This is a genomic window from Kocuria sp. HSID17590, assembly GCF_003989485.1.
Classification (GTDB): Bacteria; Actinomycetota; Actinomycetes; order Actinomycetales; family Micrococcaceae; genus Kocuria; species Kocuria salsicia.
On sequence record NZ_RBMB01000003.1, the window covers coordinates 56,877 to 113,549 of the forward strand.

Below are 56,673 nucleotides of genomic sequence, written 5' to 3' on the forward strand. Positions count from 1 at the left end.
TCTGTGGAGGGCCAGCGCCGTCGGCGCCTCGAATGATCGGCCGCTCAGGCCTCCGACACCTGCCACTGCTTGGCGACCAGCGTGAGGACGTCGTAGGTGGCCACGATCTCGTCGTTCTGGTTGGTGAGGCGGGCGTCCCACGCCACCTCGCCGTACTCGTCCGTGACGCGCGGCGTGATCTTCTTGGCGGTCAGGGTGACCCGGATGGCGTCGTCGTAGGTGACCGGGGTGATGAAGCGCAGGTTCTCCAGCCCGTAGTTGGCGAGCACGGGCCCCGGTGCGGGCTCCACGAACAGCCCGGCGGCCCAGGAGACCAGCAGGTAGCCGTGGGCCACGCGGCGCGGGAAGAACGGGTTGGCCGTGGCGGCCTCCTCGTCCGTGTGCGCGTAGAACGTGTCCCCGGTCTTCTCCGCGAACTCCAGGATGTCCTCGAGCCTCACGGTGCGCAGGTCCGAGACGAACTGGTCGCCGATCTGCAGGGTCTCCAGCGACTTCCGGAACGGGTGCTCGCCGGTGCCGTTCTCCACGTCCTCGCGGGTCACGGTGTTGGCGCTCGCGCCCCAGTGCCACTGCCCGGTGATCCCGGTCAGCAGGTCCGGGGAGCCCTGCACGGCGGTGCGCTGCATGTAGTGCTTCACCGCGCGCACGCCACCCAGCTCCTCGCCGCCGCCCGCGCGGCCGGGGCCGCCGTGGACCAGGTGCGGCACGGGGGAGCCGTGGCCCGTGGAGGTCCTGGCGTCGTCGCGGTCCAGGAAGAGCACGCGCCCGTGGTACGCGCCGATCCCGGAGGCGAACTGCGCCGCGAGCTCGGGGGAGTGGGTGCAGACAGTGGCCACCAGGGAGCCGCCGCCGAGCGCGGCGATCTGCACGGCGTCCGCCACGTCCCCCGAGTAGCCGAGCACGGAGGTGACCGGGCCGAACGCCTCGACCTCGTGCACGGCGGGGGTGCGGGCGTCGTCGAACGAGAGCACGGTGACGGGGAAGAACGCGCCGTGCTGGGGCACGGAGGAGAGCTCCTCGGGTCCGCCCAGCTCCACGGTGGCGCCGGCGTCGATCAGGGTGCGCACCGAGCGCAGCACCTCGAAGTACTGGTCCTCCGATGCGAGCGGGCCCACGGTGGTGGCGGTGTCCCGCGGGTCCCCGACGACGGCGCGCTGGGCCACCCGCTCGCGGATCGCCGCGACCACGGCGGCCTTGAGCTGCTCCGGCACGATCACCCGGCGGATCGCGGTGCACTTCTGCCCGGCCTTGGCGGTGATCTCCAGGACCACGGACTTCACGAACGCCTCGAACTCGGGGGAGTCCTCGGTGACGTCCGGGGCCATGATCGCGGCGTTCAGGGAGTCGGTCTCCGCGGTGAAGCGCACCCCGTTCTCCGCCACGTTGGTGTGGCCGCGCAGGGAGCGGGCCGTGGCCGCCGAACCCGTGAACGCCACGTGGTCGCGGGCGTCCAGGTGGTCCAGCAGATCCCGGGCGGAGCCGGAGATCAGCTGCAGAGACCCCTCGGGCAGCAGCCCGGAGTCCAGCATGAGCCGCACGCACGCCTCGGTGACGTAGCCGGTGGGGGTTGCAGGCTTCACGATGGTGGGCACCCCGGCGATGAACGCGGGCGCGAACTTCTCGAGCATGCCCCACACGGGGAAGTTGAACGCGTTGATCTGCACGGCCACGCCGGGCAGCCGGGTGTAGACGTGCTCGCCCAGGAACGAGCCGTCCCGGGAGAGCTGCTCCACGGCACCGTCCACGACCACGTTCGCGTTCGGCAGCTCGCGGCGACCCTTGGAGGAGAACGTGAAGAGGGTGCCGATGCCGCCGTCGACGTCGATCAGGTGGTCCTTCGCGGTGGAGCCGGTCGCGTAGGAGAGCTCGTACAGCTGCCCCTTGTGCTCCCCGAGGTGCTGGGCGAGCTGCTTGAGGATCAGCGCGCGGTCGTGGATGCGCAGCTGCCCCAGCGAGGCCTGCCCCACGGTGCGGGCGTACTCCACGGCACCGGCGGTGTCGAGGCCGTCCGTGCTCACGCGGGCCACCAGCTCGCCGGTGGTGGCGTCCTTCACGTCCGTGACCTTCTGCGGATCGTCCGGGCGCCACCACTGGCCCCTCACGAAGCTGGGCAGGATCTGCGGGGCGCTGGTCTCGGGCGCCTGGGTCTGGGTGCTCACGCTGGGTCCTCCGGGTGTCGAGGCGGTAGCCGAACGATCGGTCAGTATTTGGTCCAGGATAACCTTAGGTCACACAGAGTCACCATGGCCGTTCGGCCCGGTCCACCGGGCCCGACGGCGCCGCGGCACCCTGCCCGCGCGGGCGCGCGGGCGGCGTCGTGCCACCACCACGAGGAGTGAACATGCACGAGGACCCGACCCCCGCGGACGCACGCGTGGAGAACCGGCGGCGCGCGGCGTCGTCCGACGAGCAGAAGGGCAGGCCCTTCGACGCCCTGAACCTCGAGCTGGGCGAGCTGGACCGCAAGATGGGCGTGGAGGTGGAGGAGCGCTCCGCCGAGCGGGTCGTCGCCACCATGCCCGTGGAGGGCAACAGGCAGTCCCTCGGGCTGCTGCACGGCGGCGCGTCCGTGGCGCTGGGCGAGATGCTTGGCTCCTGGGCCGCCGTGATCCACGGCTCCACGATGGGCAAAGTGGCCGTGGGTGTGGACATCAACGCCACCCACCACTCCTCCGCCACGAGCGGCCGGGTGCGCGGCGTGGCCACAGCCATCCGCCTGGGCCGCACCATGACGAGCCACGAGGTGGTCATCACCCACATCGACACCGGCCGCAGGCTGTGCACGGTGCGCATCACCAACTACCTCAAGGACGCGCCCTCGGAGTAGCCGCGGCGGCTGTTCCCCGCGCACGGAAGAACCGCCCCGGCGGCCGCGTCATGGTGCGGTGCCGGGGCGGTTCTGTGTCCGCCGGAGGGCTGAGGAGACCCCTCCATCACCCGCGGATGAGGTGAACGCGGAGGCCGGGTGCCCGGAGTTCGTTGGCCTCGGTGACCGTGCACCGGCCTCCGCGAATCTGTGTCAGCGCTGCCGCGCGGGGCGGATCAGAACTGGGCGCTCTCGGTGGAGCCCTTGAGGGCGATGGTCGAGGAGTTCGGGTTGACCACCTGGGAGACCAGGTCGAAGTACCCCGTGCCCACCTCGCGCTGGTGGCGGGTGGCGGTGTAGCCGCGCTCCTCGGCGGCGAACTCGCGCTCCTGCAGCTCCACGTACGCCGACATCTGGTTGCGGGCGTAGCCGTGGGCCAGGTCGAACATCGAGTAGTTCAGGGCGTGGAAGCCCGCCAGGGTGATGAACTGGAAGCGGTAGCCCATGGCGGCCAGCTCGCGCTGGAACTTGGCGATGGTGTCGTCGTCCAGGTGCTTCTTCCAGTTGAAGGACGGCGAGCAGTTGTACGCCAGCATCTGGTCCGGGAACTCCTCGTGCACGGACTCCGCGAACTTGCGGGCCAGCTCGAGGTCCGGCGTGCCGGTCTCCATCCAGATGAGGTCGGAGTACGGCGCGTACGCCTTGGCGCGGGCGATGCAGGGCTCGATGCCGTTGCGGACCTTGTAGAAGCCCTCCGCGGTGCGCTCGCCGGTGATGAACTCGGCGTCCTGCTCGTCGATGTCCGAGGTGATCAGCGTGGCCGCCTCGGCGTCCGTGCGGGCGATGATGATGCTGGGGACGTCCTCCACGTCCGCCGCCAGGCGGGCCGCGTTGAGGGTGCGGATGTGCTGCTGGGTGGGGATCAGCACCTTGCCGCCCAGGTGGCCGCACTTCTTCTCGGAGGCCAGCTGGTCCTCCCAGTGCACACCCGCCGCACCGGCGTCGATCATGGACTTCATGAGCTCGAACGCGTTGAGCGGTCCGCCGAAGCCGGCCTCCGCGTCCGCGACGATCGGCGCCATCCAGTTCTCCACGGTGTGGACGTCCTCGGCGTGCTCGATCTGGTCCGCACGCTTCAGGGCGTTGTTGATCCGGCGCACCACCTGGGGAACCGAGTTCGCCGGGTAGAGGGACTGGTCCGGGTAGGTCTGGCCCGCCAGGTTGGCGTCACCGGCCACCTGCCAGCCGGAGAGGTAGATGGCCTTCAGGCCCGCCTTGACCTGCTGGACCGCCTGGTTTCCGGTCAGAGCGCCCAGAGCATTGATGTAATCCTCCGAGTTGAGCAGGTACCAGAGGCGCTCCGCCCCGCGGCGGGCGTTGGTGTGCTCTTCTCGAAAGGAGCCCTGCAGACGCAGGACCTCCTCGGGCGCGTAGTCACGGGTCACACCCGCCCAGCGCGGGTTCTCCTCCCAGTCACGGGCCAGTTCGGCGGCGCTGCGGAGGTTGCTGTTCTCGTTGCTCATCTCGGTCTCCTTTGATCGTTCGAGCCGGCGGCCTCGGTGGAAGCTCCGCACGGGTAACTTGATGTGTTCCACTTTTGCCGGGATCTGCACCCCCGCCTAGAGGTTTTTCCGATGAAGAAATGGATTTCTTCACGCCTGAGGAAAATCTGTCTAAAATTGGACTATGACCCCGGACACAGGACCCCGTAGGCGCCGTCGCACCGTCGACGCCGCTCCCATCCCCTCCGCGACCGAGCGCACCGCTCCCGCGGGGAACGGGAGGACGGGTGCTCGCGGTGGCCGCGCGGCGTCGTCGTCCCCGGACGTGCCGCCCGAGGAGTCGGGGGATCCGGCGGACCCGATCGTGCTGGGCCGGCGCATCCGCTACCGCCGCAAGCGGCTGCGGATCACGCTGGAGGAACTGGCGCGCACCGCGGGGATGGCACCGTCCGCGCTGTCCCTGATCGAGAACGGCAAGCGCGAGCCCAAGCTCAGCGCGCTGTCCGCGATCGCCGCGGCCCTGGACATGGGCGTGGAGCAGCTGCTCGGCTCCAAGGCACCCTCCCGGCGCATGGAGCTGGAGATCCAGGTGGAGCGGGTGCAGCGCGGGCCCATGTACTCCGCGCTCGGGCTGCCCACGGTGCGGGTGGGGCCGGGGATGAGCACCGAGACCCTCGAGGCGCTCGCCGCGCTGCAGCAGCAGCTCGGGCAGCGCCTCGAGGAGCAGGCCGCCACCCCGGAGGAGGCCCGGCGTGCCAACACGCAGCTACGGGCCCGCATGCAGGGCGTGAACAACTACTTCGAGCGGATCGAGACCATGGCCGCGGAGCTGCTCGCCGCCATCCGGCACACCGGCGGGCCGCTGTCCGAGCACCACATCTCCCGGCTGGTGGAGCACGTGGGCTTCGAGATCCACCAGGTCCCGGACCTGCCGCACTCCACGCGCTCCGTCACGGACCTGCGCAACCGGCGCTTCTACCTGCCCGCCAGCACGGCCGGCGGATCCCCGTGGTCCGTCCTGCTGCAGGCGGTGGGCCACCACCTGCTGGGGCACGGGCGGCCCGCGAACTACGGCGAGTTCCTGGAGCAGCGGGTGGAGACCAACTACTTCGCCGCCGCGCTGATGATCCCCGAGGCCTCGGCGGTGGACCTCCTGGCCCGGGCCAAGTCCCAGCGGGAGCTGTCCGTGGACGACCTGCGGGACGCGTTCGCGGTCTCCCACGAGACGGCCGCCCACCGCATGACCAACCTGATGACCCACCACTTCGAGATCCCCACGCACTTCGAGAAGGTGCACTCCTCCGGGATCATCCACAAGGCGTGGCAGAACGACGGCCTCCAGTTCCCCACGGACCACAGCGGTGCGGTGGAGGGCCAGCGGGCGTGCCGGTTCTTCTCCGCGCGCCAGGCCTTCTCCGGGACCAACCGGCTGCTCTCGCACTTCCAGTACACGGACACCCCGCACGGCACGTTCTGGTGCTCCGCCCGTGTGGAGGGCTCCGAACACGGCGAGTTCTCGATCTCCTTCGGGGTGCCCTACGAGCACGTGAAGTGGTTCCGGGGCCGGGCCACGAACTACCGGCGCACCTCCACCTGCCCGGACCCGGCGTGCTGCCAGCAGCCCTCGCCCGCGCTCGCGGAGCTGTGGGACGGGCAGGCGTGGCCCTCCGCCCGCCCGGCCACCCACATGCTCGCCGCGATGCCCGCTGGCGCGTTCCCCGGCGTGGACGAGACGGAGGTGTACCGCTTCCTGCAGCGCCACGCTCCGGCCGTTGAACTCGATTCGGACCTCGCGTAACGTCCGTCACGTTCCTACTGCCGCGTAGGTCGCCGTGGTCGCGGTGCGGGGCGCTCTTGCGCAGCGCGCCGCCCATCCGACGACGACGCCGCGCGGCCCCCTTGTCCGCGACGAAAGGCCAGTGCCATGTCCATCTCCACGTGCGACCTCTACGACGAGCGCGGCGACGAGCTGCAGTCCGTGACCACCCAGTTCATCTCGGTGGGCGGCGTCCACCAGTTCACCGGCCCCATCCGCACGGTGCGCTGCTTCGAGTCCAACGTGGACGTCAAGAAGCTCGTGGCCACCCCCGGTGACGGTGCGGTGCTGGTGGTGGACGGGCAGGGCTCCATGAACTGCGCGCTGCTCGGTGACAACGTGGCCCGCACCGCCATGGAGAACGGCTGGGTCGGGCTCGTCATCAACGCCCCGGTGCGCGACCGCGTGGAGCTGGGCACCCTGCAGATCGGCGTGAAGGCCCTGGGCACCAACCCCCGCAAGTCCTCGCCCAACGACTTCGGGGAGACGGACGTGATCCTCAACTTCGGCGGTGTCACCTTCCGCCCCGGCAAGACGCTGTGGGCGGACGAGGACGGGATCCTCGTCGAGCGCTGAGCCCGGCGCGGCCCCATGAGGACGGCGCTGCAGCCCCGTGGTCCGGCGGTCGCACGGCTGTCGTTGGGCGCCCGAACCGCTGGAGGCCCGGTCCCTGACCGCGCGAGTGCGCGAGCACCAGGACGCACAGACGCCGCACGTGAAGGGCGCGACCCCCCGAGGGGTCGCGCCCTTCACTGCTGCCCCCACGACGTCGTGACGGCCCCGTGCCTACTTGCTCTCGACGAAGGTGGACCCGTTCCAGGTGTACTCGAGGGTCTTGCCCGTGGGGGCGCCACCAGAGGTCACGTCCTTGACCAGGATGGTCGGCTCACCGGAGGCGTCGATCCGCAGTCCGGCCGGGTCGGTGGGGAAGGGCGGGATCAGGTTGGCCTCGGGAATGGTGCCGTGCGAGGTGTATCCCTCCTTCGTGGGGGAGATGACCGTGACACCCCTGCTGCTGCTGAGGTACACGTTCCCGTACCGGTCCACAGGGGTGTCTCCCGCGATGTCCCAGACCTGGTCGCCGATCACGGGCGCGGGGCCGAAGGAGACCAGGGTGGTGGCGTCCGGGTTGACCACGTAGTCCACGGCGGTGTCGCCCTGGTACACGGCGTAGCTCGGCTGCTTGCCCTGGGTAGCCGTGTCCGGGTGCATCACCCGCTCGTAGGCGCGGATCTCCATGACACCGAGCGTGGGGTGGTCCATCTGAAACCGGGCCGTCTCCGTGCACACCCCGGCGCAGGGGTCCTCGACCGCGGGCAGCGCGGGCCCGGTGGGGCCGTTGTTCGGCGGCATGGGCGGGGACTGCGCGGGGGGTGCGGAGGGTGCGGGTGCTTCGGGGCCGGCCTCAGCCGTGGGGGCGGCGCTGCCCACTGTCGGAGCTGCGGGGGCCTGGTGGGTCGCCGCCTGGGTGCTCCGCGCGGCACTCGGGGCGCTGCTCGCGGTAGTGGTGGTGCTCGCGGCGGATGACGACGCGGCGTCGGCGGCCTGCGGGGGCTCACTGCTCTGCCCGCAGCCCACGAGCAGCGGGACGGCCAGAACGGCGGTGGTCAGGGTCTTGGTCTTCGTGGAGTACATCTCGTTCACCTCGTCGGTTGGGGAGATCTCTGTGATCGCCAATACATCCACCCTCCCCGGCCACATTTGCGATTGCAACCAGGTGTGACCGAACCGTGACCGGTTTTCGGTCGTCGAAGGTCGTCGAAGGTCGTGTTCCCGGCGGGGTCTCGTGCCCCTGGCCAGAGGGGGCCACGCACGAACGAGGGCGGCTCCGCTACAGCGGGGCCGCCCTCGTGGGAACGTGCGGTGGAGCCGTGACCTACTTCTGGGCCACGAACGTCGAGCCGTCCCAGGTCCAGTCCACGGTCTTGCCGGTGTCCGCGTTGTTGTTGTTCTTGTCCGTGACGTGCTGGACGACCGTGGGCTCACCGGAGGAGTCGATCTTCACGCCCGCGTTCTGGAAGGGGTACTGCGGGTCCTCGGCTCCCGGCATGGTGCCGTGGGAGTCGAAGCCCCCGTCCGAGGGGCTGATGACCGTGACGCCCGAGTTGGAGGAGAAGTACACGTTGCCGTACTTGTCCACGGGGTTCTTGCGGTCCACCTCCCAAAGCTGGCCTCCCATGGCCGGGCCGTTGCCGAACGTGATCACCGAGGAGCTCTCGGGGGAGGACACGTAGCCCACCGGGTTGCCGTTCTGGTAGACGGCGTAGCTCGCACGCTTGCCCTGCGGCGCGGTGTCCGGGGTGATGGTCAGGGTGTAGGCCACCACCTCCATGGGCCCGAACTTCGGGTGGTTGACGGTCGCCCGGGTGGTCTCGTCGCACGTTCCGGCGCACGGGTCCGCGACCGTGGGCAGCGTCGACGAGCCTGCGCCCTCCTGCCCGCCGGTCGCCTCCGGGGCGCTCGCCATGCGTGTCTCGGCGGGGGAAGCGGAGGTGGCGTCCCCGCGCGAGGCGTTCGACGACGTCGTGCCCCGGGCGCTCGGGGTGGCCTCCGACTCCCCGGCGGCCTGGGTCTGGGCCGTGGTCTGGGAGGTCTCCGCCGTGGTTGCCTCGGCGGGCTGGCCACCCTGCCCGCAGCCCGCGAGCAGGGGGAGCGCCACAAGGGCAGTGGTCAGGGTCAGTGTTCGGGTGGAACGCATGTCGTTCACCTCTCGTGGGGCGGTGGTGCTCTCGTGTGGTGGCTGCTGGGCCCCGGCGCTGCTGCGGTGCCGGGGTCGCGGAGCCCGCGCCACGGACGGCTGCGGCGCGAGCTCTCGTGCGGCGGACGCCGTTGCCCCGGCGCGTGCTCCTACTGCGCGCCGGGGCGAGGACGTCACTTCTCCTGGACGAACGTGTTGTTCTCCCACGTCCAGTTCACGGTCTTTCCGGTCTCGGTGCCGTCCTTGTCCACGACCTTCTGGATCACCGTGGGCTGCCCGGCGGCGTCGAGCTTCAGGCCCGCGTGGGAGAACGGGAACTTCGCGTCCTCGGCCGGGGGCATGGTGCCCTGGGAGTCGAAGCCCTTGTCGGTGGGCGTCAGCACGGTCAAGCCGGTGTCGTAGGAGATGTAGACGTTGCCGTACCGGTCCACGGGGTGGTCCTTGCCGACCTCCCACGTCTGTCCGGCCAGTGCCTTGCCGTCGGAGAAGTTGACCACCTTGGTCCCCTCCGGGGAGGAGACGTAGCCCACAGGGTGACCGTTCTGGTACACGGCGTAGCTCGGGACGCCCTCGGACGGCGCCGCGCCTCCCGATGTGATCTGGAGGTACGTGACGATCTCGAGATCGCCGTACTTCGGGTGCTCCACCGGGATCCGTGCGGTCTCGGCGTCCGTGCCGGCCAGCGGGTCCGTCACCTCCGGCAGCGTGGTGCCCGAGCCGGCGGTGTCCTGGGCGGTGGTCTCACCGGTGGTCGTGGCCGCCGGGTCCGCGGTGCTCGCGGCACCGGAGCCGGCCGCGGGAGCCTGCGAGCTCTGGGCCGAGGCGGCCGTGGTGGCGGTCTGCTGCGCCTGCGCCGTCGTCTCTCCGGCCTCGGCGGACTGGGAGGGTTGAGCGCTCTGTCCGCACCCCACGAGCAGCGGGACGGCCACGGCTGCGGCGGTCAGGGTCAGGGTCTTCTTGGACTGCATCTCGATCACCTCTCGATGTGGGAGCTGTCTGTGCTCTCGAACACGCCCCACACTTCACGAGTGTCGTTTGCTAGTGCAACCCCCTGTGATCGAATTGTGATGAAGGGCGGTCCGCCACCCGGGGGTCCCACGTGGCGGGCCGCCATGGGAAAACCGACGCTGACCAGGTGTGATGCGGTCAGCGTCGGGCGGCAACTCTATGAGTAGTCATAGAAACCTTTTCCGGACTTCTTGCCCAGATCGCCGCGTTCCACCATGTCCCGCATGAGCTGCGGGGGAGTGAAACGGGGTCCGAGCTCCTTCTCCAGGTACTCGGCGATGCCCAGGCGCACGTCCAGGCCCACGATGTCCGTGAGCGCCAGCGGCCCCACCGGGTGCTTGTAGCCCAGGACCATGGCGTTGTCGATGTCCTCGGCGGACGCCACACCCTCCTCGACCATGCGGATGGCCTCCAGGCCCAGTGCAACGCCCAGGCGGGACGAGGCGAAACCGGGGGCGTCCTTGACGGTCACGGGGGTCTTGCCGAGGCCCGCAACCCACTGCAGGGTGAGGTCGCGCAGCTCCTGGCCCGTGCGCTCGCCGATCACGATCTCGACGAGCTTGGACGCGGGCACCGGGTTGAAGAAGTGCATGCCGCAGAAGCGCTCCGGGCGCTGCAGCTCCGCGGCGAGCCCGTCCACGGACAGTGAGGACGTGTTCGTGGCGAGCCAGGCACCCTCGGACAGGTTTGCCTCGACCTCCCGGAGGGAGGAGACCTTGAGGTCCCAGATCTCCGGGACGGCCTCGACCACCAGCTCGCAGTTCGCAAAGTCCGCGTAGTCCACGCTGACCGCGAAGTTCTCGGCCCACACGTCCAGGTTGCCGTCGATCTTCCCGCGCTCCAGGGACTTGGCGAGGTCCGACTCCACGCGCTCCTTCGCGGCCTCCGCGGCCTGGGCGTCCACCTCCACCACGGTCACGTGCGCGCCGGAGATCAGGAACGCGTGGGCGATTCCCGCGCCCATGCGGCCCCCGCCCAGCACGCCCACGGTGGAGGGGACGGTTGACGTGGTGCTCTCGGTCATTTCTTGTGCTCCTTCTTGCGGTCCAGGAACGCCTGCATGCGGTCGAACTTGGCCTGGGACTCGAACAGGACGGCCTGCGCAAGCTCGTCCACGTGGGGGTGGGCCTCGCGCGGCATGGCGAAGACCCGCTTGGAGATCCGCACGGCCAGCGGATCCTGTGCGGCGATCCGGTCCGCGAGAGCGTCCGCGGCCGCCAGCAGCTCGGAGGGCTCGTGGATCTCCGTGATCAGCCGGGCCTCCAGGGCCTCCTGCGCGGAGAGGATGCGCCCGGCCATCAGGATGTCCTTGGCCAGGGCCTCACCGGCGAGCTCCTTGAGCCGCCACAGCGCACCGGCCGCGGCGATGATGCCGAGCCCTGTCTCGGGCTGGCCCACCTTCAGGCGGGGCGTGCCGATGCGGAAGTCCGCGGCCCACGCGAGCTCCGCGCCACCGCCCAGGGCGTAGCCGTCCAGGGCGGTAACGACGGGCATGGGCAGCTTGGCGATCCGGTCGAAGATCTGCGAGTTCACCCCGCGCAGGGCGTCCTCGCGGCGCCGCTCGCGCAGCTGGGCGATGTCCGCCCCGGAGGCGAAGATCCCCTTGCCCTTCACCTCGGTGCCGCTGAGCACCATGATCTTCGGCTCGCGCTCCAGGTGCCCGCACACCGTGTGCAGCTCGTCCACCATGACCTCGTCGATGGCGTTGCGCACGTCCGGGCGGTCCAGGGCCACGTGCAGCCGGTCCGGGCGCCCGGTGACGCGCAGGGCCGAGAAGTCCGCGGCCCAGGTGGGCGTCCGCCCGTTCTCGGGGAACGACGGCGCGGCGGCGCCGTCCGCGCGCGGGTCGCGGGCGGCGTCGTCGTGGCTGGGGTTCGTGTCCGTCACGGCCGGATCACACCCGCTCCACGAGCAGAGCCGCGCCCTGGCCCACGCCGATGCACATGGTGGCCAGGCCCTTGGCGGTGCGCTCGCGCTCCATACGACCCATCAGCGTGATCACGATGCGCGAGCCGGACGAGCCGAGCGGGTGCCCCAGGGCGATCGCGCCGCCGTCCCGGTTCACGATCTCCGGGTCCAGGCCGAGACGGCGGATGGAGCCGAGGGACTGGGTGGCGAAGGCCTCGTTGATCTCCACCGAACCGAGGTCGCCCACGTTCCACCCGGCCCGCTCCAGCACTTTCTGCGAGGCCGGGACCGGGCCGAGGCCCATGATCTCCGGGGCGAGACCGGCTGAGGCGCCGTCCACCACGCGCGCACGGGCGGTGAGACCGTACTTGGTCACGGCCCGCTCGCTCGCCACGATCACGGCCGAGGCGCCGTCGTTGAGGGAGGAGGAGTTGCCCGCGGTGACCACGGAGCCGCCCGCGACCACCGGGCGCAGCTTGGCGAGCACCTCGGTGGTGGAGCCCTCGCGGGGGCCCTCGTCCGTGTCCACCACGGTGACCGCGCCCTTGCGGCCCTTGACCTCCACAGGGACGATCTCCTTCTCGAAGTGCCCGGCGCGGATCGCTGCCAGCGCCTTCTCGTGGGACTGCGCGGCGAAGGCGTCCGCGTCCTCGCGCGTGATGCCGTCCACGCGCGCGACCTCCTCCGCGGTCTCCGGCATGGAGTAGGTCATCTTGCCGTCCCGGGACAGCGGCCCGTCCAGGAAGGCGGGGTTGGTGAAGCGCCAGCCGATCGAGGTGTCGAACGCGTCCCCGGGCTTGGCGAAGGCGGTGGTCGGCTTGGCCATGACCCACGGCGCGCGGGACATGGACTCCACACCGCCGGCCACCACGATCTCCGCGGCACCGGACTTCACCATCTGGGAGGCGATCGTGATCGCGGACATCCCGGAGGCGCAGAGCCTGTTGACCGTGATGCCGGGAACGGTGTCCGGGTAGCCGTTGAGCAGCCACGCCATGCGGGCCACGTTGCGGTTCTCCTCGCCCGCGCCGTTGGCGTTGCCCAGGATCACCTCGTCCACCAGTGCGGGGTCGATCCCGGCGTCCTCCACCACGGAGCGGATGCACAGGGCGGCCATGTCGTCCGGGCGGACCGAGGACAGTGCGCCGCCGTAGCGGCCCACGGGCGTCCGGGCGCCCCCGACGAGGAAGGCTTGCGGCAGAGAGGACATGGCAACTCCTAGCTGGGAAGGATTACTGACCGATCGTTCACTGCTCAGGTTCCCCGATCGTGTGAGCCACGTCAATCGGTGACGCCCGCACGATGGAGACGAGAAGGCCCGGTATCCGTGGGGATGCCGGGCCTTCTCTCGCGTGGTGCCCCGCGGGCCTGCCTCGAGGGCCGCGGTGCGGGGTGCGCAGGGGCGCGTCAGTGCCGGGGGCGGCGCGCGGAGGTGGCCTCCGGCTCGCCGGCAACGGCGGGGACGCTCTCCCCGGGGTGCGCCTGGACGTACTCCTGGTGCACCTCCGCCACGTGCAGGTCCTTGCCCTGGTCCGACTTCTTCACGAAGCACACCGCGATGAAGGACACCAGGGACAGCAGGGAGATGTAGACGCCGATGGTCCACGCCTGGCCGGTGCGGGCGAGCAGCAGCTCGGCGATCATGGGCGCGAACGCACCGCCGATGATCGAGCCCAGCGCGTAGCCGATCGAGACGCCCGAGTAGCGCACGCGGGCCGGGAACATCTCCGCGTACATGGCCGACTGCGGGCCGTAGGACGGGCCCAGGCCGATGGTCAGCACGAAGATGGCCAGGGCGAACAGCGGCAGGGACGCCGTGTTGAGCAGCCACCACATGGGGACGGCCCACACGATGATGATGCCGTAGCCGATCATGAACGTGCGCCTGCGGCCCACCCTGTCCGACATCCAGCCGCCCAGCATGGTGAAGATGAGCCAGCCGATGCCGCCCACCAGGGAGGCGACCAGGGTCTCCGGCCGGGACATGTGCAGGACCTTGGTGCCGTAGGAGGCGAAGAACGCGATCACCAGGTAGCCCGCGGCGTTGTTGCCGGCGAAGATCAGCGCGGCGAGCAGGACCTCGCGGGGGTTCTTGCGGAACAGCTGGCCCAGGGGCGCGGAGGACTCCTTGGCGCGCTGCTGCATCTCCAGGAACACCGGGGACTCGTCCACCGAGCGGCGGATGAGCCAGCCCACGAAGATCAGCACGATGGAGAACAGGAACGGCACGCGCCAGCCCCAGGACTCGAACTGCTCGGGGGTCAGTGCGGTGCTCAGGCCGAACATGAACAGGGTGGCCATGAGCATGCCGATCGGCACGCCGATCTGCGGGTACGCGCCGAAGAGCCCGCGCTTGTTCACGGGGGCGTGCTCCACGGACATCAGGGCCGCGCCGCCCCACTCGCCGCCGGCGGAGAAGCCCTGCAGGATGCGCAGCAGCACCAGCAGGATGGGAGCGGCGATGCCGATCTTCTCGTAGGTGGGAAGCAGGCCGATCAGCGTGGTGGCCGCGCCCATGCCGAACAGGGTCATCACGAGCGTGACCTTGCGCCCGAAGCGGTCGCCGATGTGCCCCGCCACGATCGCGCCCAGCGGGCGGAAGAGGAAGCTGATGCCCAGGGAGGCCCACGAGACGACCTGCGCGAGCTGCGCGTTCTCCGCCCCGAGCGGGTTGAAGAAGTGCGCGGCCAGGATGAACGCGGCGGCCTGGGCGTAGATGAAGAAGTCGTACCACTCGATGGTGGTGCCCACGAGCGTGCCCGCGAGGACCTTGCGCTCCTCGCGGCTCATGGTGTGGCCCTGCGCGGGCGCTGTGGTGGTTGATGCCATGGTGGATCTCCAGAATCTTCGGACCGGCGTCCGCGGTGCCAGAGGCGGGGGCCTGAATGCAATAACCGACCGATTGGTCTTGAAACGGCAGTGTACGCATGCGTGTGAGCCCGGTCACGTATGTCGTGTATAAAATCGTATATGTTACGACGCCGCTGCGAGGCTTTCCCCGGTGGGACGTTCCCTCCCTGCACCGGCGTGGGCACGCCCGCGACGCCGCGGCAGAACGGGGTCACCACGCACCGCGGGCCCGGCACCCCGTGGAGGTGTCGGGCCCGCGTGACGGCGCGCGCGGCGTCGTCGTCGGTGCTGGAAGAGGCGGAAGGGCTCAGAAGAGGCGCTGCGAGGCGATCCGCGCGCCCTCCACGAGCGACCCGAGCTTCGCGAGCGCGATCTGCGGGTGCAAGCGCCCGCCCAGCCCGCAGTCCGTGGAGGCGATGACGTTCTCGCGGCCCACCACCGAGGCGTACTGCTCGATGCGCTGCGCCACCAGCTCCGGGTGCTCCACGCCGTTGGTCGAGTGGGAGACCATGCCGGGGTAGACCACCTTGCCCTCGGGCAGCTTGTGCTCCTCCCAGACCTTCCACTCGTGGCCGTGGCGGGGACTGGACGCCTCGAAGCTGTAGCCCTGCGCGTTGATGGTGAGCATGAGGTCCACGAGGTACTTCAGCTCCAGGTCCGTGGTGTGCGGGCCGTGCCACGAGCCCCAGCAAAGGTGGAAGCGGATCTGCTCCTGCGGCAGGTCGCGCAGGGCGTGGTTCAGGGCCTCCACGCGCAGCCGGGTGAAGTCCAGGTAGTCCTCCACCGTGGGCTCCGGGTTGATCTGGTCCCAGGACTCGGCGATCGAGGGGTCGTCGATCTGCACGGTCAGCCCGGCGTCCACGATGGCCTTGTACTCCTCGCGCATCACGTCCGCGCAGGCGTAGACCAGTTCCTCGTCCGTGGCGTAGTACTCGTTCTTCACGCGGGCGCAGGAGCCGGGGGACAGTGCGGCGACGAAGCCCTGCGTGGCCCCGTTCAGTGCCATCGCGTCCTTCACGCGGCGGATGTCGCCGGCCACCGCCTCCTGACCCGTGTAGGTCAGCGGGCCCGTGATCTTGGGCTGCGAGACCGTGTTGCGGTGCGCCAGCACGCCCGCCGTGGGGTCCTCGTAGGCGTCCCGGAAGCGCTCGCGGTCGCGGCGGTCGGGGAAGCTCGTGAGCACGATGTGCCCCGGGCTGGAGCGGTGCTTCTCCGCGTCGTTCCAGCGGTCCTCGTCCGTGGGGGTCAGCCCGCCCAGGCGGTGGAACGAGTAGTTCCACCAGGCCCCGTAGTCCACGGCGCCGGACGTGGTGTGGCCGTACTCGCCGTCGTTGACGATGTCGATGCCGATCTCGCGCTGGGTGCGCACGATCTCCTTGACCCCCTCGTCGAGCGCCTCGCCCAGCTGGGGGAGGTCGATCTCGCCCGCCTGGAAACGGTTGTTGGCCTCCAGCAGCTCGGGCGTGCGGGGCAGCGAGCCCACGTGGGTGGTCTGGATGCGGTCGGTGTTGTGGGGCATGGGGTGGTGCGTCCTTTCCATCGGTTCTGGCATTAGCACCGGGGGTGATCCGGTTGCTGCGGCTTCGACGAGCCAGATCTCTCGGCCGCTCTGGATGGTTGCCCCTCCATCCAACAGCACGCGGAGGTGGGCGGGCGAATCATGGCGGGCCTGTGGCGCACTCTCGGCGGACGACGACGTCGCCCGGGCCGTGTGCGAGCCTCGTGCGGGGCGGGCTACGACGTCGCTCGGCCCGTGCGCAGTGCCGTGCTGAGCCTGTGTGCCTGGTCCAGCAGCGCGGTGCCCAGCTGCTGCTGCCGCGGCGGGCGGAAGCGGGACTCGATCCCCGTGAGGGACAGCGCGTAGCGGGGCTGGCCGGAGGCGTCGAAGACCGCGGCGGCCATGCCCCACGAGCCCTCCACGATCCGCCCCGGGTTCAGGGACCAGCCGTGCTCGCGGACCTGGGCCACGAGACCGCGGACGTGGGCGTCGTCGTGCTGGGGGCCGAGCTCACTGCGGCGCTCGCGGGTGGCGGCGAGCGCGCCCTCCAGCTGCTCGTCCGGGAGGTGGCCGAGGATGGCCAGCCCCGCGGAGGCGACGCCCAGGGGCAGTCGCAGGCCCTCGTGCAGGACGTGCGAGCGGACGGGGAACGAGCCCTCGGCGCGTTCGAGGCAGATCACCTCGTCCCCGCGGCGGGCGGAGAAGAACGCGGACTCGCCGGTGGCCTCGGCGAGGCGCCGCAGGTGCGGGGTGGCGAGGTCCTGCGCCGGGTAGCGCTGAGCGGTCACCGCCCCCAGGATGGTCAGCTCGAAGCCGAGCGCCCAGCGACCGGTGTCGTCCCGGTCGAGCAGTCCCTCGTGGGCCAGTGCGGTGAGCAGGCGGTGGGCGGTGGGGCGGGTGAGCCCCGTGCTGCGGGCGACCTCGGCGGTGCCAGCGGTTCCCGCGGCGGCCACGGCCTGCAGCACCGCGGCGACCCGTCCGACCACCTGGGTGCCCGACGTCGCTGCGGCCCGCGACGTCGTCGCCCGCGCCCGTTCCGCGCCGCCCGGCTGCTCCGCCGCTCTCGCCATCGCCGTCTCCTCTGCCCGCCAGGCCCCGCTTGTCCACGATGTGGACGATCAACCGCCAGTTTTCCAGAATGTGGCCCGTTCCGCGACACATCACGGGTTTCTTTGACCAGGATGTGAACCGTTCCTACTCTGAGAGGCAGATCACAGGGCACACAATCCGGAAAGGGTGGCCATGTCCAAACTCAGGGACGACGTCACCGGCCTGCTGGCGGAGACGCTGCGGGACGGCATGACCCTCGCGGTGGGAGGGTTCGGTCTCTCGGGCATTCCGCGGGACCTCATCGAGTCGGTGCGGGACAGCGGCGTCAAGGACCTCACCGTGGCCTCCAACAACATGGGTGTGGACGGCAAGGGTCTCGGGCTGCTGCTCGAGAACCGGCAGGTCTCCAAGGTGCTCGCCTCCTACGTGGGGGAGAACAGGGAGTTCGCGCGCCAGTTCCTGGAGGGCGAGCTGGAGGTGGAGTTCACTCCGCAGGGCACCCTCGCGGAGCGGCTGCGCGCCGGTGGGGCAGGGATCCCCGCGTTCTACACGGCCACCGGGGTGGGCACCCCCGTGGCGGAGGGCAAGCCCACCGCCGAGTTCGACGGGCGCACCTACGTGCAGGAGCGCGGGATCGTGGCGGACGTGGCGCTCGTGCACGCCTGGCGTGGGGACACGGACGGCAACCTGGTCTACCGGCGCACCTCCCGCAACTTCAGCCCGGTGTGCGCGGCCTCCGGGAGAGTCACGTTCGCGGAGGTCGAGGAGGTGCTGGCTCCCGGCGAGCTGGACCCGGACCACATCGTGACCCCCGGCGTGTACGTGCAGCACGTGGTGCGGTACTCCGGGGCGCCCAAGGAGATCGAGCAGCGCACCACGCGGCCAAGGCCCGCGGGCGACGTCGTGCCCTCGGTGAAGGATCCGCGCTCGCCAGGCGGCGGGACAGAAGGGCGGCCCACCGCGGGCCGACGCACGGAAGGGGACGCGGCATGAGCTGGACGCGCGACGAGATGGCGGCCATCGCGGCGTCGGAACTGGCCGACGGCGACTACGTGAACCTGGGCATCGGCATCCCCACCCTGGTGGCGAACAACCTGCCGCCCGGGGTGAGCGTGGTGCTGCAGTCCGAGAACGGTGTGCTGGGCATGGGCCCGTTCCCGTACGAGGGGGACGAGGACCCGGACCTCATCAACGCGGGCAAGCAGACCATCACCCTGCAGCCGGGGGCGGCGATCTTCGACTCCGCCACGTCCTTCGGGATGATCCGCGGCGGGCACGTGAAGATGGCGATCCTGGGCGCCATGCAGGTCTCCGAGACGGGAGACCTGGCGAACTGGATGATTCCCGGCAAGATGGTCAAGGGCATGGGCGGCGCCATGGACCTCGTGGCCGGGACGCCGCGCGTGCTGGTGCTCACCGAGCACGTGGCCAAGGACGGCTCCGCGAAGCTCAAGCACGAGTGCGACCTCCCGCTCACCGGTGTGGGCGTGGTGGACCGCATCATCACGGACCTGTGCGTGTTCGACGTCGAGGACGCCGGACTCGTGCTGCGCACCCTGGCCCCAGGGGTGAGCGAAGCAGAAGTGGCCGAGAAGACCGAAGCGAACTACCGGGTGGATCTGGTGGACGTCACCCCCGATTCCGTACCCGTTCAGGAGGAACAGTGACCGAGAACGCCAACGACATCGTGATCGTCAACGGGGCCCGCACCCCGCAGGGAAAGCTGCTCGGGGCGCTCGCGTCCCAGAGCGCCGTCGACCTGGGAGCCCACGCCATCAAGCACGCGCTGCAGCGCGCCGGGGTGGCACCGGAGGACGTGGACCACGTCTACATGGGCAACGTGGTGCAGGCGGGCAACGGGCAGAACCCGGCGAAGCAGGCCGCCGTGGCCGCCGGGCTGCCCATGAACGTGCCCGCCATGAGCCTCAACAAGGTGTGCCTGTCCGGGCTGGTGGCCGTGACCGAGGGTGCCCGGATGATCCGCGCGGGCGAGGCGGACGTGGTGGTGGCCGGTGGCATGGAGTCCATGACCAACGCACCCCACCTGGCGCTGGGTGCCCGCAAGGGGAAGTCCTACGGGGACATGACCCTCGCCGATTCCCTGGCCCACGACGGCCTGGTGGACTCTGCACTGGGCGTGGCCATGGGTGAGCTGACGGAGACGGGCAACACGGAACGGCACATCGGGCGCCAGGAGCAGGACGAGGTGGCGGCGCGCAGCCACCAGCTCGCGGGCAGGGCCCAGCAGGACGGCGTGTTCGCGGAGGAGATCGCACCGATCGAGATCCCCCAGCGCAAGGGTGACCCCGTGACCGTCTCGGAGGACCAGGGCGTCCGTCCCGAGTCCACGGCGGAGGGGCTCGGCAAGCTGCGCCCCGCGTTCACCAAGGACGGCACGATCACCGCGGGCAACTCGTCCCCCATCTCCGACGGTGCCGCGGCCGTGGTACTGACCACCCGCGGCTACGCGGAGAAGCACGGCCTGGAGTGGCTCGCGGTGGTGGGCAAGCCGGGGCAGGTGGCCGGCCCGGACACGTCCCTGCACTCCCAGCCCTCGCACGCGATCGAGCACGCGCTGTCCCGCTCCGGGTGGGACGTCTCCGAGCTGGACTTCATCGAGATCAACGAGGCCTTCGCGGCGGTGTCCGTGCAGTCCGTGAAGGACCTCGGCGTGGACATGGAGAAGGTCAACATCCACGGCGGAGCGATCGCCTTGGGCCACCCCATCGGTGCCTCCGGGGCACGGCTCGCGCTGCACGCGGCCATGGAGCTCGCCCGCCGCGGCTCCGGCAAGGCTGCCGTCTCGCTGTGCGGCGGCGGCGGCCAGGGCGAGGCCCTGCTGCTGAGCCGCTGAGCCACCCAGCAAGCACCAGCACGCCGTGACGAGGGGAGCCGGTTCGCCGGCTCCCCTCGTCGTACCCGAAGACTTCCCTCTCCGGCCGACACCCCGTGGCCGGGCATCCTTCATCCGCCATCCCTCGTCAATGAAGAAGAGGTCCCCGCCATGAACGCTCCGCAACGGTCCACGACGCCCACCGCGTCACCCGAACCCCCTCTCGCCCGGGCCATGAAGCCCGTGAACTACGTGGTGGAGCGGTTCATTCCCTCCGCGCTGATCTTCGCGATCGTCCTGACACTGGTGGTTGCGGTCATGGCGCTGATCCTGACGGACTCCGGTCCCGTGACCGTCATCAAGGGGTGGGGGACGGGGCTCTCGGGGCTGCTGGAGTTCATGACCCAGATGGCCCTGGTGCTGCTGCTGGGCCATGCACTCGCGAGCACCCGTCCGGTGCGGGCGCTCCTTGCGCGGCTCGCCAGCATTCCGCGCTCGCCGCTCGCGGCCTATGTGTTCGTGTTCGTGATCGCGGCGGTGGCGTCACTGATCACATGGGGCTTCGGTCTGGTAGTCGGCGGTCTGCTAGCGCGCGAGGTTGCCGCCGAGTTCTCGCGTCGTGGCAGGCCGGTGAGCTTCCCCATGCTCGTGGCCTCCGGCTTCTCCGGTTTCGTGGTGTGGCACATGGGCTACTCGGGCTCCGGGCCGCTGACCGCGGCAACTCCCGGATCGTTCATCGAGAAGCAGGTGGGCCACGTCATTCCCATCTCGCAGACCACGTTCTCGTGGTGGAACATCATGGCCACGGTGGCCACCGTGGTGCTCGTGGCACTTGCTCTGTGGCTCGTGGCGCCCCGGGCCGTGCCGGCGAGCCACGCCGTCACCGCGGATGCCCTCGCCGAGTCCGACCAGCGCATCACCACCCCCGAGGTGGAGGTGCCCGCGGACCGCCTGGACGCCTCCCGCATTCCCACCCTGCTCGTGGGCCTCGCGCTGGTGGCCTACCTGGTCATCCACTTCACCGGTGGCGGCACCGTGACCCTGAACATCGTGAACTGGATGTTCCTGGCGCTGATCTTCCTGCTCTCCCGCAACGCGTTCGAGGTCATGGCGCTCATCAAGAACGCGGCATCCAACGTGGGCGACATCCTGCTGCAGTTCCCGCTCTACTCCGGGATCATGGGCATCATGACGGCCAGCGGGCTCATCCAGGTGCTCTCGGACTCCATCGTGGCGGTCGCCTCCCCGCAGACCCTCGGCTTCCTGGCCTTCCTCTCCGCGGGTCTCGTGAACTTCTTCGTCCCCTCCGGCGGCGGCCAGGTGGCCATCCAGGCGCCCATTCTCCTCGACGCCGCCGCCCGCCTGGGCGTGGACCCCTCCGTGATCATTATGTCCGTGGCGTACGGCGACCAGTGGACCAACATGATCCAGCCCTTCTGGGCCCTTCCGCTGCTCGCGATCGCCGGGCTGAAGATCCGGGACATCCTGAGCTACACCACCGTGGTGCTGGTGGTCTCCGGGGTGGTCTTCGGGGCGACCATGCTGATTGTGGGCGCCGGGGTCTGACAACGTCGACGCCGCGCGGGCCCGTGCCGCGTGCGGGTGGCGGGGAACGACGTCGTCCGCGGCCTCACCGGACCATGCGGACCTCGCACAGGTCCTCCAGCGCGGGATCGGTCAACGAGGCGCCGTCCGCCCGGAACCTGTTGCGCTCGTAGAAGTGGATGGCGCGAGCGTTGGCCTCCGCGACCCACAGCTGCGCGGGCTCCCCGCCGAGAACGGCGTCGAGCAGGGCCTGTCCCGCGCCCGTGCCTTGGTGCTCGCGGAGCACATAGAGCAGGTGCAGGGCGTGCTCGCGGGCGGGGTCGTCTTCGCGGGGCTGCCCAGTGCCCGCGAAACCGATGATCGTCTCGCCCACCACGGCCACCCTAACCCGTACACGGCGGGACGGTTCTGCGAGCATCCGGGTCCACGTCTCCTCCCGACGGCGCAAGGCGTCGTCGTCGAAGAACCGCTCCGGCACGAGCCCGGTGTACGTTTCCCGCCACGACTGCGTGTGCACTCTCGCGATCCCCGGGGCGTCTTCGGGGACGGGTGTACGCACGGTGAAGGGGGTGCCGGTGGTCATGCAGACATTCTGGCCGCCGCCCGCACCGGCTGACACCCCCGGACGGCGGACCCGGTGGTGGAGAGGGGCGCGCACGCGTTCCCACCACCTGCAACAACGGAGCAAGTGCAGTTCCGGGGCCGCAATTCGGCATTTGCTGAGTTGTTGCAGAGGTGCGGGCGGTGGAGGGGGCGACGATGCCGCTACGCCAGGATCGCGCGCACGCCCGCCTCGAACTCGGCGGCCATCGTGGCGGTGGGGAGGTCCATCGACTCGCGGGTCTGCTGGGCGGTGACGGACCCCAGGGTGAAACGGACCAGGGTGAGCGCGGCCGTCTCTGCCGGGGCGGGATCCATGCCCGCGCGGGTCAGTGCCGCGGTGAGCAGGGGTGTGGGCTGCATGCCCGAGGGGTCCAGTGCGTGGGCCACGCTCACCACGTCCGCGCCGTCCCGCACGGCGAGCACCGCGGAACGGAACCGGGTGATGAGGAGGACGGCGTCGTCGGCGGCGCCTGCCGGGGAGGCGTGCGCGGGAGGGGCGTCTACCGAGGAGGCGCCCGCGGGGGAGGGGCTTGTGAGGCAGGCACCCGCGGGAGAGGCTCCTGTGGAGGACATGCTCAGCGGGGCGACCATGCGCTGCGCGAGGACCGCCAGCAGCTCCTGCTTGTTCGCCACGTGCCAGTACAGCGCGCCGGGCTGCACGCCCAGCTCGCGGGCCAGGCGGCGCATCGAGAGGTCCCCGAGCCCGTAGGTCTGCAGGATGTGCCACGCGGCGTCCACCACCTGGTCGCGGTCCAGTGCCACGGCGTCCCTCCCTGCTCTCATGCCCGGGTGCGGGCCACGCGCAAACTCTACCGAGCGTGCGTGGGGTGGGGTGCGACGTCGTCGTGACCAGGACAGCGGCGTGGCAGCGCCAGCCCACAGGCCGCGCCCCGCAACGGCCGCCCCGAGAATTGACAATCCTGAACACCGTTCAATAATTGAACAATGTTCAAGAACCCTGCCGAGCTGGCCGAGCGCGTCCTCGCCGGCGACCCCGTGACCCCGGACGAAGCCCTCGAGCTGCTGCACACCGACGACCCCGGCATGCTGGACCTCGTGGCCGCCGCCGCCCGGCTGCGCCGCGAGCACTTCGGGATGACCGTGAAGGTGAACTACCTGGTCAACCTGAAGTCCGGGCTGTGCGCCGAGGACTGCGGCTACTGCTCCCAGCGTCTGAACGCCGGGACGGACATCCTCAAATACTCGTGGCTGAGTCCCGAGAAGGCCGTGGAGCAGGCCGAGTACGGCATCCGCGGTGGCGCGAGCCGCGTGTGCCTCGTGGCGAGCGGCCGCGGCCCGTCCAACCGAGAGGTGGGCAACGTGACCCGCACGGTCGAGGCGTTGAAGGAGCAGCACCCGGACGTGGAGGTCTGCGCGTGCTTGGGCCTGCTCAAGGACGGTCAGGCGGAGACGCTGAGCGGCGCGGGCGTGGACGCCTACAACCACAATCTCAACACCGCCGAGTCCAACTACGAGTCCATCTGCTCCACCCACACCTACCAGGACCGCGTGGACACCGTGGAGCGCGCCAAGGACGCCGGACTCTCCCCGTGCTCCGGGCTGATCGTGGGCATGCGGGAGACGGACGAGCAGCTCGTCGAGGCGCTCTTCGCCCTGCGGGACCTGGGCTCGGATTCCGTGCCGGTGAACTTCCTCATGCCCTTCGACGGCACGCCCCTGGCCGGCACGTGGCAGCTGAGCCCGCAGAAGTGCCTGAAGATCCTCTCCGTGGTGCGCTTCGTGTGCCCGGACAAGGAGATCCGCATGGCCGGCGGCCGCGAGATGCACCTGCGCTCCCTGCAGCCGCTCGCCCTGCATGTGGTCAACTCCCTGTTCCTGGGCGACTACCTCACCTCCGAGGGGCAGGCGGCAAAGGCGGACCTGGACATGGTTGCCGACGCCGGATTCACCGTCCTCGGCGCGGGTCCGTTGAGGGAGCACGACGACGCGGTGCCCGCCGACACCTCGAACGGTGCGGCACCCGAGCAGGCCGCGGCGGGCCAGGCAGGTTCGACGGGCCCCGCGACCACGCCCTGCGGGTCCACGTGCGGAACCGGTGGACCTGCCGGTTCCGACGCCGCCTCGGGCGGCCGTCCGGCCCCCTCCGACCCGGTCTCTTCCGGTCAGGGCGACGACGCCGCGGTGCCCTCCGCCGCCCCGGGCCCGGTTCCGACCCCGCCAGCTGCCCCCGCCCCCGTGTCTGCGGCGCTCGCCGCCCTGCTGAGCTCGGGCGAGGGGCCCGAGCGCGACGAGGACGACACCCGGGTGAGGATCGAGCTGAGCCCGACCGTGCGGCGTCGTGGTGCGGGGACCTCGGTGGCGCCGAATGCCTGACCCGGCGCCGGAGAGCACGCACGGCACGGCATCCCCCGGGAGCGGATGGGAAACTCCACGCCCCGCCGCGGCAGGCACGGCAGAACAGGGCGATGACGCCGCGGCGCCCACCCGCCTCGCCGCCCGTGACCGCGGGCTGCTGTGGCACCCCTACGCGCCGCTGGACGGGCCCGCACCCCACGCGGTGCTGGCCGCGGAGGGAGTGACGCTGATCCTCGAGACTCCGGAGGGTGAGCGGGTCCAGGCGATCGACGGCATGGCCTCGTGGTGGTGCGCGGTGCACGGCTACCGCAACCCGGAGCTGGACCGCGCCGCTGTGGACCAGATCACCGAGTTCTCGCACGTGATGTTCGGCGGTCTCACGCACCGCCCGGCCGTGGAGCTGGCCGAGCTGCTGGTGGAGGTCACCCCGGCCGAGCTGCAGCACGTGTTCTTCGCGGACTCCGGCTCCGTGAGCGTGGAGGTCGCGCTGAAGCTCGCCGTGCAGTACCAGGCGGCCCGCGGGCGCCCGGAGCGCCGGCGCATCCTGACCGTGCGCGGCGGGTACCACGGAGACACCACCGGCGCCATGAGCGTGTGCGACCCCGAGGGCGGGATGCACGCCGAGTTCTCGGGACTCGTCGCGGAGCAGCTGTTCGTGGCGCCCCCGCCCGCCGCGCACCCCCGACGGGTGTCCGGGCACGAGGATCCCGAGGGGGTGCGGTCCCAGGAGAACGCCGGTGCGACGGCGTCGGGCTCCGCGGGGTTCCCACCTGCCGGGGACGCCGACGGCCCAGGTGAGAGCGGTGCGCAGGGTGCGGGAGCGGCGTCGTCGTCCGGGACCGTGGTCTGGGACGGCGACGACGCCGCCGTCGCGGCGTGGATCGCGGACGTGCGCGACGCCGCCTGCGCCCACGGCGACGAGCTCGCCGGCATCATCGTGGAACCCGTGCTGCAGGGCGCGGGCGGGATGCGCACGTACGACCCGCGCTGCCTGCGGGCGCTGCGGGAACTCGCGGACGAGCTGGACCTGGTGTTCGTCGTGGACGAGATCGCCACGGGCTTCGGCCGCACGGGGCGCTGGTTCGCGTGCGAGTGGGCTGGTGTGGTCCCGGACGTGATGTGCGTGGGCAAGGCGCTGACCGGCGGGTACATGTCCCTGGCGGCGGTGCTCGTCTCCGAGGCCGTGGGAGCGGTCATCACGGCGTCGGAGCAGCGCGCGCTGATGCACGGGCCCACGTTCATGGCCAACCCGCTCGCGTGCGCCGTGGCTCTGCAGTCCGTGCGGATGCTGCGGGACTCCTGGCGCGCGGACGTCTCCCGGATCGAGGAGACCCTGCGCGAGATCCTGCCCGTGGCCGCGGAGCTGGAGGGGGTCAAGGACGTGCGGGTGATCGGCGCCGTGGGGGTCGTGGAGTTCCACGAGGCCCCGGACCCGGAGCGGCTCACGCGCACCGCCCTGGAGCAGGGGGTGTGGTTCCGCCCGTTCGGACGCCTGCTCTACACCATGCCGCCGTACGTCTGCACGGACGAGGAGGTCCGCACCATCGCCTACGCCCTGCTGCGGGCCGCACAGGAAGTAGAGCTGACGGGCGGGGGACGGGCATGACGGGCGGTCCCCTCGACGCATGGCTCCGCGCTCGCGGTGAGCAGCGCGCGGAGGCGGGACTGCGACGTCGGCTGCGGACGCTGCCTCCGGTGTGCGTGGACCTGGCCTCGAACGACTACCTGGGACTCTCCCGGGATCCGCGCGTGGTGGCCGCGGCCCAGGATGCGCTGGACGAGTGGGGCACCGGCTCGCGCGCCTCCCGGCTGGTGACCGGAACCCTGGGGGTCCACGAAACCCTGGAGCGCGAGCTGTGCGAACTCACCGGGCAGCCCGCGGCGCTCGCGTTCTCCAGCGGGTACGCCGCGAACACAGGGGTACTCACCGCGCTGGGGGACGCGGACACGCTGATCGTCTCGGACGCCCACGCGCACGCGTCCCTGGTGGACGGGGCGCGGCTGTCCCGGTCGCCGGTGCGGATCGCGCGGCACTCGGACGTCGGGCACGTGGCGCAGCTGCTGGCTGAGCGCTCGGAGACGCGCGCCGTCGTGGTGGTGGAGTCCGTCTACTCGGTGTGGGGCGACCACGCCCCGCTCGCGGAGCTGGCCGCGCTCTGCCGCACCGAGAACGCGCTGCTGCTCGTGGACGAGGCGCACGGGATCGGGGTGGCCGGCGGCGGTCGGGGGCTCGTGCACGAGCTCGGACTGGCCGGCTCACCGCACGTGGCCGTGACCATGACGCTGTCCAAGGCGCTCGGCGCGCAGGGCGGGGCGGTGCTCGGGTCCGAGGCGCTGCGCGAGCACCTGGTGAACACGGCCCGCCCGTTCATCTTCGACACCGCCCTCGCGCCCGCCTCCGCCGCCGCGGCCACGGAGGCCGCGCGGATCGTGCGGGCGCACCCCGAGCTGAGCGGCGCCCTGCACGAGCGCGCCCGGTTCGTGGCCTCCGCGCTGGGCACTCCGCTGGCCCGCGCGGCGGTGCAATCCCTCCCCGTGGCCTCCGCGGAGTCCGCCCTGCGGGCGTCGGAGGAGATCCGGTCCCGGGGCGTGGTGGTGGGGTGCTTCCGCCCTCCCTCGGTGCCGGACGGCATCAGCCGGCTGCGCATCACGGCCCCTGCGGACATGGAACTACACGTTCTGGCCCGGGCGCTGGAGACCGTCCGCGACGTGGTGGGGGACGAACCGCAGGGTGCGTGAGGGGCCGCTCACCCCCCCGGGCGAACTGCGCGCCGCTGCCTCAGCCACGTCCGCCACGTCCAGCGCGCGTGGCCGCACTTCTTCCCATCTGACAGGAGACACCATGACTACCAACCCCCTGGGCGACCTCGTCGCCTCCCTGGGCCACGCCGTCGTCGTGACGGGCACCGACACGGACGTGGGCAAGACGTACGCCACGGCGGCGCTCGTGGTCTCCGGGTGGAACGCGGGACGGCGCCGGATCGCGGTCTACAAGCCGCAGCAGACCGGCATGCGGGGCGGGGAACCGGGGGACGTCGACGACGTCGCCCGGCTGGCTCTCGCGGCCGGCGTGCCTTCCTCGGCGCTCACCACCGCAGAGGGCCAGCGTCTCACCGAGCCGATGGCCCCGCCCCCCGCGGCGGCGATCGACGGGGTGGAGCTGCTCCCACTGGACGCCCACGTCCGGGAAATCTTGGAATTACAAGAAACCCACGACCTGGTGATCGTGGAGGGCAGCGGGGGTGTGCTCGTGGAGCTGGACGGGGACCGGCACACGATTGCGGACCTGGCGGTGGCGCTGCAGGAGGCCTCCGCAGGATCCGCGGCATCGACCGAACCCAGTGGGGCGGCCACGCCGTACCACGCGGCGGCTGAAGCCAGCGGCCGGTGGGGTTCTCCTGACACGTCCGAGCCCGTGAGCGCGGCAGAACGCGGCGGGGGGACGGGGAGCACCGTGCTGGTGGCCCGCCCGGACCTGGGGACGCTGAACCACACGCTGCTGAGCCTGGAGGCGCTGCTGCACCGGGACGTCGAGGTGGCAGGGGTGGTGCTGGGCAGCTGGCCCGCGGACCCCGACCGCCTGGCGACCTCCAACAGGGAGTACCTCGCGGACCTGCCACCCGTCGCGGGTCGACGCGTTCCCCTGCTGGGCGCGGTTCCCCGTGGCTGGGGCGGGGCCGCATAGGGGCCGTCGGGCGAAAACCGGGGGACCGCCGTCGTCGTCGTCGCGGCTGCACCCCGGCCCGGTGGGGAAAGCCCCCGCTGCAAAAACTGAGCAAGTGCAGACCCGCGGCCCCAAATCTGCACTAGCGGAGCAAACGCAGGCCCGGCGGCGGCGCGGGGATGCGCCCCGGTCAGCGGTCGGGCGGGATCAGCGGCCCGCCACCAGCGCGTCGTAGAGGTGCTCGAAGCGCTCGTGGACTCCCTTGTAGTAGTCCTGCGTCTGCTCGCGGGGCTCGTAGGTGCCCGCCGGCTGGGGGTGGGAGCGCTCCACGTCCGGGGCGAGGGACTCCAGCATGAGCAGCGCGTTGCCGCGGCACGTGGAGCGCTTGATCGTCTGGTGGATCACCGGCTTGCCCAGGTAGTCGCCGAGGATCTGCAGCCAGGACGGCAGCTCCTGAGTGACCCGGCCGGCCGCCACGATCCGCTCCACACTGTGGGCGGCTGCCTCCAGCTCGTCGGAGACCCGGCGGTAGGACCCGGCGATCCCCTCGAGCATCCCGCGGGCCATGGCGGGTGCGTCCGTGGCGGCGGAGACGTCCGAGAACACCGCCCGTGCGCTGCCGGCCCACCCCGTGGAGCGCTCGCCGGTGAGGAAGGGCAGCACGCCGGGGGTGTCGGTGGAGACGGGGAGCGCGGCGATGTCGTTCAGCACGGCGTCGTCCAGGGAGAGCGTGTCGATGAGCCAGCTCACGGCCCGGCCGACGTCGTTGAGGGCCCCACCCAGCAGGCACCGGGAGTCGTCGATCCGGTAGCACCACAGACCCGCGGGGATCTCCTGCGGCTGGTGGTGCAGCAGCACGCGCATCGCCCCGGAGGTGGCCGCGGAGACCACGATGGTGTCCTCGCCGGCACCGCCCACACCCAGGTTGGCGCACAGCCCGTCCGCGACCGGCGCGAACCACTGCGCCTCCGCGAGCCCCCGCCACCGCTGCACACGTGAGGGGTCCACGTCCGGCAACGGCTCGTGCGGATCGAGCACGGGGGAGAGCACGTCCTCGGTGATCCCGGCCGCCTTGAGCATCCGCCGGTCCCAGTTCCCGGAGCGCCGGTTGAGCAGCCCGGTCCACGCGGCGGTCGCGGTGCCGGCGGCGGTGGTCCCGAGCAGCTGCAGCCACACGTACTCGCCGATGCTCAGCCAGCGCTCGGCCGCCGCGAACTGCTCGGGCCGGGTCTCGCGCAGCCACCGGAAGCGCGGCGCCAGGTAGCTGGTGTGCAGCCGCGCACCCATCTTCTGCTGGACGTCCCGCTCGTCCAGCTCCTCGCGCAGCTCCGCGAGCTGGGGCGCGCAGCGGGAGTCCCCGTAGGTGAAGCACTCGGTCACGGCAGCGTCGTCCGCGTCCACGCCCACCAGGGAGGACGCGAACGAGTCGATCCCGACGCCGCGCACCCGCCCCGCGAGCTCCTCCCGGTCGCACACGCGGTCAAGGATCTCGGCCATCTCCTCGGCCACCTGATCCGGGTCGATCACCGAGGTGCCGTCCGCTCCCGTGGTGAAGGCGTGCGGGATCTTGTGGCGGTAGCCGCGCACGGGGGTCCCGGCGGCGTCGTGCAGGGAGCCGCGCGAGGCGGTGGAGCCGATGTCCAGCGTCATCACCAGCGGGTCCTGCGCCTCGGCGAGGTCCACCGCGAAGTCTGTGGAGTCGTCCCGGTGGGGCGTGTGCCTGTGCTTGCTCATGTCTCTCCTGCTCCTTCGCGGGGTGGCGCGTGACGTCCGCCCAGTCTAGGGACGGCGTCCGTCACGCGGCTCGGCGGGCAGGGAACCGGGCGCCGCGGCGTCGTCGTCACCGGGCGCAAGCTCCTGTCCGCCATGTGAGACCGGTGCCCGGCATGTGAACAGCGGCGGGGGCCGCGCGTATTCTGGGTGGAATGCGTTCTGCCGGGGCGCGGCACCCATGACCCGCCCGTCCCGGCCCAGACAAGGGGAAGGCAAGACAGTGCCGCAGCTGCGTTCAGCGACGTCCACCACCGGCCGCAACATGGCGGGAGCGCGTGCCCTGTGGCGCGCCACCGGTATGGGCAGCGAGGACTTCGGCAAGCCCATCATCGCCATCGCGAACTCGTTCACCCAGTTCGTCCCGGGCCACGTGCACCTGAAGAACATGGGGGACCTCGTGGCCTCCGCGGTCCGCGAGGCGGGCGGCGTCGCCAAGGAGTTCAACACCATCGCGGTGGACGACGGCATCGCCATGGGCCACGACGGCATGCTCTACTCGCTGCCGTCCCGCGACATCATCGCGGACTCCGTGGAGTACATGGTCAACGCGCACTGCGCGGACGCGCTCGTGTGCATCTCCAACTGCGACAAGATCACCCCGGGCATGCTCATGGCGGCGCTGCGGCTGAACATCCCGGTGGTGTTCGTCTCCGGCGGCCCCATGGAGTCCGGTGAGGGCGTGGAGGGCGTGGTGGAGCACCGCGTGGACCTGGTGGACGCCATGGCCCTGGCCGTGGACGAGTCGGTCACGGACGCGCAGCTCGCCCAGATCGAGGAGAACGCGTGCCCCACGTGCGGCTCGTGCTCCGGGATGTTCACGGCGAACTCGATGAACTGCCTGACCGAGGCGCTGGGACTGTCCCTCCCCGGCAACGGCACCACGCTGGCCACCCACGTCAACCGCAAGCGGCTGTTCCTGGAGGCCGGTCGCCGTGCGGTGGAGTCCGCCAAGAAGTACTACGAGCAGGCCGACGAGTCCGTGCTGCCCCGCAGCATCGCCACGAAGGCCGCGTTCCAGAACGCCATGGCCCTGGACGTCGCCATGGGCGGCTCCACCAACACCGTGCTGCACATCCTCGCCGCCGCGCAGGAGGCGGAGGTGGACTTCAACCTCTCGGACATCGACGCCCTCTCCCGCCAGGTCCCGTGCCTCGCGAAGGTGGCCCCGAACTCCACCAAGTTCCACATCGAGCACGTGCACCGCGCCGGCGGCATCCCCGCGATCCTGGGTGAGCTGCGCCGCGGCGGGCTGCTGAACGAGGACGTCCACACCGTGCACTCGCAGACCATGGGCGAGTGGCTGGACGAGTGGGACATCCGCTCGGGCAAGGCGTCCGACGCCGCCAAGGAGTTCTTCCTGGCCGCTCCCGGGGGCGTGCGCACCACCCAGGCGTTCTCGCAAGCCAACGAGTACGAGGACCACGACGTCGACGCCGCCGAGGGCTGCATCCGCTCCGTGGAGCACGCGTACACCAAGGAGGGCGGGCTGTGCGTGCTCTTCGGCAACATCGCCGAGGACGGCGCGGTCATCAAGACGGCGGGCATCGACCCGGAGCTGTTCCACTTCGTGGGCCGGGCGTTCGTGGTGGAGTCCCAGGACGAGGCCGTGCACGAGATCCTCTCCAAGAACGTGAAGGAGGGGGACATCGTGGTGATCGCGTACGAGGGCCCCAAGGGCGGTCCTGGCATGCAGGAGATGCTCTACCCCACGAGCTACCTCAAGGGCCTGGGGCTGGGCAAGAAGTGCGCCCTGATCACGGACGGCCGCTTCTCCGGCGGCACGTCCGGGATCTCGATCGGCCACATCTCCCCGGAGGCCGCCGCGGGTGGTGCGGTGGGGCTGATCGAGCACGGTGACGAGATCGAGATCGACGTGGAGAACCGCGTGCTGCGCGTCAACGTGGACGACGCCGAGCTCGCCCGCCGCCGCCAGGAGAAGGGCGAGGCGCCGTGGAAGCCCACCAAGCCGCGCGAGCGCAAGGTCTCCAAGGCCCTGCGCGCGTACGCCTCGATGGTGACCTCCGCGGACAAGGGCGCGGTGCGGGTCGTCGAGGACTGAGCCGACGACGACGTCGCCCTGCCGGACTTCACGGGGGCGCCCACCGGGGCCACGTGCTCGGGTGGGCGCCCCCGCGGCGTGTGCGCTTGCCCGTGGTGGGCGTGCGTTGCGTGCCGTGACGCGGTGTGCGGCGTGGCACCGGGTGCGGCCCGCACGAGGTCGTAGGCTCGCCAGGAGCGGATCAGCACGTCCCCACGGCGTGTCTCGGGTTTCTGGAAGGGGACGGCGTGATGGCCACAGATGGACGGGGCGCGGTCCCGGAACCGCCTGCGGCGCGGCAGTTCCAGGAGGAGGCCTCTGGTTTCCGGAAGGGGCTGGGGCAGCGGCAGCTGCAGATGATCGCGATCGGCAGTGCGATCGGCACGGGACTGTTTCTGGGCGCCGGTGGCCGCCTCCGGGAGGCCGGGCCGTCCCTGTTCGTGCTCTACGCGGTCTGCGGGTTCTTCGGCTACCTCATCCTCCGGGCGCTGGGGGAGCTGGTGGTGCACCGGCCGTCGTCCGGCTCCTTCGTCTCCTACTGCCGCGAGTTCTTCGGGGAGAAGGCCGCGTTCGTCTCCGGGTGGCTCTACTGGCTGAACTGGGCGATGACGGCGGTCGCGGACGCCACGGCCATCGCCATCTACATCGCGTGGTTCGGGCAGTACAGCGAGTTCATCGCGGGGATCCCGCAGTGGGCGCTGGCCCTGGTGGTCGTGGTGCTCGTGCTGGCGCTGAACCTGGTGTCGGTGAAGATCTTCGGGGAACTCGAGTTCTGGTTCGCCCTGGTCAAGGTGCTCGCCCTGCTGGTGTTCCTGGTGATCGGCACGCTGTTCGTGGTGTTCGGGACCCCCACCGGCTCGGAGGTGGGCTTCTCGCTCATCACCGAGAACGGGGGTCTGCTGCCCAACGGCGTGCTGCCCGCGCTGATCGTGGTGCAGGGCGTGGTGTTCGCGTACGCGGGCATCGAGCTGGTGGGCACCACCTCCGGCGAGACCCGGGACGCCGAGCGTGTCATCCCACGCGCCATCAACCTCGTGATCCTGCGGATCGCCGTCTTCTACGTGGGCTCCGTGCTGCTGCTCTGCCTGCTGCTGCCCTACACCGCGTACAGCGCCACGGAGAGCCCGTTCGTCACGTTCTTCGAGTCCATCGACGTGGCCGCGGCGGCCCCGCTGATGCAGCTCGTGGTGATCACCGCCGCGCTGTCCTCGCTCAACGCCGGGCTCTACTCCACCGGGCGGATCGTGCACTCGATGGCCATGGCGGGCTCCGCGCCGCGCTTCGCGGGACGGCTGACGGCGTCCGGGGTGCCCTACGGCGGGATCCTGCTGACCGCCGTCGTCGCCCTGCTGGGGGTGGGGCTGAACCTGGTGGTGCCGGGGGAGGCCTTCGAGATCGTGCTGAACCTGGCCGCCCTCGGGACCATGGCGGGGTGGGCGGCCATCACGATGTCCCACATGAAGTTCGTGTCCCTGGCCAGGCGCGGGCTCTACCACCGGCCGCCGTACCGCGCGCCGCTGTCCCCGTTCACGGACTGGCTCACGCTCGTGTTCCTGGCCGGGGTGCTCGTGCTCATGGCCGTGGACTACCCGGTGGGCACGTGGACGCTGGTCTCCTCCCTCGCTCTCGTCCCGTGCCTGGTGGCCGGGTGGTACCTGGTGCGCGGGCGGGTCAACGAGATCGCCCGGCAGCGCCAGGGCTTCACGGGCGCCTTCCCCGTGGTGGCGGGCACCGGGCCGATCCCCGGCCGCCGGGACGAGCAGCGGTAGCGCACGACGTCGCCGGGGCCGATCCCGGGCAACCCGCCGGGGATGCACTACTGTGTCCTCAATCGGTGCCGCAGCGTGCCACCTCCTTCCCGGCTCCGCCCGCTCGCGCAGCGGCGGGGCCGAAACCTTCCCAGACGCACAACACGGAGTTTCCATGGAATCACTGACAGATCTCGTCGCAACGGTGGGTGGCTACGTCTGGTACGTGGTCTTCGCCATCCTCATCGGCGTGGGCTTGTACCTGACCATCCGCACCAAGGCCATCCAGTTCCGCGGCATCCCCGAGATGTTCCGCGTGCTGACCGATCCCGCGGGTGAGGAGGACGGGCGCAAGGGCATCTCCTCGTTCCGCGCGTTCACGGTCTCCGCCGCTGCGCGCGTGGGCACGGGCAACATCGCCGGCGTGGCCATCGCGATCACTCTGGGCGGGCCCGGCGCCGTGTTCTGGATGTGGGTCATCGCGGCCATCGGTGCCGCGAGCGCCTTCGTGGAGTCCCTGCTGGGCCAGCTCTACAAGGTCAAGACCGCGGACGGCTACGTGGGCGGTCCCGCGTACTACATGGAGCGCGGGCTCAACAAGCGGTGGATGGGCCTGCTGTTCGCGGTCATCATCACCGTCACCTACGGCTTCGTGTTCAACTCCGTGCAGTCCAACTCGATCGTGGACGCCGTGAGCGGCTCCTTCGGCGTGGACATCACCAACGGGCAGGGCCTCTGGCTGCGCGTGGTGCTCGGTCTGGCCCTCGTGGTGCTCACCGCGGCCGTGATCTTCGGCGGCATCCGCTCCATCTCCTCTGTGACGCAGGTGCTCGTGCCGGTCATGGCCGTGCTGTACCTGATCCTGGGTCTGCTGGTCCTGGTCCTGAACATCACCGAGGTTCCGGCGATGTTCGGGATGATCATCCAGGGCGCCTTCGGCATGCGGGAGTTCATCACGGGCGGTCTGATCGGCGTGATCATCCAGGGCATGAAGCGCGGTCTGTTCTCCAACGAGGCTGGCATGGGCTCCGCCCCGAACGCCGGTGCCACCGCGTCCATCTCCCACCCCGCCAAGCAGGGCTTCGTGCAGTCCCTGGGCGTCTTCTTCGACACCATGCTGGTCTGCTCGATCACCGCGTTCATCGTGCTGCTGTCCAACCCCACGTTCGGAGACGAGCGCCAGGGTGCGGGCCTGACCCAGAGCGCCCTCGGAATGCAGCTGGGCGACTGGGCCGTGCACTTCCTGACCGTGGCGATCTTCCTGTTCGCGTGGTCCTCGGTGATCGGCAACTACTACTACGGTGAGTCCAACGTCCGCTTCATGACCAAGTCCCGCACGGCCATGGGCGTCTACCGCTTCGCGGTGCTCGTGTGCGTGTTCATGGGCGCCATCCTGGCCCTGGACCTGGTGTGGTCCCTGGCGGACCTGTTCATGGCGTTCATGGCCACGCTGAACCTGATCGCCCTGGTGATGCTCGCCGGAGTGGCAGCCAAGGTGCTGCAGAACTACATGGAGCAGCGCAAGGCCGGCGTGGAGCCCGTCTTCAAGACCGGCGACATCCCCGGCCTGCACGGGCTGTCTGCGTGGGACGGCACAGACACCGTGACGCTGCCGATCTTCTGGGAGCAGCGCGGCCGCGACAAGGACGGGGCGCGCCGCTGATCCCGCGGGCGCGCGGCGTCGTCGTCCCGAGCCCCTGACGACGACGCCCGCGCCCTTCCACGACGAAGCCCCCGGCAGCTGCCGGGGGCTTCGTCTGTTCACAACCTATCGGCTACGTGAGCGCGACGAACACCTTGTCACCGCCCAAGAGATCGGTCTGCACCGCGAGAACGCCCTTGTCCGCGTTCGAGGACGGCACCTCAAACACCACGTTCCCCGTTTCGGTGGCGCCTTCGTAGAGCGTTGACGACGGGTCGAACGCGTCGGGGGCGACCACGGCCTTGTCGAAGCTGTTGATCGTGTTTCCCTCGGGGGTCACATAGGCCACGGTGGAGCCCAGCGCGGCTTGGCCATCGGGGTCCTTGCCCAGGTAGGTCACGGAGTAGTTGACCATCATGTACTGCTTCCCTGATGCGGGGGCGTCGTTGTACGGGTTCTCGGCCTGCGCCGAAGCGTTGGCATCGGGCTCCACCGAGTTCACCACCACGCGCCAGTCTCCCGACTCGATGGTGGACCCCACCGGGTACGGATTGGCGCGGGTGCCTGCCGCCGAGCCTGCGGCCTGCGCTCCATCCGCGCTCGTGCTGTCCCCAGGCTGCGTGACCGTGGGATCGTCCCCGCTGAACGCGTCGTCGAAGGCCGAGCCCACCAGGAAGATGAAGACAAGCACGCCCACGAGGGTTCCCACCACCGACAGCACGAGGGCTGTGATGCCCATCCACTTGCTCTTGCCCTGGAGAAACAGGGACACCAGGCTCAGAACGAATGCGATGGGCAGCAGCACCCACCCGATGATGAGTGCGCCGGGCACACACGCGAAGATGAAGCCGAGAGCAGCGATCACCAGGGCGATCAGGCCCACGGCGTTCATGCCTCGGCGCGGCGCCCCCTGCTGGGGCGGGAAGGGTTGGCCCTGTCCGTGAGGAGGCAGGGGCTGTCCAGCGGGAGACGGCGGGGGCGTGTAGGCGCTGGAACCGTGGGGGTGAGATGAGTCCATGGGTTGATGGTGACAGAAATCCATGAAATGGCATGTTTATTGCAATCACTGCGGCTGGCGCCGTGGGTAGACGAAACCCGGGCCGCACCTCAGAAGAGGTACGGCCCGGGTTCATGCAGTCAGGACGATGCGGATCGGGAGGAGGACGAGTCCTTCTCCGCATCCTGGTCCCGCTTGATGAGGGCGTCGATGGCGCCCGTGAGGGTGTCGTTGTCCGCGGGGGAGCCCTCGGTGGCGTCACGCAGCTGGTTCTCGTTGTACTCGGAGAAGTCCTGGCTGTCGTCGCCGCGCTTGGTGAGCAGCGCACGGATGCGGATGCGGCGCCCGGCCTCCGTACTGATCTTCTCCCGGTTGCGGAACCACCACACGAACATCACGACCATCAGCACCAGGCCCACGTAGCCGATCACCGGGTACACCACGCTCATGAGAGTGCCGAAGCCCACCAGGCTGATTGCGTAGCCCACGAGGCAGGTGACCAGGAAGATGGGGACGTAGCGGCTGCGGTGGTTGACCGTCATACGGCGGCCCAGAGCGTAGAACATGCTGATGCAGGTGTTGTAGATCATCACGAACGTCACGAACACCATGGCCATGGCCGCGACGGGGTGCATGGTCTCGAAGAGCCTGAGCATGGGAACGTCCGCCTCTCCCACGCTCGGGTAGTTCACCAGCAGGGCGAACGCATTCATGGTCAGCAGAACGGTGTAGACCACGCCGCCGATCAGACCGCCACGGCCGGCGTCGCGCGGGTCCAGGGTGTTGCCGCCGATCACCAGGGACATGGACACGCCCAGCATGAGCGCCATGGAGGTGTAGTTGATCGCGGAGAGCCACCACGGGGAGACTGGCGAGTCCGCCTGGACGGCGAGCTCGTGCGCGGCACCCAGGTCCACGGGCAGCTGGAACAGGGTGTAGACGAACGCCACGATCACGGCCACGAAGATCGTGGGCGTCACCGCGGAGATGATGTTCGTGACCTTGTTGACGTCCAGCAGGCCGGTGACCATCACAATGGCCACCATGATGGCCGAGCCGATCCACGCCGGCAGCCCGAACTGCTGCTCCAGCGTGGAGCCCGCGCCCGCGAGCATCACGATGCCCATGGCGAACAGCGTGAGCGACACTGCGTAGTCCAGGAAGTGGGAGATCCACGGGGAGGACACGGAGCTGAAGACCTGACGGTGCTCGTCCGCCATGAAGTAGCTGCCGATGTTGATGATCACGGCACCGGCGGTGATCATCAGCACCCCGGCCACGATTGCCCCGGCGAGACCCCACGCACCGAACGAGATGAAGTACTGGATGACCTCTTGACCGGTCGCGAAACCGGCACCGACCATCAGGCCCACGAAGGCCAGTGAGACTTGCATGGTTTTCTTGACGGACACAGGTGGGACTCCTCGCAGGTGTGGTGGGGTGGCGAAGGCACGGCCCGGTCGGGGCGCACCCCGCCGAGCACTCATCCGCCAAGCATAGAGACATGACCGGGCGCGTGCGTGCGCCGCCCCCGGCACCGGGTGCCGCAGCCCCTCCGGCGACCGGCCGCGGTGGCACACTCGTGAGGGACGTTTTCCGCGGAAGGAGCAGGTCATGACGCAGCAGTGGCAGTCGGACCTCGATGCCTGGGCGGGCGGATGGGCCGCCATCCGCGAGGACGAGACCCCACAGGGCGTTCGGGCGTGGAACGGTTCCCTCCCGCAGGACACGGTGGCCAGCGTGGAGCTGGTCCTGGTGTGTGAGCCCTCGGACGCGGGTACGGTCCGGGATGCCGTCGTGGCGGCGGGCAGCGACGTCCTCTCCACCGACGTGCTGCTCTGCGGCGCGGTGCAGGACCTCGACCGCGGCCTGGGCTTCCCCGGGGACGCCGGACTCTTCGATGCACCAATGGGCGACTGGTCGCGCTTCGAGGTGGACGACTGGGGTCAGCCCGTGGCTCACTCGGCCATGTCCGTGCAGGAGGGCGTCGCGTTCGTGGGCGCGCTGCACGCGGACTCGTCGCAGGACCGCGATCCTGCCGAGGTGCTGGACCCGCTCGTCTCCGCCATGGCCAACGAGGCCTTCCTCGCGGACGCCGAGCGCCTGTACACGGTCGTGCCGGAGAGTGAGCTCCCCGCCCGCGAGGCGCAGGGCTGGCAGCGGGTGGCCGCGGTGGTGCGCTGCCTGAGGCGCTGACCGGCAGGGGCACGTTCCAGCTGAGGTGCGTACCAGCCGAGGCCCGTGCCGCGCAGCAGAGGGTGCGGCGTCGTCGTCGTGGCACTGCGCGGCCCGGACATGAATCCGAGGTGTAGAGGTACCCGGTTCCGTGCAGGAAATCCGGGTGTCCCTACACCTCAGAGGGCCGCCGTCCCGGTTACGCGAGAACCTGGCGCTTCGCGGAGACCACTCCCGTGTTGAAGCCCGCGAGGTGCAGGCCGCCGTGGAAGCGTGCGTGCTCGATCTTCACGCAGCGGTCCATGACCACGTTCAGTCCGGCGTCCTCCGCGATCCTCGCGGCTTCCTCGTTCCAGGAGCCGAGCTGCAGCCACAGCGTCTTCGCGCCCGCATCGACCGCTTCCTGCGCCACGCCCGGCAGGTCCGCGTCCTTGCGGAACACGTCCACGAGGTCCGGGGTCTCCGGCAGGTCCGCGAGCGACGGGTAGACCTTCTCGCCGAACACCTCGTCCAGCACCGGGTTCACGAAGTACACGCGGTACGGGCTCGAGGAGCGCAGGTACGTGGCCACGAAGTAGCTCGCGCGCGAGGGCTTGTTGGACATCCCCACGATCGCCACGGAGCGGGTGCTCCTCAGGATGCCCAGCCGTTCGGGGGCGCTGGGGCCCACCCAGGTGCGTTCGGTGCTCATGCCCGTCCTCCTTCGTGCGCGCCCACGGAGTTGCCCGCGGCGCTGGTGTCCTGCTCGAGGCTCTGCCGTGCGGCGTCCTCGTGAACGGCCTCGGGACCGACGACGTCGCCCTCCCGGTTCCTGCCGCTGGCCGCAGTGAGTGCCTGGTCCAGGTCCCAGATGATGTCCGCCGCGTCCTCCAGCCCCACGGAGATGCGGATGAGGTCCTCCTTCACACCGCCGGCGGCGAGCTGCTCTGAGCTCAGCTGCTGGTGCGTGGTGGAGGCGGGGTGCAGCACGAGGGTGCGGGCGTCCCCGATGTTGGCCAGGTGTGAGGCGAGCTGCAGGGCGCCGATGAACCGCGCGCCCACCTCGCGCCCGCTCAGCTCGTCCGTGCCGGCCACCCCGAACGCGAAGACCGAGCCCACACCGTGCGGGAGGTACTTCTGGGCGCGGTCGTGGTGGGGGTGGTCCTCCAGCCCGGCGTAGTTCACGTAGGAGATGCGGGGGTCGGTGTGCAGCCACTTCACCACCTCGCGCGCGTTGCCCACGTGGGCGTCCATGCGCTGGGGCAGCGTCTCCACGCCCTGCAGCAGGTTCCACGCGGCCTGCGGGGTCAGGGCGGGGCCGATGTCCCGCAGCTGCTCGGAGCGCAGCTTGGTGAGGAAGCCGTACTCGCCGAAGTTCCCCCACCAGGAGACGTTGTTGTAGGAGGGCACCGGCTCGGTCATGGCGGGGAAGTTCCCGTTGCCCCAGTCGAAGCGCCCGGACTCCACCACCACGCCGCCCAGCGTGCTGCCGTGCCCGCCCAGGAACTTGGTGACCGAGTGGATCACGATGTCCGCGCCGTGCTCGAACGGGCGGCACAGGTACGGCGTGTTCAGGGTGGCGTCCACCACCAGCGGCACACCGGCCTCGTGGGCGACCTCCGCGAGACCCTCAAGGTCCGCGATCTCCCCGGAGGGGTTGGCCACGAGCTCCGTGTAGACGGCCTTGGTGTTCTCGGTCAGCGCCGCGCGGTAGTCCGCCGGGTCCGTGCCGGGCACGAACGTGGTCTCCACCCCGAAGCGGCGCAGGGTCACGTCCAGCTGGGTGACCGTGCCGCCGTAGAGCTGGGAGGAGACCACCACGTGGTCACCCTGCCCGCACAGCGCGGCGAACGTGATGAACTCGGCGGCCATGCCCGAGGCGGTGGCCACCGCGCCGATCCCGCCCTCGAGGGAGGCGATGCGCTCCTCCAGGGCCGAGACCGTGGGGTTGCCGATCCGGGAGTAGATGTTGCCGTACTTCTGCAGCGCGAACAGGTTGGCGGCGTCGTCGGCGTCCTTGAACACGAACGAACTGGTCTGGTAGATCGGCACGGAACGCGCGCCGTGCTCGGCGTCCGGGGTGCCGCCCGCGTGCAGGGCCCGGGTGCGGAAACCGAACTGGTGCTCGGCCATGGATCCTCCTGAACGGCCTGCGCAGTGGGTCCCGCGGTGAAACTGTTGCAGCGAGTGCGAACGCTCCATCGGTCCTGGCGGTAGCACCGTGCAGCGGGCCGGGCGCTGCGGGTTGCTGCGGCGTCGTCGATCCAGGTCTCTCGGCCGCTCGGGATGGTCCGTCCATTGTGGGACGGACCCCGGGTGGCCCACAAACCGGTGTGACGCCGCGCGGCTACTTCTTCTCGGCGCCCGCGGAGCCCTCGTCGTCGTCGGGGCCCTGCGGCGCGGGGTAGCGCTCCGGGAACTTGCGGTGCAGGTTCTCCCGCGTGACGGAGGTGAGGTTCTGCAGCGGCAGCCCGGCGGGGCACACCTCGGTGCAGTCGCCCAGCAGGGAGCACGGGCCGAACTCCTGGTCCGCGGCGTCGAGGACCTTGGCGGCGCGCTCGTCCCGCTCCTCGGGCGTCTTGGCCAGCGGCGGCAGGTGCTTGAGCATGGTGCCCACGAACAGCTGCCCGGAGCCGTTGGGGCACGCGGCGATGCAGGCGCCGCAGCTGATGCAGCCGGCGGTGTTCAGGGCCTTCATGGCGACCGGGAACTTGGCCTCCTTGGACACCCGCCGCAGGGACTTCTTGTCCACGGCCAGATCCTTCTTGACCGGCAGGGCGCCGGCGCGCATGGGCTCGATGAAGACCTCGTCCCCGTCCCGGTACGCGTTCAGGGACTGCATGCACGAGGCCCTGTTGCGGTCCGGGCCGTGTGGGACGCCGTCCACGGTCACGCCGCACTTGCCGCAGATGCCCTCGCGGCAGCCGTCGTCGAAGCTCACGGGCTCGTCCCCCTGGCGCTCCAGGGTCTCGTTGACGGCGTCCAGCAGCTCGAGGATGCTCATCTCCTCGCGCGCCTGCACGGGGCTGACGGTCTCGAACCCGCCCTGGGTCTCGGCGTCCGGCTGGCGCCAGACGTGCACGGTCAGCAGCATCAGCGCACCACCTTGATCTGGACGGCCACGGGAATGCTCACGTTGCCGATCGCGACGACGGCGCCCACGGCCTTCGCGGCCACGTCCACCTGGTGCACACGCTGGGCGGTCCCGGTGAGTCCGGTGTCCAGCGCGGCGGTGCGCAGGCCGTGGACCATGTGTCCTGCCAGGGCGGCCATCGAGGCCGCGTAGAACGCCGCGACCGCCGGCCGGGACAGGCTGGAGACCAGGTTTCCGTAGGCGTCGCCGTGCTCGAAGGAGCGTGCGGCCGCCGGGCGGGTTCCGGTGGTCAGGTCCAGCACGTGGTAGCCCACGAACAGGCCCAGCACCGCGCCCGTGGAGCGCATCGACCGGGCGACGATCTGGGGGAGTGTGCGACGTCGTCCCCGGGGGCGCCTGCGGGGGGCGCCGGAGCGGTCGGGGAGGAGGGCGCCGTCGAACGGCGCGCGGCGGTAGGCCATCGGCGTGCCTGTTGCTTGCTCCGGCGCGCTCGTCGGCCGTCCGGGCAGCGCGAGGCGGGGACGCGAGTCCACCACCGTGGCGATCCGCCGCGTGACCTGCCAGGCGGTGCCCGCCACGGTGCGGCCCTCGCGGCGCATGCTGCGGACGGTCAGCTCGGTGCCCGCGAGCACGTGCACCCCGGCGCTCGCCAGCAGGCCGGTGCGCGCCACCCACAGCAGGGTGTTCGGCGGCAGCACCGGGGCGCCCGCGTGGCGCAGCAGCCGGGCGTACTCGTTGAACCGCTCACGGCCCGCGTAGACCTGCATGTTCCCGGCCATGTGCCCCACCGTGAACAGGCTCAGCGCCGTGCCGGAGGCGGCCATCGCGAGCTTCAGGTCCGGGTTCGACGCCGTTCCCAGGGTGCGCTGCCACGCGTTCGGGCGCGGGGCGGCGTCGTCGGGCGCGTCCGAGGGGGCGGCTGCCGGCGCGGCGGTGCGTGACGCGCGCGCGGCGGGCTCTCGCGGGGAGGAGTCGGAGGGAGTCATCACTGCCAATCCTAGGAGTTCGCGCGGACGGGATCAGTTCCGGGGGTCACACGCGGTCATTCCGGCCCACCTGCTCGGTGCCCTCGGGCCACTCGACCTCCGGCAGGCCCACCAGGTGGCCCAGCTCCGCCGCGCTGACGCCCCCGGGGACCACCACCACGGCGCCGTCCCCGAGGGTGAGGTGGAGCCGTTCGGCGTGGCCGGTGACGCGGGTGACGCCGCTGACCAGCTGGACCGTGCCGTCCGGGCGCAGCAGCCGCCCGGGGCGGGCCTACCCCCGTGCCGCCAGGACGTCCGCGATCGCGTCCAGCGCCTCCTCGTTCTGCAGCGAGGAACGGTCGCCCAGGGGCGCGCCCTCGTAGAGCTGGCCCAGCAGGCGGCGGGTGATCTTTCCGGAGCGCGTCTTGGGCAGGTCCGGCACGGCGACGACCTCCCGCGGCTTGGCGATCGGACCGATTTCCCGGGCCACGTGGGCGCGCAGCTCGTCCCGCACCTCCTCCTGGGACAGGGACAGCGCCGCACGGCTGAGCACCACGTAGGCGAGCACCGCGTGCCCGGTCACCGGGTCCGTCACCGGCGTGGCCCCGGCCTCCACCACGTGCGGGTGGGTGACCAGCGCGGACTCGATCTCAATGGTCGACAACCGGTGCCCGGACACGTTGATGACGTCGTCCACGCGCCCGAGGATGTAGAGGTCCCCCTCCTCGTCCGTGCGGGCGCCGTCCCCGGCCAGGAACCAGCCGCGCTCGCCGTAGGCCGCCCAGTAGGAGGCGAGGAAGCGCTGCGGGTCCTTCCACACCGTCCGCGCCATGGACGGGCCGATCTTGTCGACCACCGCGAAGCCCTGCAGCCCCGGGGCCACGTCCTCGCCGGACTCGTCCACCACGCGCAGCGACACCCCCGGCACCGCGCGCGTGACGCAGCCGGGCTTCGGGGAGGTGTGCGGGGCGGCGTCGTCGAACGTGCCGGCAGGCGCGAACTGCGGGTCGTGCGGGCGCGGGGAGGCCACGCACGAACCGGTCTCGGACTGCCACCACGTGTCCACGAACGGCACCTCGTCCCGGCCCACCTGCGCGCGCAGCCAGCGCCACGCCTCCGGGTTGATGGATTCGCCCACGGAGCCGAGCAGGCGGATCGAAGACAGGTTGTAGACCGGCGGCAGGCCCCTGGGGAACGCGCCCATGAGCGAGCGGATCAGGGTGGGCGCGGTGTAGTAGTTGGTCACGCCGTAGCGCTCGATGACCTCGAAGTGGCGGCCGTAGTCCGGGGTGTTGGGCGTGCCCTCGTAGATCACCTCGGACACGCCGTTGACCAGCGGCCCGTAGATCTCGTAGGTGTGCGCGGTGACCCACGCGAGGTCCGCGGTGCACCAGTGGACGGTCGAGTCCACCTTGGCGGGGTCGTTCACGGCGGACAGCTCGTCCGGGCGCAGGATGCCGCTCGCCTCCGGGACGTCCGGCAGGAGGTCGAACATGAGCGCGTGGGTATATGCCGTCTGCACCAGGTATCCGCCCATCGTGTGGACCAGGCCCTTGGGCTTCCCCGTGGTCCCGGACGTGTAGATGATGAACAGCGGGGTCTCCGCGTCGAACGCCTCGGGCTCGTGGACCTCGGAGGCGCGCGCGGTGAGCTCGTCCCACCACACGTCCCGCCCGGGCGTCCACGGCACCAGTTCCTGGTCCTTGGAGCGCAGCCCGCGCGTGCCCCGCGGCAGGTCGGTGCGGCCTGGGCGGGAGGTGCGGCGCACCACCACCACGTGCTCGATCGAGTTCTCGCCGCTGCACGCCTCGTCCGCGGCCTCCTTGACGGGGACGACGACGCCGCGCCGGTTCTGCCCGTCCGTGGTCACCAGCACCTTGGCTCCGGTGTCCTCCACGCGGAACTTCAGCGCCTCCGCCGAGAACCCGCCGAAGACCAGCGAGTGCACCGCTCCGATCCGCGCGCACGCCAGCGTGATGACGACCGTCTCGGGGATCACGGGCAGGTAGACCACCACGCGGTCGCCCTTCTCCACGCCGAGGTCCAGCAGGGCGTTGGCGGCTTTGCAGACCTCCCGCTGCAGGTCCGCGTAGGTGTAGACCGCACGGTCCCCGGGCTCGCCCTCGAAGTACAGGGCCACGTGGTTGCCCCGCCCGGCCGCCACGTGACGGTCCACGCAGTTGTAGGACACGTTGAGTTTCCCGCCCTCGAACCACGCGATCTCCGGGACCGTGTAGGTGGGGTTGCCGTCCTCGTCCGCCCCGGTGCGCCGGGGCTTCTCGAAGCGGTGGGTGGTGTGCCACGGCTCGGCCCAGTCCAGCCTGCCGGCCTGCTCCGCCCAGAACGCGACGCGCGCCTCGTCCGAGACGAGCGCGGGATTCGAGGTGGGGGCGTGGGGGTCCGAGTATGCGAACGCAGAAATGTCGATCAACTCCATCGTTCCTGGCATTAGCACCTCGCCCGCGTGGGGCCGGTTGCTGCGACGTCGACGAGCCAGGTCTCTCAGCCGCTCCGGATGGGAACGCCCTCATTCAACGGGCACCCGGAGCGGGGATGCAAGTTGGTGTGAGACAGCCCACGGGGATCGGTGGCGTGCGGGGTCATGCGGCGTCACGTGGGGCTTCGCCCGGCGAGGGGCGTGGTTAGACTCTGGACCGAGACGATCACGAGTTCCGACGTTCAGCCCTGGCTTGTCGGACGGCAACCCTCTCCCGTAGCGGGGTGCCCCAGGTGAGGATCGGGCCGCATGGCACACCGCATGCGGCAAGTACGGCGCCGCACACACGCGCGCTGGACCCGCTGATGGCCGCCGCGGGCGGTGCACGGGCGCGGGTCGCGTCATCTTCGAGGAACCGGCACATGAGCAAGCGGATCTCCGTCAACGCGTTCGACATGACCTGTGTGGACCACCAGAGCTTCGGGCTGTGGCGGCACCCGCGGTCCCGGGCCACCGAGTACAACACCCTGGAGTACTGGACGAACCTGGCCCGGCTGCTGGAGAAGGGCAAGTTCGACGCGCTCTTCCTCGCGGACGTCGTCGGGATCTACGACATCTACCGCAACTCCGCGGCCCCGGCCGTGCGGGACGGCGCGCAGGTCCCGGTCAACGACCCGTTCATGCAGGTCTCGGCCATGGCGGCCGTGACCGAGCACCTGGGCTTCGGCGTCACGAGCGCGGTCACCTACGAGCAGCCGTACACGCTCGCCCGGAAGTTCGCCACGCTGGACCACCTCACACGTGGCCGCGTGGGTTTCAACGTGGTCACCTCCTACCTGCCCTCGGCCGCCGAGAACCAGGGGCTGCCGCGCCAGATCGAGCACGATCAGCGCTACGAGATCGCGGAGGAGTTCCTGGACGTCTGCTACAAGCTCTGGGAGGGCTCCTGGGAGGACGACGCCGTGGTGAAGGACCGCGAGTCCGGCGTCTACGCGGACCCCACCAAGGTGCACCCCATCCGCCACACCGGCGAGCACTTCACGGTTCCCGGGGCGGGGCTGACCGAGCCGTCCCCGCAGCGCACGCCCCTGATCTTCCAGGCGGGTGCGTCTTCGCGCGGGCAGGCGTTCGCCGGGCGGCACGCGGAGGCGGTGTTCATCGGGGGCACCCGCCCGGACCTCACCCGCTACATGACGGACAAGATCCGCGAGCAGGCGCAGGCCCAGGGCCGGGACCCGGAGGACGTGAAGATCTACGCGATGCTCTCCGTGGTGGTCGCGGACACGGACGAGGAGGCCGCTGAGAAGTACCGCGACTACCTGCAGTACGTGGACCTCGAAGCCTCCCAGGCGATCATCGGCGGCTGGTCCGGTGTGGACCTCTCCCAGTTCCCGGAGGACGAGGCCCTGAACTACATCAAGACGGACTCCATCCAGTCCTTCCTCACGCCGTTCACCCTGCAGGCCAAGGACAAGCAGTGGACGCGCGAGGAGATCGCCAAGCACTGCGCCCTGGGAGGCATGGGTGCCGTGGTCGTGGGCTCGCCGTCCACCGTGGCGGACGAGCTGGAGCGCTGGGTGGACGAGGGCGGCCTGGACGGCATCAACCTGGCCTACCACGTGAGCCCCGGCTCCTTCGAGGACTTCGTGGAGTACGTGGTCCCCGAGCTGCAGGCCCGCGGCCGCTACCGCACCGAGTACGAGGGCTCCACCCTGCGCGAGTCCCTCTACGGCGCCGGCCAGGACCGGGTGAAGGACACGCACCCCGCCGCGGCCTACCGGGGCGCGTTCGCGGACGCGTGCTCCGTGGCCACGGCCAGTTCCCGCTGAGCCGCTCGGCGGGTGTTGAGCGGTGCAGTGGCGTGTGTGACGGTTGAGGCATGAACCCCGGATACGACTCCCTGGCCCACGAGTACGAGCGCGCGTTCCCCGAGCCCTTCCGCACGCCGCTGGAGCGGCACGCCGTGGGCGCGTTCGTGGACTCCGTGAAGGAGTCAGGGGTGGCCGGGCAGGTGGTGGACGTGGGCTGCGGCACCGGCCACGTGACCACCGTGCTGCGCGAGGCAGGGCTGCCCGTCACCGGCGTGGACCCCTCGGAGGCGATGGTGGGGATCGCGCGGGAGAGCCACCCGGATGTCCCCTTCGAGGTCATCGGCCCGGACGCTGGGCAGTGGACCGCGCTCGCCGAGGGTCACGACCTGGCGGGCGTGCTCGCCCGGTTCAGCCTGATCCACGTGCCGCCGGAGCGCGTGCCTGCGGTGCTGGAATCGTGGGCGGAGCGGATGCCGGAGGGCGGCGTGGTGATGCTCGCGTTCCAGGCGATGGACCGTGGCCGGGCGGTCGTCTCCTTCGACCACGCCGTGGCCCCGGCTTGGCGCTGGCACCCGGAGGTCATGGCCGACCACCTCCTGCGGGCCGGTTTCCGCGAGGTCTGGCACAGCATGAGCCGCCCGGACGACGAGCACCGCTTCCCGGAGTGCCACCTGCTGGCGGTGCGCAGCCTGGAACCGGTCCCGCAGGACCCGGTGAGCTGCGGCTGCCGGGTGGAGTGAATGGGCAGCGTCGGCGCCCGAGGGCAGTCTGGGATCCTTAACGACCAGCGGAGGACGTGGCATTGAGCAGGAAACTCACCGAGTGGGGAACCCTGGTGGAACTGCTGCTGGTACTGGCGGGCCTGCCCCTGTCGGTGCTGGCTCCCCAGGTGCTGTGGCAGGTGGTCGGAGAGAACCAGGCTGTGGGTGCGGGCAGGCTGCTGGCACAGTTCCTGGCGGTGTGCGTGGTCGTCGTGGCCCTCATGCTGGTCGACACCCTGGTGGACGCTCTGCTCTACGCGCTGACGCGCAACCGGACGGTCACCCAGATCTGCTCGGCCGTCGTCTTCGTGGGAGTGATCGCCGCGCTGTTCTCTGTGTGGGTGCCCTGGTCCGTGGGCCTCGTGCTCGCGAGTGTCGTGTCGGCACTGTTGATGCTGATCTTCTCGAAGCTCACGGCCGAGCGGTACAAGGGGTTGCTGGACCGGGACGCTTGAGCAGAGAGCCCCGAACCGCCGGTTGAAGGCAGCGCTCATGCTCGGCATCAGCCTGACCGGCCAGGATCTGAACATCGGCTCGATCCGCGTCCCTCATGCGCTGTGGCTCGGCGGGCTCGTATTCCTCATCGCCGTCGGGGGAATCGGGTTGAACATGCGTCGAGACGCGCGCGCTCGGCAACTCTCTGTGCCGAGGCGCGCCACTGCCCGGAATGATGCTTAGCCGCGGTGCATAGCCAGACGGGTACCCGGTGAGCTGCGGGTGCCGGGTGGAATGACGGCAGCCCGCTCAGCCCGCCGTTGAGCCGTGCCATCGCGAGGCCGACGCCGAGTGGCATGGCTCGGGCACGTGGGTCGGCTCAGGCGCCGTCGATCGTCCGGGGCTCACTCCCCGACGGCACCGTCGATCGCCTCCCGCAGCAGGTCCGCGTGGCCGCAGTGGCGGGCGTACTCCTCGACCATGTGCGTGAGCACCCACCGGGCGTTCATGTCCCCGCGGACCGGTCGGGCAACGGGAGCGTCCATCGGGTGCTCGTGCGATGCGGCGAAGTTCTCCCACCGCTGCCGGGACTGCTCCACGGCGGCGGCCCAGTGCGTTCGCAGGGCATCCCCGTCCGCCTCGGACGCGGAGTTCCAGTCCCAGTCCGGGTCCTTCTCCCACTGCACGCTGTCCCACGGGGAGCACTGCCGCCGCCCGCTGAGCACGTGGCAGAACCAGTGGTCCTCCACATAGGTGAGGTGCCGCAGCATTCCGCCCAGGGTCATGGTGCTGGACAGGGGACGCTCCTGCAGCTGCGCCGTGCTGAGCCCCTCGGTCTTCCACGCAATCGTCGCGCGCAGGTGGTCCAGGAACCCCAGCAGCGTGGCGGTCTCGTCGCCCTGCTGCGGTGGTTCGGGGCGGCCCTGCTCATCCTGCTGCGGTGTGTCCATGGGCTCACGGTAGACCCTGCCGCGGCCCTGTCTGCCGGGCGGCGCGCGACAAAGCTGTGCGCGCGACGTCGTCGTGCGGGCCCCGGGGGCACATCACCTGGCGGGGTGGCGGGCCCCGGCGCGCCGGTCCGGCATCCGGGCGGTGCGGCCTACAGTGATGATGTGGCTCACACTGCGAGCCGCACGAATGCAACTGCTACGAAGGAGTAGCCATGAAGGTTTTCGCCCACGCCGAGCCGGGTGCGCCGGCGGAGGAGATCGAGGTGGAGCGCCCCGAGCTGCAGGGCTCCGAGGTGCTGATCCGCATCACGAACTCGGGGGTGTGCCACTCGGACGTGCACTGCCAGGACGGGTACTTCGACCTCGGCAGCGCCGGGCGCTACGAACTGACCGCGGCGGGCGCGCAGTACCCCGTGGTCCTCGGCCACGAGATCGTGGGGGAGGTTGTCGACGCCGGACCGGAGGCCACCGTGCAGCCCGGGGACACCAGGTACATCGTGTTCCCGTGGATCGGCTGCGGGCAGTGCCAGGCGTGCCAGGAGGACCGCGAGAACTACTGCAGCGGGAAGAAGCGCAATCTCTCGGTGCAGCGCCGCGGCGGCTACGCGGAGGAGGTCCACGTTCCGGACGAGTGCTACCTGGTGCCGCTGGGTGACATCGACCCGTCCTTCGGCGCCACGCTCGCCTGCTCCGGTCTGACCTCCTATTCGGCGGTCAAGAAGATCATGCCGCTGCCCGCGGACAAGCCCGTGGCCGTGATCGGCGCGGGCGGTGTGGGACTGATGACCATCGCGGTGCTCAAGGCCCTGGGCCACGAGAACATCGTGGCCGTGGACATGAGCGAAGCGGCGCTGAAGAACGCGAGCGCCGTGGGTGCCTCCGCGACCGTCACGGTGGGTGGCGAGGACCTCGTGGGGGACATCGTCCGGGCCGGCGGGGAGAAGATCGCCGCCGCCATCGACCTCGTCAACAACGGGGACACCTCCAACGCCGCGCTCTTCGCCATGGCCAACGGCGGCACCCTGGTCAGCGTGGGCCTGTTCGGCGGGCAGTACCAGTTCCCCACGGCGCTGACCGCGTTCAACCTGCTGAACATCCGCGGCAACTTCGTGGGCAGCCTGCCGGAGCTCAAGGAGCTCGTGCAGCTCGCCCAGGACGTGGACCTGCCCAAACCGCCCATCCAGGAGGTCCCGCTCACGGCGGAGCAGGTCAACGCGTCCCTGGACGGCCTGCGCAACCGCACCCTCAACGGCCGCGCGGTGCTCGTGGCCTCCTGAGCCGCCGCGGCGCGGGCGCCGCGCGAGAGGACGACGACGCCGCCGTCACCCGGCTGCCCCGGGTGGCGGCGGCGTCCGCGCGCCGGGGGCGTACCACGGAAGCATCAGGGAGGAGTGCCGCGGAGTGGGGCCGAGGTGCCTCACGGCGCGGGCGCGCCCCACAGAAAGGGGAGCATTCCGAAAGGCGACCGGGCGGCAGGGGTGCCTGTGCGGCGGCGTCGTCGTGCCCCTCAGAGCAGCCCGGAGGTGAGGCGGCAGACGTTCTCCACGAACTTGCGGCCCAGGGAGCGCCGCTCCCACGCGGCGAGGTCCAGGCGGGTGGAGTGGGCCGCGAACTGCTCCACGACCTCCTCCATGCGCTCGCGGAACCCGCGGTCCACGATCATCACGGAGACCTCCAGGTCCAGGGCGAAGGAGCGCTCGTCCATGTTGGAGGAGCCGATCACGGAGACGATGTCGTCCACGAGCACGAACTTGGCGTGCAGCACGGTGGGGGAGCTGTAGCGGTAGATCTCCACCCCGGCGCGGGCCAGCTCCGAGTAGTAGGAGTTCTGGGCGTGCTGCGCGAGGAACTGGTCCGAGGTCTCCCCCACGAACAGCTGGATCCGCACCCCCGCCTGGGCCTCCGTGGTGAGGGCGTGCAGCAGGGACTCGTCCGGCACGAAGTACGGGCTGGAGATCACCACCCGCTGGTTCGCGTTGTAGATGAGGTGGTTGAACAGCCGCAGGTTGTTCTCGGTCTCGAACCCGGGCCCGGAGGGCACCACCTGCGCGTATACGGGACCGGAGGCGTCCTCCAGGACGGCGGCGGACTCGTCCAGGAGCAGGTCGTCCGTCTCGGAGTACCAGTCCGAGACGAACAGGGCGTTGAGCTCCGTGACCACCGCGCCCGTCACCCGGATCATCAGGTCCTTCCACTCGAGGCCCTTCCGGATGTTCTTCTTCTTGTTGTAGGAGCGGTGGATGATGTTCTGCGAGCCCGTGTAGGCCACCCGGCCGTCCACCACCAGGATCTTGCGGTGGTTGCGCAGGTCCGGGCGCTGCCACTCGCCGCGCCACGGCCGCACGGGCAGCATCCGGCGCCAGGGCACACCGGAGGCGTCGAACTCCCGCACGAGCTCCGCGTAGCCGGGGTACCCCACGGAGCCCATGTGGTCGATCAGGATGCGCACCCGCACGCCCCGCTCGTGGGCGCGGATCAGGGCGTTGAGCAGGTCCCTGGAGACCTGGTCCACCGCCACGATGTAGAACTCGAAGTGCACGTAGTCCACCGCCCGGTCCACCTCCTCGGCCATGCGGGCCATGCTGAGGTGGTTGTCCGTGATGATCTCGACGTCGTTGCCGCCCACCACGGGCAGCGCCCCCAGGTTGTGGTTGAGCGCCGTGGTGGTGCGGACCCACTCCGGGTACTGCTCGAACTCGGGGCCGAGGTCGAACCCCTCGGGGGTGTTCTCCTCGATCACGTGGTTCATCCGGGCCTGCTTCTCCATGCGGCGCCGGGGCAGCCGGGAGGAGCCGAGGACCAGGAAGAGCACGAGGCCCGCGTAGGGCAGGAGGAAGAGTGCCAGCAGCCAGGCCAGCGCCACGGAGGGGCGGCGCTGGTGGGGGATCCAGCCCAGCGCCACGAGCTTCACCACGAGGTCCAGCACCGCGAGCGCGAGCAGTATCCACCCGGGCAGCGTGTTGGCGGGCAGCAGGTTGAAGGGGATCCAGGGGTTCATGCGTGCGGTTCCATCAGGGGCGGGGGAGGTGGTACGAGTCCTCGGGGCCGTCCGAGGGCCGCTGCGCGAAGCCCAGGCGCAGCAGCATCCGGCGGGCCGGTTCTGCTTCCGCGGTCTCCGCCGGGACGGAGACGTGCACGGCGCGGACCGCGGGGTCTTCGAAGGCCCGTTCCACGAACGCGGCCAGCGCCTCCGAGGCGAGGCCCCGGTTGCGCCGGTCGGCGACCACCGAGCCCTCCAGCTCCAGCTCCCCGTTCATCACGGGGCCGGTGAAGCCACCCGTGCCCACGATCTTCCCGGAGGTCAGCTCGACCCCCACGAAGCGCGAGTACGGGGACTCCGTGGCGAAGTGCGCCCCGGCCTCGATCGCCCCGCGTGCCCAGTCACGGTCCCCCGCGGAGGGGAACCCGGGGCCGAAGTGGGGCAGGACGCGCCCGTCCGCCACGGCCTCGAGCTCCTCGCGCGTGAACGGACGCAGCTCCAGCCGCTCGGTGCGCAGGGGCTGCGGCATGTCCAGCTCGGGCAGTTCGTCCATCATGGCCACACCCTACGGGCTCTCGCCCCGCCCCTCAGCCGAAGTGGCGGGGCAGGGTGGACTCGTGGGCCTCACGCAGGGCGTCCAGGCCCACGGCGAACTCGCCCTGGAAGTCCAGGGTGCCGCTCACCGCGTCCACCACGCCGATGCGCGCGTAGGGGTAGTTGCGCACGGTGCACATGTCGGTGAAGCGGACCTCCTCGGAGCGGGGCACGGCCACCACGGCGCGGCCCTGCGACTCGGAGAACAGCAGCGTGAACAGGTCCACGCCGTCGCGCTCCGCGACCTCCCCGAGCCCGATCCGCGCACCCACGCCGAAGCGCAGCGCCATCTCGGCGAGCGTGGCGGCCAGCCCGCCCTCCGCGACGTCGTGCGCGGCGTCGACCATGCCGTCCCGGGACATGTTGATGAGCATGTCCCCGAGGGTGCGCTCGCGCGCCAGGTCCACGCGCGGGGGCGTGCCGCCCAGGTGGCCTCGCACGCGCGCCCACTCGGAGCCGTCCAGCTCGTCCGCGGTCTCGCCGAGCAGGTAGATGGCCTGGCCGTCCTCGCGCCAGCCCGACGGCGTGCGGCGGGTGACGTCGTCCAGCACGCCCATCATGGCGACCACCGGGGTGGGGTTGATGGCCACGCCGCCGGTCTGGTTGTAGAGGGAGACGTTGCCGCCGGTCACGGGCACGCCCATCTCCTGGCAGCCGTCCGAGAGCCCGCGCACGGCCTCCGCGAACTGCCACATCACGTCCGGGTCCTCGGGGGAGCCGAAGTTGAGGCAGTCGGAGACGGCCACGGGGCGGGCCCCGGCGGTGGCCACGTTGCGGTAGGCCTGCGCGAGCGCGAGCCGGGCACCCTCGTAGGGGTCCAGGCGGGTGTAGCGCCCGTTGGAGTCGGTGGACAGTGCCACGCCCAGGTTGGTGGTCTCGTCCACGCGGACCACGCCGGCGTCGTCCGGCATGGCCATGGCGGTGTTGCCCTGCACGTAGCGGTCGTACTGGCTGGTGACCCACGCCTTGGAGCACAGGTTCGGGGAGCCCATGAGCTCGAGCAGGGCCGGGCCCAGCTCCGCGCCGGAGGGGCGTGCGGCGTCCTCCGGGGAGCCCGTGAAGTGCGCCGCCTGCAGGGCGTCCTGGGACTCTGGACGGGCGAAGGGCCGCTCGTAGACGGGGCCGTCGTGGGCCACGGTGCGCGGATCCACGTCCACGATCACCTCGCCCTGGTAGTCGATCACCAGCCGGCCGGTGTCCGTGACCTCGCCGATCCACGAGTACTCGACGTCCCACTTGGTCATGACGGCCTCGAAGTCCGCAACCTTCTCCGGGGTGACCACGGCCATCATCCGCTCCTGGGACTCGGACATCAGGATCTCGCCCGGGGTCAGGGACGGGTCGCGCAGCAGCACCTCGGTCAGGTCCACGCGCATGCCGCCATCACCGTTGGAGGCCAGCTCGGACGTGGCGCACGAGATGCCCGCCGCGCCGAGGTCCTGGATGCCCTCCACCAGCGAGGACTTGAACAGCTCCAGGCAGCACTCGATGAGCACCTTCTCCGCGAACGGGTCCCCCACCTGCACGGCGGGGCGCTTGGAGGGCTTGGAGTCGTCGAAGGACTCCGAGGCCAGCACGGACGCACCGCCGATGCCGTCGCCGCCGGTGCGCGCACCGAAGAGCACCACCCTGTTCCCGGTGCCGGAGGCGTTGGCCAGGCGGATGTCCTCGTGGCGCATCACGCCCACCGCCAGCGCGTTGACCAGCGGGTTGCCCTGGTAGCAGGGGTCGAACTCCACTTCGCCGCCGATGTTCGGCAGGCCCAGCGAGTTCCCGTAGCCGCCCACGCCGGCCACGATCCCGTGCACCACGCGCTGGGTGTCCGGGTGGTCGATCGCACCGAAGCGCAGGGGGTCCATCACGGCCACCGGGCGGGCGCCCATGGAGATGATGTCCCGCACGATCCCGCCCACGCCCGTGGCCGCACCCTGGTAGGGCTCCACGTAGGACGGGTGGTTGTGGGACTCGATCTTGAAGGTCACGGCCCAGCCGTCCCCGATGTCCGTGACGCCGGCGTTCTCGCCGATGCCCACCATCAGGTTCTTGCGCATCTCGTCCGTGACCTTCTCGCCGAACTGGCTCAGATGCACCTTGGAGGACTTGTAGGAGCAGTGCTCGGACCACATGACCGAGTACATGGCCAGCTCCGCGGCGGTGGGACGGCGGCCCAGGATGTCCTTGACCCGCTCGAACTCGTCCCGGGAGAGCCCCAGCTCCGCCCAGGGCAGCTCGGTGTCCGGGGTCGAGGCGGCGTGCTCGACGGTGTCCAGGTTGAAGTGCGTTTCACTCATGACGTGTGCGGTGTCCCTTACGTGAACGGGGTGGTGCGTGCGGGGAGAGATGGAGGGGGCGACGACGACGCCGGGCTCGCGGCGTCGTCGTGCCGTCAGCGGGTCAGGCGCTCCAGGACCGAGACGAACACGTCCAGGCCGTCGGTGCCCTCGCGCATGCCCACGGTGCCCGCGCCGGAGAGGTCCGCGCCGAAGCCCGGTTCCACGGCGTGCTCCGGGTGCGGCATGAGGCCCACCACGTTGCCCCGGGCGTTCGTGATCCCGGCGATGTCGTTGCGCGAGCCGTTGGGGTTGCCGCCCACGTAGCGGAACGCCACGCGGTGCTCGGCCTCCAGCTCGTCCAGGGTGCGCTGGTCCGCCACGTACTGGCCGTCCTGGTTCTTCAGCGGCACCACGATCTCCTGGCCCGCGGTGAAGCGCCCGGTCCAGGCGGTCTCGGCGTTCTCCACGCGCAGCCGCTGGTCCCGGCAGATGAACTTCAGCTGCTCGTTCTTGATCATGGACCCGGGCAGCAGGTGGGCCTCGGTGAGCACCTGGAACCCGTTGCAGATGCCCAGCACGGGCATCCCGCCGTCCGCGCTCGCGGCGTCCACGATCTTGTCCATGAGCGGCGCGAAGCGTGCGATGGCCCCGGCGCGCAGGTAGTCCCCGTAGGAGAACCCGCCCGGCAGGATCACGGCGTCCACGCCCTGCAGGTCCTCGTCCGCGTACCACAGCGGCACGGAGGTGCCGCCGGCGATGTCCACGGCGCGGGCGGCGTCGCGGTCGTCCAGGGTGCCCGGGAAGGTCACCACGCCCACGCGGACGCCCGCCAGACGGGCGTCCGGGGCGGGCTGGTCCAGGTCCGCGACCAGCGGGGTCTGCTCGGCGGTGAGGTGCTGCGCCACGCTCAGTTCTCCTCGGCCAGCTCGGAGACGTTGACCACGTCCTCGATCACCGGGTTGGAGAGCAGCTTCTCGGCGGCCTCGCGGGCCTGGGCCAGGACCTCGTCCGTGACCTCGCCCTCCACGGTGAGCTCGAAGCGGCGGCCCTGCCGGACCCCGGTGAAGCCGGTGAGGCCGATGCGGGGAAGTTCGTTCGCGATCGCCTTGCCCTGCGGGTCGAGGATCTCGGGCTTGGGCATGACGTCAACAATGATGCGGGGCATCGGCGCTCCTGTACGCGGTGCGAAGGGATGGGCGCGGAGAGTGCCGGTTCGGGTGCCGTCTCACGGGCCCGACGCCGTGGCGTCGAGACCCGCTCCGCGAGCTTGCCCCACCAGTCTAGCGGCCGGGGGCGGGCCCGGGCGTACGCTGGGGGCCGTTCCACAGCCCCTCCCCGCGGCGCTGTCCGGCACCCCTGTTCGACAGCCCGTTCCCGAGAAGATCCAGGAGCCCCCATGGCCGACGCACCCGAACCCATCCTCCTGGACCTGTGGGCGGACATCGTCTGCCCCTGGTGCTACGTGGGCCGCGTGGCCCTGGACCGCGCGATCAGCGAGGAGGGCCTGGAGGGGCGCGTGCACCGCACCCTGCACTCCTTCGAGCTGGACCCGGACGCCCCGGTCGCGGGCCCGGACGGCGGTGCCGGGCTGCCCACCAACACCGAGTACCTGCGGGAGAAGGTGGGGCTGAGCCCCGAGCAGATCGCCGAGGGCGAGGACCGGCTGCGCGCCCTCGCGGACTCCCTGGGGGTGCCCTACGTGGACGTCCGACCCAGCGGCAGCACACGTTCCCTGCACCGGTTCCTGCAGGCGGTGCAGGCCACCGTGGGCCACGCGGCGGCGGCGTCCTTCTTCGCCGCCCTGCAGGACGGCTACTTCTCCGGCACCCTCGACATCTTCGACCCCGTGGTGCTGGCCGAGCAGGCCCGCGCCGTGGGACTCCCCGCCGGCGACGCCGCCCAGCTGGCCGCCGAGCCCACCTCA

At 70.7% G+C, this 56,673-nt stretch carries 48 protein-coding genes and 3 riboswitches (1 of these 51 cut by a window edge); of the genes, 21 read left to right on the plus strand and 27 right to left on the minus strand.

Annotation, left to right across the window (positions count from 1 at the left end; genetic code table 11):
* Window positions 1–44: 44 nt before the first annotated feature.
* Window positions 45–2,159, minus strand: a complete 2,115-nt coding sequence (gene paaZ, locus D8M39_RS01205) for a phenylacetic acid degradation bifunctional protein PaaZ (protein ID WP_126874223.1) — start codon at window positions 2,157–2,159, stop codon at window positions 45–47.
* Between the two features lie 182 nt (window positions 2,160–2,341).
* Here paaZ and D8M39_RS01210 point away from each other — a divergent pair, with 182 nt between their 5' ends.
* Entirely contained in the window at window positions 2,342–2,827 is a 486-nt protein-coding gene (locus tag D8M39_RS01210) for a PaaI family thioesterase (protein WP_198145156.1), read from the plus strand.
* A gap of 215 nt (window positions 2,828–3,042) precedes the next feature.
* Here the strand turns inward: D8M39_RS01210 and aceA are convergent, their stop codons facing one another.
* A complete protein-coding gene (gene aceA, locus D8M39_RS01215) occupies window positions 3,043–4,329 on the minus strand; it encodes an isocitrate lyase (protein ID WP_055082380.1) in 1,287 nt (428 codons plus the stop codon).
* A 163-nt stretch (window positions 4,330–4,492) separates the two neighbouring features.
* Between aceA and D8M39_RS01220 the strand changes: the two genes are divergently transcribed.
* Window positions 4,493–6,106 carry an XRE family transcriptional regulator gene (locus D8M39_RS01220; protein ID WP_238693897.1) on the plus strand — a complete coding sequence of 538 codons (1,614 nt, stop codon included), beginning with the start codon at window positions 4,493–4,495 and terminating at the stop codon, window positions 6,104–6,106.
* A gap of 126 nt (window positions 6,107–6,232) precedes the next feature.
* Complete coding sequence (rraA, locus tag D8M39_RS01225) at window positions 6,233–6,700, plus strand: ribonuclease E activity regulator RraA (RefSeq protein ID WP_126874224.1); 468 nt, start codon at window positions 6,233–6,235, stop codon at window positions 6,698–6,700.
* Between the two features lie 210 nt (window positions 6,701–6,910).
* Here the strand turns inward: rraA and D8M39_RS01230 are convergent, their stop codons facing one another.
* From D8M39_RS01230 to D8M39_RS01270, 9 genes are all read right to left on the minus strand, one after another.
* The gene (locus D8M39_RS01230) at window positions 6,911–7,759 is read right to left on the minus strand and encodes a hypothetical protein (protein ID WP_126874225.1); all 849 of its coding nucleotides are present in this window, start codon (window positions 7,757–7,759) and stop codon (window positions 6,911–6,913) included.
* 241 nt (window positions 7,760–8,000) lie between these two features.
* Complete coding sequence (locus D8M39_RS01235) at window positions 8,001–8,822, minus strand: hypothetical protein (protein WP_094394579.1); 822 nt, start codon at window positions 8,820–8,822, stop codon at window positions 8,001–8,003.
* Window positions 8,823–8,995: 173 nt separating this feature from the next.
* Window positions 8,996–9,790, minus strand: coding sequence for a hypothetical protein (locus D8M39_RS01240; RefSeq protein ID WP_194074920.1), 795 nt, complete (start codon window positions 9,788–9,790; stop codon window positions 8,996–8,998).
* A gap of 197 nt (window positions 9,791–9,987) precedes the next feature.
* Window positions 9,988–10,854 carry a 3-hydroxyacyl-CoA dehydrogenase family protein gene (locus tag D8M39_RS01245; RefSeq protein ID WP_055084250.1) on the minus strand — a complete coding sequence of 289 codons (867 nt, stop codon included), beginning with the start codon at window positions 10,852–10,854 and terminating at the stop codon, window positions 9,988–9,990.
* Window positions 10,851–11,717 (minus strand): enoyl-CoA hydratase/isomerase family protein, encoded by an 867-nt coding sequence (locus D8M39_RS01250; RefSeq protein WP_238693898.1) that lies wholly within the window; start codon window positions 11,715–11,717, stop codon window positions 10,851–10,853. Before D8M39_RS01250 ends, D8M39_RS01245 begins: the two co-directional genes overlap by 4 nt.
* Window positions 11,718–11,724: 7 nt before the next feature.
* On the minus strand, window positions 11,725–12,948 hold the full coding sequence (locus D8M39_RS01255) for a thiolase family protein (RefSeq protein ID WP_126874227.1): 1,224 nt from the start codon (window positions 12,946–12,948) through the stop codon (window positions 11,725–11,727).
* Window positions 12,949–13,145: 197 nt separating this feature from the next.
* On the minus strand, window positions 13,146–14,567 hold the full coding sequence (locus tag D8M39_RS01260; RefSeq protein WP_126874228.1) for an MFS transporter: 1,422 nt from the start codon (window positions 14,565–14,567) through the stop codon (window positions 13,146–13,148).
* 328 nt (window positions 14,568–14,895) lie between these two features.
* On the minus strand, window positions 14,896–16,107 hold the full coding sequence (locus D8M39_RS01265) for a cobalamin-independent methionine synthase II family protein (RefSeq protein WP_126874229.1): 1,212 nt from the start codon (window positions 16,105–16,107) through the stop codon (window positions 14,896–14,898).
* Between the two features lie 14 nt (window positions 16,108–16,121).
* Window positions 16,122–16,208: riboswitch (SAM riboswitch) on the minus strand.
* Between the two features lie 114 nt (window positions 16,209–16,322).
* Window positions 16,323–17,156, minus strand: a complete 834-nt coding sequence (locus D8M39_RS01270) for an IclR family transcriptional regulator (RefSeq protein WP_126874230.1) — start codon at window positions 17,154–17,156, stop codon at window positions 16,323–16,325.
* Window positions 17,157–17,328: 172 nt separating this feature from the next.
* Here D8M39_RS01270 and D8M39_RS01275 point away from each other — a divergent pair, with 172 nt between their 5' ends.
* From D8M39_RS01275 to D8M39_RS01290, 4 genes are all read left to right on the plus strand, one after another.
* Complete coding sequence (locus D8M39_RS01275; RefSeq protein WP_174233401.1) at window positions 17,329–18,129, plus strand: CoA transferase subunit A; 801 nt, start codon at window positions 17,329–17,331, stop codon at window positions 18,127–18,129.
* Window positions 18,126–18,803 carry a CoA transferase subunit B gene (locus tag D8M39_RS01280; RefSeq protein WP_055084258.1) on the plus strand — a complete coding sequence of 226 codons (678 nt, stop codon included), beginning with the start codon at window positions 18,126–18,128 and terminating at the stop codon, window positions 18,801–18,803. The genes D8M39_RS01275 and D8M39_RS01280 overlap by 4 nt, the downstream gene beginning before the upstream one ends.
* Window positions 18,800–19,990: an acetyl-CoA C-acetyltransferase gene (locus tag D8M39_RS01285; protein ID WP_126874231.1), complete on the plus strand. Its 1,191-nt coding sequence runs from the start codon at window positions 18,800–18,802 to the stop codon at window positions 19,988–19,990. The genes D8M39_RS01280 and D8M39_RS01285 overlap by 4 nt, the downstream gene beginning before the upstream one ends.
* A gap of 150 nt (window positions 19,991–20,140) precedes the next feature.
* Window positions 20,141–21,535, plus strand: coding sequence for a short-chain fatty acid transporter (locus tag D8M39_RS01290; protein ID WP_126874232.1), 1,395 nt, complete (start codon window positions 20,141–20,143; stop codon window positions 21,533–21,535).
* A 64-nt stretch (window positions 21,536–21,599) separates the two neighbouring features.
* Here D8M39_RS01290 and D8M39_RS01295 read toward each other — a convergent pair whose 3' ends face one another.
* Entirely contained in the window at window positions 21,600–22,097 is a 498-nt protein-coding gene (locus D8M39_RS01295) for a GNAT family N-acetyltransferase (protein ID WP_126874233.1), read from the minus strand.
* Between the two features lie 182 nt (window positions 22,098–22,279).
* A complete protein-coding gene (locus tag D8M39_RS01300; RefSeq protein WP_055084264.1) occupies window positions 22,280–22,879 on the minus strand; it encodes a TetR family transcriptional regulator in 600 nt (199 codons plus the stop codon).
* Window positions 22,880–23,062: 183 nt separating this feature from the next.
* Here D8M39_RS01300 and bioB point away from each other — a divergent pair, with 183 nt between their 5' ends.
* The 4 genes from bioB to bioD all read left to right on the plus strand — a co-directional run bounded on the left by bioB (window position 23,063) and on the right by bioD (window position 28,118).
* On the plus strand, window positions 23,063–24,451 hold the full coding sequence (gene bioB, locus D8M39_RS01305) for a biotin synthase BioB (protein ID WP_126874234.1): 1,389 nt from the start codon (window positions 23,063–23,065) through the stop codon (window positions 24,449–24,451).
* Window positions 24,444–26,039, plus strand: a complete 1,596-nt coding sequence (locus D8M39_RS01310; RefSeq protein ID WP_094393136.1) for an aspartate aminotransferase family protein — start codon at window positions 24,444–24,446, stop codon at window positions 26,037–26,039. Before bioB ends, D8M39_RS01310 begins: the two co-directional genes overlap by 8 nt.
* The gene (locus tag D8M39_RS01315) at window positions 26,036–27,172 is read left to right on the plus strand and encodes an 8-amino-7-oxononanoate synthase (protein ID WP_164497790.1); all 1,137 of its coding nucleotides are present in this window, start codon (window positions 26,036–26,038) and stop codon (window positions 27,170–27,172) included. The genes D8M39_RS01310 and D8M39_RS01315 overlap by 4 nt, the downstream gene beginning before the upstream one ends.
* Window positions 27,173–27,275: 103 nt before the next feature.
* A complete protein-coding gene (bioD, locus tag D8M39_RS01320) occupies window positions 27,276–28,118 on the plus strand; it encodes an ATP-dependent dethiobiotin synthetase BioD (RefSeq protein ID WP_126874235.1) in 843 nt (280 codons plus the stop codon).
* Between the two features lie 186 nt (window positions 28,119–28,304).
* On the opposite strand, the gene D8M39_RS01325 is transcribed toward bioD, so the two are convergent.
* The gene (locus tag D8M39_RS01325; RefSeq protein ID WP_094393134.1) at window positions 28,305–29,831 is read right to left on the minus strand and encodes a gluconokinase; all 1,527 of its coding nucleotides are present in this window, start codon (window positions 29,829–29,831) and stop codon (window positions 28,305–28,307) included.
* A gap of 259 nt (window positions 29,832–30,090) precedes the next feature.
* Here D8M39_RS01325 and ilvD point away from each other — a divergent pair, with 259 nt between their 5' ends.
* From ilvD to D8M39_RS01340, 3 genes are all read left to right on the plus strand, one after another.
* Window positions 30,091–31,929, plus strand: coding sequence for a dihydroxy-acid dehydratase (gene ilvD, locus D8M39_RS01330; RefSeq protein WP_126874236.1), 1,839 nt, complete (start codon window positions 30,091–30,093; stop codon window positions 31,927–31,929).
* 230 nt (window positions 31,930–32,159) lie between these two features.
* Window positions 32,160–33,677 carry an amino acid permease gene (locus D8M39_RS01335; RefSeq protein ID WP_055084305.1) on the plus strand — a complete coding sequence of 506 codons (1,518 nt, stop codon included), beginning with the start codon at window positions 32,160–32,162 and terminating at the stop codon, window positions 33,675–33,677.
* 154 nt (window positions 33,678–33,831) lie between these two features.
* Window positions 33,832–35,319: a sodium:alanine symporter family protein gene (locus D8M39_RS01340; protein ID WP_055084289.1), complete on the plus strand. Its 1,488-nt coding sequence runs from the start codon at window positions 33,832–33,834 to the stop codon at window positions 35,317–35,319.
* Window positions 35,320–35,431: 112 nt separating this feature from the next.
* On the opposite strand, the gene D8M39_RS01345 is transcribed toward D8M39_RS01340, so the two are convergent.
* Both D8M39_RS01345 and D8M39_RS01350 read right to left on the minus strand, forming a co-directional pair.
* Complete coding sequence (locus D8M39_RS01345; RefSeq protein ID WP_238693899.1) at window positions 35,432–36,316, minus strand: DUF4352 domain-containing protein; 885 nt, start codon at window positions 36,314–36,316, stop codon at window positions 35,432–35,434.
* 119 nt (window positions 36,317–36,435) lie between these two features.
* Window positions 36,436–37,689, minus strand: coding sequence for a hypothetical protein (locus tag D8M39_RS01350; RefSeq protein ID WP_164497791.1), 1,254 nt, complete (start codon window positions 37,687–37,689; stop codon window positions 36,436–36,438).
* Window positions 37,690–37,909: 220 nt separating this feature from the next.
* Between D8M39_RS01350 and D8M39_RS01355 the strand changes: the two genes are divergently transcribed.
* A complete protein-coding gene (locus tag D8M39_RS01355) occupies window positions 37,910–38,491 on the plus strand; it encodes a hypothetical protein (protein ID WP_055084291.1) in 582 nt (193 codons plus the stop codon).
* Window positions 38,492–38,669: 178 nt separating this feature from the next.
* Here D8M39_RS01355 and D8M39_RS01360 read toward each other — a convergent pair whose 3' ends face one another.
* From D8M39_RS01360 to D8M39_RS01380, 5 genes are all read right to left on the minus strand, one after another.
* A complete protein-coding gene (locus D8M39_RS01360) occupies window positions 38,670–39,161 on the minus strand; it encodes a CoA-binding protein (protein ID WP_126874238.1) in 492 nt (163 codons plus the stop codon).
* A complete protein-coding gene (locus D8M39_RS01365) occupies window positions 39,158–40,582 on the minus strand; it encodes an O-acetylhomoserine aminocarboxypropyltransferase/cysteine synthase family protein (protein ID WP_126874239.1) in 1,425 nt (474 codons plus the stop codon). The genes D8M39_RS01360 and D8M39_RS01365 overlap by 4 nt, the downstream gene beginning before the upstream one ends.
* Window positions 40,583–40,796: 214 nt before the next feature.
* Window positions 40,797–41,543 (minus strand): succinate dehydrogenase/fumarate reductase iron-sulfur subunit, encoded by a 747-nt coding sequence (locus tag D8M39_RS01370; protein WP_126874240.1) that lies wholly within the window; start codon window positions 41,541–41,543, stop codon window positions 40,797–40,799.
* Window positions 41,543–42,529: a hypothetical protein gene (locus D8M39_RS01375; protein ID WP_126874241.1), complete on the minus strand. Its 987-nt coding sequence runs from the start codon at window positions 42,527–42,529 to the stop codon at window positions 41,543–41,545. The genes D8M39_RS01370 and D8M39_RS01375 overlap by 1 nt, the downstream gene beginning before the upstream one ends.
* 271 nt (window positions 42,530–42,800) lie before the next feature.
* Window positions 42,801–44,945 carry an AMP-binding protein gene (locus D8M39_RS01380; RefSeq protein WP_055085291.1) on the minus strand — a complete coding sequence of 715 codons (2,145 nt, stop codon included), beginning with the start codon at window positions 44,943–44,945 and terminating at the stop codon, window positions 42,801–42,803.
* A riboswitch (SAM riboswitch) is annotated at window positions 44,939–45,030 on the minus strand. It overlaps the preceding gene by 7 nt.
* Window positions 45,031–45,169: 139 nt before the next feature.
* Window positions 45,170–45,284, plus strand: a riboswitch (SAM riboswitch).
* A gap of 83 nt (window positions 45,285–45,367) precedes the next feature.
* Here D8M39_RS01380 and D8M39_RS01385 point away from each other — a divergent pair.
* The 4 genes from D8M39_RS01385 to D8M39_RS01400 all read left to right on the plus strand — a co-directional run bounded on the left by D8M39_RS01385 (window position 45,368) and on the right by D8M39_RS01400 (window position 48,195).
* A complete protein-coding gene (locus tag D8M39_RS01385; RefSeq protein WP_055085289.1) occupies window positions 45,368–46,774 on the plus strand; it encodes an LLM class flavin-dependent oxidoreductase in 1,407 nt (468 codons plus the stop codon).
* A 50-nt stretch (window positions 46,775–46,824) separates the two neighbouring features.
* Window positions 46,825–47,496, plus strand: a complete 672-nt coding sequence (locus tag D8M39_RS01390; protein ID WP_055085287.1) for a trans-aconitate 2-methyltransferase — start codon at window positions 46,825–46,827, stop codon at window positions 47,494–47,496.
* A 62-nt stretch (window positions 47,497–47,558) separates the two neighbouring features.
* Complete coding sequence (locus tag D8M39_RS01395; RefSeq protein ID WP_055085285.1) at window positions 47,559–47,972, plus strand: hypothetical protein; 414 nt, start codon at window positions 47,559–47,561, stop codon at window positions 47,970–47,972.
* Between the two features lie 37 nt (window positions 47,973–48,009).
* The gene (locus tag D8M39_RS01400; RefSeq protein ID WP_055085283.1) at window positions 48,010–48,195 is read left to right on the plus strand and encodes a hypothetical protein; all 186 of its coding nucleotides are present in this window, start codon (window positions 48,010–48,012) and stop codon (window positions 48,193–48,195) included.
* A 161-nt stretch (window positions 48,196–48,356) separates the two neighbouring features.
* On the opposite strand, the gene D8M39_RS01405 is transcribed toward D8M39_RS01400, so the two are convergent.
* Window positions 48,357–48,902: a DinB family protein gene (locus D8M39_RS01405; protein ID WP_055085281.1), complete on the minus strand. Its 546-nt coding sequence runs from the start codon at window positions 48,900–48,902 to the stop codon at window positions 48,357–48,359.
* Between the two features lie 212 nt (window positions 48,903–49,114).
* On the opposite strand from D8M39_RS01405, the gene D8M39_RS01410 reads away from it, so the two are divergent.
* The gene (locus D8M39_RS01410) at window positions 49,115–50,179 is read left to right on the plus strand and encodes an alcohol dehydrogenase (RefSeq protein ID WP_126874242.1); all 1,065 of its coding nucleotides are present in this window, start codon (window positions 49,115–49,117) and stop codon (window positions 50,177–50,179) included.
* Window positions 50,180–50,409: 230 nt separating this feature from the next.
* Here the strand turns inward: D8M39_RS01410 and cls are convergent, their stop codons facing one another.
* The 5 genes from cls to purS all read right to left on the minus strand — a co-directional run bounded on the left by cls (window position 50,410) and on the right by purS (window position 55,914).
* A complete protein-coding gene (cls, locus tag D8M39_RS01415) occupies window positions 50,410–51,900 on the minus strand; it encodes a cardiolipin synthase (protein WP_126874243.1) in 1,491 nt (496 codons plus the stop codon).
* Between the two features lie 13 nt (window positions 51,901–51,913).
* The gene (locus D8M39_RS01420; protein WP_126874244.1) at window positions 51,914–52,438 is read right to left on the minus strand and encodes a GNAT family N-acetyltransferase; all 525 of its coding nucleotides are present in this window, start codon (window positions 52,436–52,438) and stop codon (window positions 51,914–51,916) included.
* A gap of 31 nt (window positions 52,439–52,469) precedes the next feature.
* Entirely contained in the window at window positions 52,470–54,767 is a 2,298-nt protein-coding gene (gene purL, locus D8M39_RS01425; RefSeq protein ID WP_094393126.1) for a phosphoribosylformylglycinamidine synthase subunit PurL, read from the minus strand.
* A 95-nt stretch (window positions 54,768–54,862) separates the two neighbouring features.
* On the minus strand, window positions 54,863–55,654 hold the full coding sequence (gene purQ / locus D8M39_RS01430; RefSeq protein WP_055085272.1) for a phosphoribosylformylglycinamidine synthase subunit PurQ: 792 nt from the start codon (window positions 55,652–55,654) through the stop codon (window positions 54,863–54,865).
* A gap of 2 nt (window positions 55,655–55,656) precedes the next feature.
* Window positions 55,657–55,914, minus strand: a complete 258-nt coding sequence (gene purS / locus D8M39_RS01435; protein WP_055085270.1) for a phosphoribosylformylglycinamidine synthase subunit PurS — start codon at window positions 55,912–55,914, stop codon at window positions 55,657–55,659.
* Between the two features lie 231 nt (window positions 55,915–56,145).
* On the opposite strand from purS, the gene D8M39_RS01440 reads away from it, so the two are divergent.
* Window positions 56,146–56,673 carry the 5' portion of a DsbA family oxidoreductase gene (locus tag D8M39_RS01440; RefSeq protein WP_161971371.1) on the plus strand. It continues 165 nt past the right edge of the window, so only the first 528 of its 693 coding nucleotides appear in the window; it begins with the start codon at window positions 56,146–56,148; its stop codon lies off the right edge, out of view.

Excerpts from the sequence above, each read along its gene's own strand:
- D8M39_RS01210 (WP_198145156.1), top strand. The coding sequence starts at position 2,342 with ATGCACGAGGACCCGACCCCCGCGGACGCACGCGTGGAGAACCGGCGG.
- aceA (WP_055082380.1), bottom strand. The coding sequence starts at position 4,329 with ATGAGCAACGAGAACAGCAACCTCCGCAGCGCCGCCGAACTGGCCCGT.
- D8M39_RS01220 (WP_238693897.1), top strand. The coding sequence starts at position 4,493 with ATGACCCCGGACACAGGACCCCGTAGGCGCCGTCGCACCGTCGACGCC.
- rraA (WP_126874224.1), top strand. The coding sequence starts at position 6,233 with ATGTCCATCTCCACGTGCGACCTCTACGACGAGCGCGGCGACGAGCTG.
- D8M39_RS01230 (WP_126874225.1), bottom strand. The coding sequence starts at position 7,759 with ATGTACTCCACGAAGACCAAGACCCTGACCACCGCCGTTCTGGCCGTC.
- D8M39_RS01235 (WP_094394579.1), bottom strand. The coding sequence starts at position 8,822 with ATGCGTTCCACCCGAACACTGACCCTGACCACTGCCCTTGTGGCGCTC.
- D8M39_RS01240 (WP_194074920.1), bottom strand. The coding sequence starts at position 9,790 with ATGCAGTCCAAGAAGACCCTGACCCTGACCGCCGCAGCCGTGGCCGTC.
- D8M39_RS01245 (WP_055084250.1), bottom strand. The coding sequence starts at position 10,854 with ATGACCGAGAGCACCACGTCAACCGTCCCCTCCACCGTGGGCGTGCTG.
- D8M39_RS01255 (WP_126874227.1), bottom strand. The coding sequence starts at position 12,948 with ATGTCCTCTCTGCCGCAAGCCTTCCTCGTCGGGGGCGCCCGGACGCCC.
- D8M39_RS01260 (WP_126874228.1), bottom strand. The coding sequence starts at position 14,567 with ATGGCATCAACCACCACAGCGCCCGCGCAGGGCCACACCATGAGCCGC.
- D8M39_RS01265 (WP_126874229.1), bottom strand. The coding sequence starts at position 16,107 with ATGCCCCACAACACCGACCGCATCCAGACCACCCACGTGGGCTCGCTG.
- D8M39_RS01270 (WP_126874230.1), bottom strand. The coding sequence starts at position 17,156 with ATGGCGAGAGCGGCGGAGCAGCCGGGCGGCGCGGAACGGGCGCGGGCG.
- D8M39_RS01275 (WP_174233401.1), top strand. The coding sequence starts at position 17,329 with ATGTCCAAACTCAGGGACGACGTCACCGGCCTGCTGGCGGAGACGCTG.
- D8M39_RS01280 (WP_055084258.1), top strand. The coding sequence starts at position 18,126 with ATGAGCTGGACGCGCGACGAGATGGCGGCCATCGCGGCGTCGGAACTG.
- D8M39_RS01290 (WP_126874232.1), top strand. The coding sequence starts at position 20,141 with ATGAACGCTCCGCAACGGTCCACGACGCCCACCGCGTCACCCGAACCC.
- D8M39_RS01295 (WP_126874233.1), bottom strand. The coding sequence starts at position 22,097 with ATGACCACCGGCACCCCCTTCACCGTGCGTACACCCGTCCCCGAAGAC.
- bioB (WP_126874234.1), top strand. The coding sequence starts at position 23,063 with ATGTTCAAGAACCCTGCCGAGCTGGCCGAGCGCGTCCTCGCCGGCGAC.
- D8M39_RS01310 (WP_094393136.1), top strand. The coding sequence starts at position 24,444 with ATGCCTGACCCGGCGCCGGAGAGCACGCACGGCACGGCATCCCCCGGG.
- D8M39_RS01315 (WP_164497790.1), top strand. The coding sequence starts at position 26,036 with ATGACGGGCGGTCCCCTCGACGCATGGCTCCGCGCTCGCGGTGAGCAG.
- bioD (WP_126874235.1), top strand. The coding sequence starts at position 27,276 with ATGACTACCAACCCCCTGGGCGACCTCGTCGCCTCCCTGGGCCACGCC.
- D8M39_RS01325 (WP_094393134.1), bottom strand. The coding sequence starts at position 29,831 with ATGAGCAAGCACAGGCACACGCCCCACCGGGACGACTCCACAGACTTC.
- D8M39_RS01335 (WP_055084305.1), top strand. The coding sequence starts at position 32,160 with ATGGCCACAGATGGACGGGGCGCGGTCCCGGAACCGCCTGCGGCGCGG.
- D8M39_RS01340 (WP_055084289.1), top strand. The coding sequence starts at position 33,832 with ATGGAATCACTGACAGATCTCGTCGCAACGGTGGGTGGCTACGTCTGG.
- D8M39_RS01345 (WP_238693899.1), bottom strand. The coding sequence starts at position 36,316 with ATGGACTCATCTCACCCCCACGGTTCCAGCGCCTACACGCCCCCGCCG.
- D8M39_RS01350 (WP_164497791.1), bottom strand. The coding sequence starts at position 37,689 with ATGCAAGTCTCACTGGCCTTCGTGGGCCTGATGGTCGGTGCCGGTTTC.
- D8M39_RS01355 (WP_055084291.1), top strand. The coding sequence starts at position 37,910 with ATGACGCAGCAGTGGCAGTCGGACCTCGATGCCTGGGCGGGCGGATGG.
- D8M39_RS01360 (WP_126874238.1), bottom strand. The coding sequence starts at position 39,161 with ATGAGCACCGAACGCACCTGGGTGGGCCCCAGCGCCCCCGAACGGCTG.
- D8M39_RS01365 (WP_126874239.1), bottom strand. The coding sequence starts at position 40,582 with ATGGCCGAGCACCAGTTCGGTTTCCGCACCCGGGCCCTGCACGCGGGC.
- D8M39_RS01370 (WP_126874240.1), bottom strand. The coding sequence starts at position 41,543 with ATGCTGCTGACCGTGCACGTCTGGCGCCAGCCGGACGCCGAGACCCAG.
- D8M39_RS01375 (WP_126874241.1), bottom strand. The coding sequence starts at position 42,529 with ATGACTCCCTCCGACTCCTCCCCGCGAGAGCCCGCCGCGCGCGCGTCA.
- D8M39_RS01380 (WP_055085291.1), bottom strand. The coding sequence starts at position 44,945 with ATGGAGTTGATCGACATTTCTGCGTTCGCATACTCGGACCCCCACGCC.
- D8M39_RS01385 (WP_055085289.1), top strand. The coding sequence starts at position 45,368 with ATGAGCAAGCGGATCTCCGTCAACGCGTTCGACATGACCTGTGTGGAC.
- D8M39_RS01390 (WP_055085287.1), top strand. The coding sequence starts at position 46,825 with ATGAACCCCGGATACGACTCCCTGGCCCACGAGTACGAGCGCGCGTTC.
- D8M39_RS01400 (WP_055085283.1), top strand. The coding sequence starts at position 48,010 with ATGCTCGGCATCAGCCTGACCGGCCAGGATCTGAACATCGGCTCGATC.
- D8M39_RS01405 (WP_055085281.1), bottom strand. The coding sequence starts at position 48,902 with ATGGACACACCGCAGCAGGATGAGCAGGGCCGCCCCGAACCACCGCAG.
- D8M39_RS01410 (WP_126874242.1), top strand. The coding sequence starts at position 49,115 with ATGAAGGTTTTCGCCCACGCCGAGCCGGGTGCGCCGGCGGAGGAGATC.
- cls (WP_126874243.1), bottom strand. The coding sequence starts at position 51,900 with ATGAACCCCTGGATCCCCTTCAACCTGCTGCCCGCCAACACGCTGCCC.
- D8M39_RS01420 (WP_126874244.1), bottom strand. The coding sequence starts at position 52,438 with ATGATGGACGAACTGCCCGAGCTGGACATGCCGCAGCCCCTGCGCACC.
- purL (WP_094393126.1), bottom strand. The coding sequence starts at position 54,767 with ATGAGTGAAACGCACTTCAACCTGGACACCGTCGAGCACGCCGCCTCG.
- purS (WP_055085270.1), bottom strand. The coding sequence starts at position 55,914 with ATGCCCCGCATCATTGTTGACGTCATGCCCAAGCCCGAGATCCTCGAC.